General features: G+C 67.3%; 50 protein-coding genes and 1 tRNA gene (2 of these 51 only partly in view). 14 read left to right on the top strand and 37 right to left on the bottom strand.

The genetic code is table 11. The features are described from left to right. The 4 genes from IU452_RS32275 to IU452_RS32260 form a co-directional block, all read left to right on the top strand. A protein-coding gene (locus tag IU452_RS32275) for a hypothetical protein (RefSeq protein ID WP_195112996.1) crosses the window boundary here: on the top strand, positions 1-754 show its 3' portion. 1,745 nt of this gene lie to the left of the window's left edge; 754 of the gene's 2,499 nt are visible here — the last part of the coding sequence; the start codon falls outside the window, past its left edge; it ends in the stop codon at positions 752-754. A gap of 99 nt (positions 755-853) precedes the next feature. Next, positions 854-2,236 (top strand): hypothetical protein, encoded by a 1,383-nt coding sequence (locus IU452_RS32270; RefSeq protein WP_195112995.1) that lies wholly within the window; start codon positions 854-856, stop codon positions 2,234-2,236. A gap of 31 nt (positions 2,237-2,267) precedes the next feature. Next, on the top strand, positions 2,268-3,167 hold the full coding sequence (locus IU452_RS32265) for a hypothetical protein (protein ID WP_195112994.1): 900 nt from the start codon (positions 2,268-2,270) through the stop codon (positions 3,165-3,167). A gap of 135 nt (positions 3,168-3,302) precedes the next feature. Then, complete coding sequence (locus tag IU452_RS32260; RefSeq protein WP_195112993.1) at positions 3,303-3,518, top strand: hypothetical protein; 216 nt, start codon at positions 3,303-3,305, stop codon at positions 3,516-3,518. Between the two features lie 270 nt (positions 3,519-3,788). Here IU452_RS32260 and IU452_RS32255 read toward each other — a convergent pair whose 3' ends face one another. Both IU452_RS32255 and mobF read right to left on the bottom strand, forming a co-directional pair. Continuing rightward, entirely contained in the window at positions 3,789-4,088 is a 300-nt protein-coding gene (locus IU452_RS32255) for a hypothetical protein (RefSeq protein ID WP_195112992.1), read from the bottom strand. A gap of 109 nt (positions 4,089-4,197) precedes the next feature. Next, a complete protein-coding gene (gene mobF / locus IU452_RS32250; protein WP_228819172.1) occupies positions 4,198-8,859 on the bottom strand; it encodes a MobF family relaxase in 4,662 nt (1,553 codons plus the stop codon). A gap of 239 nt (positions 8,860-9,098) precedes the next feature. Here mobF and IU452_RS32245 point away from each other — a divergent pair, with 239 nt between their 5' ends. Beyond that, on the top strand, positions 9,099-9,815 hold the full coding sequence (locus IU452_RS32245) for a hypothetical protein (RefSeq protein ID WP_195112990.1): 717 nt from the start codon (positions 9,099-9,101) through the stop codon (positions 9,813-9,815). 240 nt (positions 9,816-10,055) lie between these two features. Here IU452_RS32245 and IU452_RS32240 read toward each other — a convergent pair whose 3' ends face one another. The 8 genes from IU452_RS32240 to IU452_RS32205 form a co-directional block, all read right to left on the bottom strand. Next, the gene (locus IU452_RS32240) at positions 10,056-10,370 is read right to left on the bottom strand and encodes a hypothetical protein (RefSeq protein WP_195112989.1); all 315 of its coding nucleotides are present in this window, start codon (positions 10,368-10,370) and stop codon (positions 10,056-10,058) included. Between the two features lie 28 nt (positions 10,371-10,398). Next, entirely contained in the window at positions 10,399-10,707 is a 309-nt protein-coding gene (locus IU452_RS32235) for a hypothetical protein (RefSeq protein WP_195112988.1), read from the bottom strand. A gap of 90 nt (positions 10,708-10,797) precedes the next feature. Further along, the gene (gene ssb, locus IU452_RS32230) at positions 10,798-11,292 is read right to left on the bottom strand and encodes a single-stranded DNA-binding protein (RefSeq protein ID WP_195112987.1); all 495 of its coding nucleotides are present in this window, start codon (positions 11,290-11,292) and stop codon (positions 10,798-10,800) included. Positions 11,293-11,699: 407 nt separating this feature from the next. After that, complete coding sequence (locus IU452_RS32225) at positions 11,700-13,415, bottom strand: DNA cytosine methyltransferase (RefSeq protein ID WP_195112986.1); 1,716 nt, start codon at positions 13,413-13,415, stop codon at positions 11,700-11,702. Between the two features lie 314 nt (positions 13,416-13,729). After that, positions 13,730-14,158, bottom strand: a complete 429-nt coding sequence (locus IU452_RS32220) for a DUF4254 domain-containing protein (RefSeq protein WP_195112985.1) — start codon at positions 14,156-14,158, stop codon at positions 13,730-13,732. A 218-nt stretch (positions 14,159-14,376) separates the two neighbouring features. Next, the gene (locus tag IU452_RS32215) at positions 14,377-14,556 is read right to left on the bottom strand and encodes a hypothetical protein (RefSeq protein WP_195112984.1); all 180 of its coding nucleotides are present in this window, start codon (positions 14,554-14,556) and stop codon (positions 14,377-14,379) included. Positions 14,557-14,656: 100 nt separating this feature from the next. Beyond that, positions 14,657-15,880 (bottom strand): hypothetical protein, encoded by a 1,224-nt coding sequence (locus IU452_RS32210; protein ID WP_195112983.1) that lies wholly within the window; start codon positions 15,878-15,880, stop codon positions 14,657-14,659. Between the two features lie 106 nt (positions 15,881-15,986). Next, positions 15,987-17,825: a ParB/RepB/Spo0J family partition protein gene (locus IU452_RS32205; RefSeq protein WP_195112982.1), complete on the bottom strand. Its 1,839-nt coding sequence runs from the start codon at positions 17,823-17,825 to the stop codon at positions 15,987-15,989. Between IU452_RS32205 and IU452_RS32200 the strand changes: the two genes are divergently transcribed. Beyond that, positions 17,812-18,144 carry a hypothetical protein gene (locus IU452_RS32200; RefSeq protein ID WP_195112981.1) on the top strand — a complete coding sequence of 111 codons (333 nt, stop codon included), beginning with the start codon at positions 17,812-17,814 and terminating at the stop codon, positions 18,142-18,144. The two genes, IU452_RS32205 and IU452_RS32200, sit on opposite strands and share 14 nt — an antisense overlap. 140 nt (positions 18,145-18,284) lie before the next feature. Here the strand turns inward: IU452_RS32200 and IU452_RS32195 are convergent, their stop codons facing one another. The 16 genes from IU452_RS32195 to IU452_RS32120 form a co-directional block, all read right to left on the bottom strand. Beyond that, positions 18,285-19,220: a bifunctional DNA primase/polymerase gene (locus IU452_RS32195; RefSeq protein ID WP_228819127.1), complete on the bottom strand. Its 936-nt coding sequence runs from the start codon at positions 19,218-19,220 to the stop codon at positions 18,285-18,287. Then, a complete protein-coding gene (locus IU452_RS32190) occupies positions 19,217-19,786 on the bottom strand; it encodes a hypothetical protein (protein ID WP_195112980.1) in 570 nt (189 codons plus the stop codon). Before IU452_RS32190 ends, IU452_RS32195 begins: the two co-directional genes overlap by 4 nt. Positions 19,787-19,964: 178 nt before the next feature. After that, positions 19,965-20,783 (bottom strand): hypothetical protein, encoded by an 819-nt coding sequence (locus IU452_RS32185; protein WP_195112979.1) that lies wholly within the window; start codon positions 20,781-20,783, stop codon positions 19,965-19,967. A gap of 301 nt (positions 20,784-21,084) precedes the next feature. Beyond that, entirely contained in the window at positions 21,085-21,663 is a 579-nt protein-coding gene (locus IU452_RS32180; RefSeq protein WP_195112978.1) for a hypothetical protein, read from the bottom strand. Between the two features lie 238 nt (positions 21,664-21,901). Beyond that, complete coding sequence (locus IU452_RS32175) at positions 21,902-22,681, bottom strand: hypothetical protein (RefSeq protein WP_195112977.1); 780 nt, start codon at positions 22,679-22,681, stop codon at positions 21,902-21,904. Between the two features lie 153 nt (positions 22,682-22,834). Further along, a complete protein-coding gene (locus IU452_RS32170; protein WP_195112976.1) occupies positions 22,835-24,214 on the bottom strand; it encodes a DUF3560 domain-containing protein in 1,380 nt (459 codons plus the stop codon). Positions 24,215-24,957: 743 nt separating this feature from the next. Beyond that, entirely contained in the window at positions 24,958-25,377 is a 420-nt protein-coding gene (locus tag IU452_RS32165) for a hypothetical protein (protein ID WP_195112975.1), read from the bottom strand. After that, positions 25,374-26,708, bottom strand: a complete 1,335-nt coding sequence (locus IU452_RS32160; RefSeq protein WP_195112974.1) for a hypothetical protein — start codon at positions 26,706-26,708, stop codon at positions 25,374-25,376. Before IU452_RS32160 ends, IU452_RS32165 begins: the two co-directional genes overlap by 4 nt. After that, a complete protein-coding gene (locus IU452_RS32155; protein ID WP_324192959.1) occupies positions 26,695-27,195 on the bottom strand; it encodes an SLOG family protein in 501 nt (166 codons plus the stop codon). The genes IU452_RS32160 and IU452_RS32155 overlap by 14 nt, the downstream gene beginning before the upstream one ends. A 227-nt stretch (positions 27,196-27,422) precedes the next feature. Continuing rightward, positions 27,423-28,262, bottom strand: coding sequence for a hypothetical protein (locus IU452_RS32150; protein ID WP_195112973.1), 840 nt, complete (start codon positions 28,260-28,262; stop codon positions 27,423-27,425). Between the two features lie 184 nt (positions 28,263-28,446). Beyond that, positions 28,447-29,301 (bottom strand): methyltransferase, encoded by an 855-nt coding sequence (locus tag IU452_RS32145; protein WP_195112972.1) that lies wholly within the window; start codon positions 29,299-29,301, stop codon positions 28,447-28,449. A 15-nt stretch (positions 29,302-29,316) separates the two neighbouring features. Next, positions 29,317-30,300 carry a DUF7221 family queuine tRNA-ribosyltransferase-like protein gene (locus IU452_RS32140; protein ID WP_195112971.1) on the bottom strand — a complete coding sequence of 328 codons (984 nt, stop codon included), beginning with the start codon at positions 30,298-30,300 and terminating at the stop codon, positions 29,317-29,319. A 431-nt stretch (positions 30,301-30,731) separates the two neighbouring features. Beyond that, entirely contained in the window at positions 30,732-31,778 is a 1,047-nt protein-coding gene (locus tag IU452_RS32135) for a hypothetical protein (protein ID WP_228819126.1), read from the bottom strand. Beyond that, positions 31,775-32,827 carry a site-specific integrase gene (locus IU452_RS32130; RefSeq protein WP_324192958.1) on the bottom strand — a complete coding sequence of 351 codons (1,053 nt, stop codon included), beginning with the start codon at positions 32,825-32,827 and terminating at the stop codon, positions 31,775-31,777. Before IU452_RS32130 ends, IU452_RS32135 begins: the two co-directional genes overlap by 4 nt. Then, positions 32,824-33,252: an AbrB/MazE/SpoVT family DNA-binding domain-containing protein gene (locus tag IU452_RS32125; protein ID WP_195112970.1), complete on the bottom strand. Its 429-nt coding sequence runs from the start codon at positions 33,250-33,252 to the stop codon at positions 32,824-32,826. Before IU452_RS32125 ends, IU452_RS32130 begins: the two co-directional genes overlap by 4 nt. Positions 33,253-33,385: 133 nt before the next feature. Then, positions 33,386-33,470 (bottom strand) — tRNA-Leu (locus IU452_RS32120). Between the two features lie 390 nt (positions 33,471-33,860). Between IU452_RS32120 and IU452_RS32115 the strand changes: the two genes are divergently transcribed. Next, the gene (locus tag IU452_RS32115; protein WP_195112969.1) at positions 33,861-43,172 is read left to right on the top strand and encodes a type I polyketide synthase; all 9,312 of its coding nucleotides are present in this window, start codon (positions 33,861-33,863) and stop codon (positions 43,170-43,172) included. 227 nt (positions 43,173-43,399) lie between these two features. After that, the gene (locus IU452_RS32110) at positions 43,400-43,822 is read left to right on the top strand and encodes a holo-ACP synthase (RefSeq protein ID WP_195112968.1); all 423 of its coding nucleotides are present in this window, start codon (positions 43,400-43,402) and stop codon (positions 43,820-43,822) included. 106 nt (positions 43,823-43,928) lie between these two features. Here the strand turns inward: IU452_RS32110 and IU452_RS32105 are convergent, their stop codons facing one another. After that, positions 43,929-44,666: a TetR family transcriptional regulator gene (locus tag IU452_RS32105; RefSeq protein WP_195112967.1), complete on the bottom strand. Its 738-nt coding sequence runs from the start codon at positions 44,664-44,666 to the stop codon at positions 43,929-43,931. Between the two features lie 173 nt (positions 44,667-44,839). Between IU452_RS32105 and IU452_RS32100 the strand changes: the two genes are divergently transcribed. Further along, positions 44,840-46,147: a hypothetical protein gene (locus IU452_RS32100; protein ID WP_195112966.1), complete on the top strand. Its 1,308-nt coding sequence runs from the start codon at positions 44,840-44,842 to the stop codon at positions 46,145-46,147. Positions 46,148-46,381: 234 nt separating this feature from the next. On the opposite strand, the gene bcp is transcribed toward IU452_RS32100, so the two are convergent. Then, a complete protein-coding gene (gene bcp, locus IU452_RS32095; protein WP_195112965.1) occupies positions 46,382-46,855 on the bottom strand; it encodes a thioredoxin-dependent thiol peroxidase in 474 nt (157 codons plus the stop codon). Between the two features lie 97 nt (positions 46,856-46,952). On the opposite strand from bcp, the gene IU452_RS32090 reads away from it, so the two are divergent. Then, the gene (locus IU452_RS32090) at positions 46,953-47,177 is read left to right on the top strand and encodes a DUF3618 domain-containing protein (protein ID WP_195112964.1); all 225 of its coding nucleotides are present in this window, start codon (positions 46,953-46,955) and stop codon (positions 47,175-47,177) included. A gap of 63 nt (positions 47,178-47,240) precedes the next feature. On the opposite strand, the gene IU452_RS32085 is transcribed toward IU452_RS32090, so the two are convergent. Next, the gene (locus IU452_RS32085; RefSeq protein WP_195112963.1) at positions 47,241-47,549 is read right to left on the bottom strand and encodes an excalibur calcium-binding domain-containing protein; all 309 of its coding nucleotides are present in this window, start codon (positions 47,547-47,549) and stop codon (positions 47,241-47,243) included. Positions 47,550-47,681: 132 nt separating this feature from the next. Beyond that, positions 47,682-48,659, bottom strand: a complete 978-nt coding sequence (locus IU452_RS32080) for a pirin family protein (protein WP_195113072.1) — start codon at positions 48,657-48,659, stop codon at positions 47,682-47,684. Between the two features lie 60 nt (positions 48,660-48,719). Here IU452_RS32080 and IU452_RS32075 point away from each other — a divergent pair, with 60 nt between their 5' ends. Further along, entirely contained in the window at positions 48,720-49,187 is a 468-nt protein-coding gene (locus tag IU452_RS32075; protein WP_195112962.1) for a MarR family winged helix-turn-helix transcriptional regulator, read from the top strand. 6 nt (positions 49,188-49,193) lie between these two features. Here IU452_RS32075 and IU452_RS32070 read toward each other — a convergent pair whose 3' ends face one another. Genes IU452_RS32070 through IU452_RS32060 form a run of 3 tightly spaced genes read right to left on the bottom strand, consistent with a single transcriptional unit; the run spans position 49,194 to position 51,815 of the window. Next, the gene (locus IU452_RS32070) at positions 49,194-50,234 is read right to left on the bottom strand and encodes a crotonase/enoyl-CoA hydratase family protein (protein WP_195112961.1); all 1,041 of its coding nucleotides are present in this window, start codon (positions 50,232-50,234) and stop codon (positions 49,194-49,196) included. A gap of 32 nt (positions 50,235-50,266) precedes the next feature. Then, on the bottom strand, positions 50,267-50,599 hold the full coding sequence (locus tag IU452_RS32065) for a hypothetical protein (RefSeq protein WP_195112960.1): 333 nt from the start codon (positions 50,597-50,599) through the stop codon (positions 50,267-50,269). 55 nt (positions 50,600-50,654) lie between these two features. Next, positions 50,655-51,815 carry a sensor histidine kinase gene (locus tag IU452_RS32060; RefSeq protein ID WP_228819125.1) on the bottom strand — a complete coding sequence of 387 codons (1,161 nt, stop codon included), beginning with the start codon at positions 51,813-51,815 and terminating at the stop codon, positions 50,655-50,657. A gap of 261 nt (positions 51,816-52,076) precedes the next feature. On the opposite strand from IU452_RS32060, the gene IU452_RS32055 reads away from it, so the two are divergent. Next, entirely contained in the window at positions 52,077-52,376 is a 300-nt protein-coding gene (locus tag IU452_RS32055; RefSeq protein ID WP_195112959.1) for a hypothetical protein, read from the top strand. On the opposite strand, the gene IU452_RS32050 is transcribed toward IU452_RS32055, so the two are convergent. Beyond that, positions 52,342-52,794 (bottom strand): MarR family winged helix-turn-helix transcriptional regulator, encoded by a 453-nt coding sequence (locus IU452_RS32050; protein ID WP_195112958.1) that lies wholly within the window; start codon positions 52,792-52,794, stop codon positions 52,342-52,344. The two genes, IU452_RS32055 and IU452_RS32050, sit on opposite strands and share 35 nt — an antisense overlap. An 81-nt stretch (positions 52,795-52,875) precedes the next feature. Between IU452_RS32050 and IU452_RS32045 the strand changes: the two genes are divergently transcribed. After that, entirely contained in the window at positions 52,876-53,250 is a 375-nt protein-coding gene (locus tag IU452_RS32045; protein ID WP_195112957.1) for a cupin domain-containing protein, read from the top strand. A gap of 1 nt (position 53,251) precedes the next feature. Here the strand turns inward: IU452_RS32045 and IU452_RS32040 are convergent, their stop codons facing one another. After that, entirely contained in the window at positions 53,252-54,631 is a 1,380-nt protein-coding gene (locus tag IU452_RS32040) for a lipase family protein (protein WP_195112956.1), read from the bottom strand. Positions 54,632-54,982: 351 nt separating this feature from the next. Here IU452_RS32040 and IU452_RS32035 point away from each other — a divergent pair, with 351 nt between their 5' ends. Then, on the top strand, positions 54,983-56,932 hold the full coding sequence (locus tag IU452_RS32035; RefSeq protein ID WP_195112955.1) for a CocE/NonD family hydrolase: 1,950 nt from the start codon (positions 54,983-54,985) through the stop codon (positions 56,930-56,932). On the opposite strand, the gene IU452_RS32030 is transcribed toward IU452_RS32035, so the two are convergent. Together IU452_RS32030 and IU452_RS32025 are read right to left on the bottom strand one after the other, a co-directional pair. Then, positions 56,933-57,568, bottom strand: coding sequence for a TetR/AcrR family transcriptional regulator (locus IU452_RS32030; protein ID WP_324192957.1), 636 nt, complete (start codon positions 57,566-57,568; stop codon positions 56,933-56,935). Between the two features lie 36 nt (positions 57,569-57,604). Next, positions 57,605-57,671: the end of a TenA family protein gene (locus IU452_RS32025; RefSeq protein ID WP_195112954.1), read on the bottom strand. It continues 542 nt past the right edge of the window; the window shows 67 of its 609 coding nt (coding positions 543-609); its start codon lies beyond the right edge, outside the window; the stop codon is at positions 57,605-57,607.

The following is a 57,671-nucleotide window of genomic DNA, read 5'->3' as shown; positions in this document are numbered from 1 at the left end:
AGCACTCCACGACGCCGAAACCCGCGGAGTCTATGTCGAATTCGCCGCACCGGCGGCCGGTACCCCCGGACGACGCGTCTCGATTCGCTACAACAGCGTTGCCGGGCAGTGGCAAGCCCGCGAATACCAGCACGAACACAACGAGCACGTCAACCTGACCGAGTACGTCGGTGAGTACCGGGTCCGCCCCGGAGTGCACCCGTGGCTTGGCGAATTCCTCGACGGTCTGGAAACCAGGCCCGTCCTCATCGACGCCCGGACAGGAGAAGCGATTCCGCGTCCGGCGGTCCACCCTCCCGACATCGCACAAGCACAGCTGTGGAAATACGCGACCGCCGTCGCCGACCTCGCCGCCGGGCTGGACAGAGCACGCGAAACAGCAGATTACCGCGCCGCTTACAAGGAGCTGGTCGACTCGATCACCGAGCCAGGACACAGCGCAGAGTGGAGCCACGCCGCCGAACAGCTGCTGGATGAATTCGGCGGCCGGATCGCGATTTCCGACGCCCTCCGCGAATCGTCCGGGCGCGCAACCGACAGCATCGGCGACCGGGTGAGGCCACCCGAACCGACCAATCGCGGGGGCCGACTCTCCGACGGCTCCCGTGAGGGGGCGCGAGGTGGTGACCACACGCAATGCGGCCCAGCCGAGCGCGCCGAAGCAACGAGCCCTGACTCCACTACATCGTGGGCACAGCGCATACGCAGGGGTCTGTCGAAACCCCCGGCGGCGCACCGGCGCCGCCGCATCTGAACTCCGCGTAACCCGCAGCGAAGGAGGCTTCGCGATGACAACACCATCTACATCCCGAATCGCAGCGCACTGCGCTGCCGAGCGGCAGGAGCACGGGCCATGGCTGAGCCACTGATCGACCACGACGTCGAAGCCATCTCCGCCGTCGCCGCCCTGGTGAACTCCGGTGACCTGCGCCGCGCCAAACAGAAGGTACGCGAACTCGCCAAGACGATCGACCGTGAGCGGCTCGGCATGATCTGGCAGTGTGTCTCGGTCTGGGAGCGCCACCCGTACGAGCAGGCCAAAGCCGAGATGAGACAGCTCTGGCACAACAACCCGGCACAGCGCGCACTCATCGAAAAGCTGGTGCCGCCAACCGATCCCCACGTGCACCAGGCACCAGGCAACCGGCTTCCCGCACGACCGGCCGGCGGACGGAGCGTGCGAGCCAGTGCCACGAACTCCAACGGCAGCGATTTCTACCGACCACCCCGCGACACCCGCCGTCGCGTGGACCCGACGCTGCGAACCGGCCCGACCCGGCCGTCCAATCGCGAGGAACACGCCGTCGTCGACGCGTACTTCGGCGACACCGCCGTCGACCAACACACCCAGGCCGCGGCATTACGTCACCGCAAGCGCGCGGGCGAGGACACGATCGACGACACCGAGCTGGTGAACGAGGTGCCGGATGGGCGGGCAGGTGTCGACGACAACAAGCCGTATGCCCGAGACAGTCGAAAACCCTTCGCATCACTGGATATTCAGCACGACAGCGACTACGACGACGACCGCTACAAAGAGGTCGAGGACGCCTACCGAGACCTGGACAAAGAAGACGCCGCCCCGACCCTGCGTGGGCTGCCGTGCGTGGGCTGCCGCCTCGAACGGGCGGCACTCGACGCTAGCACCTCGCCCTACGGGTTGCCGTACAACGAACGCATCCGATCGGGACGCGGCGACGACGGGCTGTGCAACCCATGTCGGATCGACGGTGTGACCGGAATCCGGGAACTCCCACTGGGACACAGCAAGGTCGACGCCATCAACGCCCGATGCGAATTCATCGCCGAACACAACGGCCCGGCTGCGCGCAGCATCCTTCGGCAGGAATGGCGCCTCTGCAGGGAAATGGGCGACATCGGATACCGCGCCATCGAAACCTGGGTCCGCAACCACCTCGAACTACCGCAGACAACGAATCCGCCGAAAACGCGCAGCACATCGACCGCCGGCACCAAGCCCGCCAGTGTCAGCAACGGATGGTGCGAGGGCTGCAGCGAGTTCCGCCAGGTCACCGACGGACAGTGCCTCGACTGCCGTCCCGCCTCGACTGCTCCACCTAGCAGGCTGCTCGAAACAGGCGAGGTACGCAGCCGGAGCGAGCGCGTCGAGCGCACACAACAGCCTGCTGCGGCCGTCACCGCAGAACAACGGCGCCAACGACTCTGGCGAACCCAATCCGCGGCCCGGCAGACCGGCCAGCGCCGCCACCTGTAAGTCGTATCCGACTCACCCATCGAGGACCGTCATGACCACGAGACAACCTCGGCGAGCCACCTCCTACCTCGCCGCATTCGCAATCCTCGCGGACCCTGCCCGGCCGCACGAAACACGCCAACCCAGCAGGGCCGAGTTCGACACGCTGCACGACGCGCTGGCGTGGCTGCACGACCGTGCCCACGACGACACGGCAGCGTCGGGACCAGCCCTGGCCGCGGCAGCTGTTTACGCTCGATCTGCGAGCCGACAAGAGTTCGCACCGATACGCCGATTCGGGGTCGGCACCGGCCCTGAGATCGCCGACGCGATCCGCATGGCGATCACGACCGCTCGCCCCGCCCAACAGCCAACCGAAACAGCACGGACGAGGCCGGCAAGCGGCGATCCCGCCTCCGAGGCAGCCCATGCACTGGACCAGGCCCTCGCAGCCGGTCTCAGCATCCAGTTCGCCGATCCCACTGAGCCCAGCCGAATCCTCATCGTCGGCATGATCAATCGGGAATGGACGACCGTCGAATACCGGCAAGACCACCCGCCCCGCAGCGAACTCCGCGAAATCGGCCGCGTCGGCGTACCGCACTACGCGCGAGTTACCGACATGCTCGGCGACCTTGCCATCGGCGCCCCCTACCGCGCCACCGCGCGGGCCGGACAGCACCTGCCCGCAGTCACCGTACCGGCCGACATCGTGGAAGACCTCTGTGCGTTCCAAGCCCGCCTCGATGCGCTAGCGGCGAGAGCCCGGATATGCGCGTGCGACCACCCGGAGATCCTGGCAGCCACGCGACTCGGCGGCGCCGTCGCGGCAGCGGAATCCGAAACGACCTCGATCAGCACCCGCCTCACTGACACCGCGCCCCGCCGACGCAGGACGCGCGGACGCCGCCATACGGCTGACGCACGGGCACGACGAAAGGCACGGTTGTGAGCCGGATCCCGCTTGCAGCCCCTGGACTGCGCTTCTACGCGGGCAGGCGACCTACTTCGCCGCCCGATGATGCCCCTACGCAACAACTCTGACTTCAGGCGCACTGGAGCGTAAACAACCAGCAAGGAGGTCGCGATGACCGTCAAGAAGACCGTCCAAGCGCTGTTGGGCTTCTCCTATATCCCCGAGGGCAGCACCATGCCGCTGTACTGGATCGATGAAGTCGAGATCACTGTTGCCCCCGTAGGAACGGAATGCTCTCACACAGAAACCATTTGCCCCGACTGCGCCGAACGATGGCAGATCGGACTCGTGCTCACCGAGCGCCTCCCGTGGGAACTCACAAAATAGACCAGACCACGAAACAACCGACACACCAACCGATTACCGCGATTCAACAAGACGCCCGCCCTGCTCCCGCCGGGCGGCCCTACCACGAGCGGCAGTTCCACGCGGTGACCGCGCGGACAACGGCATCCTCGCTTAACACCCGGGAGGAGTTCTCGGCGCTGGCCGAGAGCATCCGGGCCACTTCACCAGCAGTACAGACACCGATTGCGGGTCCTCGGCGCCACTCGCACCAAATATCGGAAAGACCGTTGCGACGGTTCACGAGCTGTGTCAACGCACAGCTCGCGGGCGGAGACGACGCAGCATCGGCAGTCGATAGGCGTGCTTCGCGAGGGCTGACCGCCAGCGGTGGTCTCGGGCGGCCAATCGCCAGTGGCTGGCCAGCCACAGTGCGACGCCGAAGACGAGCCAGCCGAGATGGGCCAACGGCGCCTTGTACGGAAACAGCAAGACAGATGCGATGGAGTCGATCACGAGCAGTATGGCGAGGAATCGCGCGAGACCGGGATACAGCGCCCAGGCCAGCAGAAGTACCAGTGCAATGATGACGCTCAGCCCCATCTGCCCCATGATCGATGCCCCTCTCGGTGTTGAGCGAGCCTGTGGCTACCGGAATTGTCCGCCGCGGACGGATCGGCATCAAGAGGCAGATGATCGACCGCCACGCCATCACGACGAGCTACAACGACCGACGGCGACGTCGAAGCGGCAGCGATCGCTGTCGCCGGAGGAGTTTCCTACGCCGCCGGGCATCCCGTGTGGCGTCATCCGACGTCGATCCCTCGTCAGTTGACGCGTCGTCGTGACGCGGCGGCGACGGCAGGAGCGAGAAGCTGTCGGGCGATGGCGAGGGCCTGTCGCCGCCGGGATCACGAGGATCCGCCACCGGCTGACGGACGACAGGCGTATCGCTTTGAGGGGGAACGGCAGCACGGTCGCTGTCGACGAGCGCGCGTTCCTCGTGCGCGATACGCCGTCGAAGCTCGGCGGCGAAATCCACGAGACATTGGTCGATGCCCGGGAACCAGGGGGGCGGAGGGCTCAGCGTCGGGGGTGACGTCCCATCCGAGATGAGTGCGGCGTGCTCGGTGAGCCGGTTTACCGCACCGATCGCTGAGATGAGTTCGGTGGTAGTGGACGTGTCGTCGCTTAGCGTCAATGTTTCGAGTTTCACCGCGCCCGCCGCGATGGCTGCGTCTGTGCGGCGGTTTGCTGTTTGGCGGGCGACCCATCGTTGAGCGCGGCCAGCCAACAGGGAGGCGGGGTCGCGGGTCTCCAGCAGGGTGGTGCCAAAGTCGGTGAAGTCGTCGGTGGTGATCGAACCGATCAGCGCGTTGCTGTTCAAGCCGGTGGCGTCGGCGCGAGCGATCGCGTCGAGCAAGGCGGCGAAATGCCGGGAGCGGGCGGCTTCGCGGTATACCACCACAGGAAGGGCCCGATACAGCAGGTACCGCCCGCGCTCATCGGACAACTGCTTGATGTAGTGCTCATGGTCGTGACGCAGCCGGTCGAGACGTTGAATGCGCATCCGCCGCGTGAAGTCGTCTCGAAAGGATTCGGGATCGGGCGCATCGACAGCTTCGACCGGCGCAGCGGGTCCGGGGCCGCCGGTGAGGCGGCGCCAGAGCTCGTCGGCAAGATCGGCGAGTTCGGTGTCGACGCCGGGATGACGGCTCGGCACAGGCGGGCCGCCCGTCACTGGAGCGTCACGCAGGGCTCTGAACCGACCTGATTGCGTCAGTACTTCGCGGTGATTGACGGCCGCAGCGGAGGCATAGAGCGTCGCGTCGCCGGACGTGTCCGCGGTCAAGGTGTCAGTCGCCGCGGACACAGCTGCGGTCGCGGGGGTGAGATGCTGCAGGATCCAGTCGTCGGCGCGAGCACACAGCACTGCAGCCACGTCGCGGGCGGTGGCCAGGCTCTCGCCGAGATCCTCACCATTGTTGGTGGCGAGGTCGGCGACGAGGGCCCGGCTGTCGAGTCGATGCCGATCGGCCAGCGCAATCGTGTCGAGCAGGGCTTGGAATTGGTCGGAGGTCTCGGCGTCGCGATAGAACACGACAGGCAGTGCCCGGTCGAGCAGGTGACGGCCGCGTGCGTCGGCGAGCAGCGCGGTGATGTGGTCGTAGATGCCGCGCAGCCGCGCCGGGTCGTCGATGCGGGCCTGTTCGAGTCGCATGGTTTCGGTGGCGGTGAGATTGTCGTCCTCGCGGGCCAGGACTCTCGCGAACATTTGCTGTCCGGTGAGCGGGTCTTCGGGCTGCTGCTCGCAGGTCGGGTCCAGGGCGTCGGTGGCCAGGTAGATGCGGTTGGATTCCGCGCCGCGGGTGAGCCCGACGTAGGCGAGGGCTCGCCCGAGGGTGGCATTCATCAACAGGTGACACCGGTCGACGGTGCTGCCCTGGCTGCGGTGCACGGTGGACGCGTAGCCGAGCTCGACATTGGCGGCTACGTAGTTCGCCGGGAGACGCACACTGCCGCGGTGATCGGCACCGAGAACGGTGATCGACCCGTCGCCGTGCACTTTCCGGATGCGCCACAGGTCGCCGTTGTCGATGCCGCTGCCGCGGCGTTTGCCGCCGGTGATCCGCAACCGGTTGTCGTTTAGACGAGTCAGCACGACGTCGCCGACATGACCGTCAGCGTTATCGGACAACCTCACCGAGCCGCGCGTTGTGTCGACGCGTCCGGACACGGTGTGGGCGGCTTGAGCGGCGAGGTTCAGGGCGGCGACGTCATCGAGCGTCGCGGCGAGCATCAACGAGGACTTTCCGGCGGCGATGTCGGCGAGGTGATTGGCCAGGATGTGCTCACGCAGCTCGTCGACCATCCCGGCGGTGATGCGGCTGGAGCCGCTGTAGAACTCCCACGCCGCCTCCGCATCACCGGCACGGACGTGCAGTGTGGCTGCAGCCTCGGCGGCAGTCTTGAATCGGACGATCGACATCAGCGTCGGCGCGCGGGTGTCGGCGGCGACCAGACGCAGCGCGCCACCGGACTCGACGGCAGACAGCTGGTGTGGGTCGCCGACCCATCGCACGACCGCGCCGCGCTGGTGGGCGAGCCGTTGCAGCTGGTCCAGGTCGTGGGTGGCCGCCATCGCGGCTTCGTCCACGAGCAGCATTGCGCCCGGGGTGATTCCGGTGGGCAGCCTGTACTTGGCGAGGGTGAGAATCCGGGCGACGGTGGAGCCGCGCACGCCGATGCTGTCGCCGAGTTCGCGTGCCGCGTTCTTCGACGGACCGAGCGCCAGTACCGATCTTCCGCTGGCCCGCCAGGCGCGGGCGACGACCTTCATCGTGGTGGTCTTGCCGCTGCCGGCGGGGCCGATGGCGGCGGTCAACGCCATCGCTGACGTGCAGAGGTGATGCGCGATCGCCCGCTGCGCGGCGTTGAGACGGCGACGCTGCCGAGGTTGGGACCGCTCGACGTCGGCGATTGCCGCGTCGACTGCAGTGTGGGGGAGGTAGTGGTCGGTGGCGGTGTTGGCCGCGTCCAGCAAGCGGTGTTCGGCGGCGAGGACTTCTTCGCTGGTGTAGCGGATCGCGCCGGTGACGGTGAATTCGCTTTCCCCGTTGCGCCGCGCGATGGCTGCGGGCACCGGGTCCGGGTCGATGGTCAATTGGATGCTGTGCTCGTCGCGGACGGCCTGCACGATTTCCTCGACGGCGGCGCGCTGCGCAGTGTCGCTGTGGAAATCGCACAGACCGACTCGTTCGTCGGCGGCGGAATAGATATTGGCCTCGGTCCAGGTCGCCCGGCGCCGCGCGACCGTGGCCGCGACTTCCTGAGCGATTCGTTTCGGGTCATATGTTGTGCGCTGGGAGGCGGTGAATGCCTCGTCGATGTCGGCAAGCAACTCGTCATCGTCGCGTGACCGCAGCAATACCCGAACCTGCTCGATGGCCGAGTCGCGGTCACTGATCTGAGTGCCGACACATTCGTCGACTGCGTGCTGGATTGCGGCGCTCACGTGCGCGTCGTTGGATCGCAGAACTTCGGATGCGCCGCCGACGGCCACGCCCGCGGCGATGGCGAGTCGGCGGGCGTCGAACGTGGCTGGATGATCGTCGAGCCGGTGCTGTTCGAGGAGATCGGTGACGAAACGTCGTGCATCGCGGCCGTCGCCAAGGAAGCCGCGGACCCGGCGATCCCAGCCGGCCAGCATGTCGCGCAGGCTGTGCGGTTCGGCTTTGGCGTCCCGGGTTTCCAGCGTCGCCTGTTGCGCCAACTTGGCCTGGGCGCGCTTGTCGGGATTGCGGCCGTGCGCTCGCCGGTACGCGGCGAGGAGTTGTTCGGTGCGGGCGAGGATCGCTGTGCGGCGCCGGGAGAAGAACTCGATCATGACATCGGAGATGCCGACGATCTCGAGCACCGGTTGCTTGCCGCGACCACGGGAACGCTCTTCGAAGCGCAACCCGAGACGGCGTCGCAGCTTGCCGACGATCATCGCGTTGTAGCGACACGACAACGCCACGGCGCCGCCGTAGAGAGGCCGCGCGTCGAGCGAGGACCATTTGCCGTCGCTGCCTTGGACTTTGGTCGATATCGTGGCGTGCGTGTGCGGTAACGGGTCGCCCGTGCGCGAGTCGTAGTGACGGAACAACGCGACGGTGAACCCGTTCGCGTCGATCTGCCGAGCGCCGTTGTGGCCGCGGCGGGTGACCGCGTACCGCTGTTCGGCCCACTCCAGGGTTTCGCGCATCGCTTCCTCGTGGCATTCCCAGATGACGCGGCGCACGTCGTCGTCGGCCAATCCCCAAAGGATCGCGATCGATTTCTGCGGGGTGAAGACGCAGTCGAAGCCGGCGACGGCCTTGCGTGAGTTCTCCCTCTCTTGGGCGAGTGTGTCTTCGATGGCCTCGGTCGATGGCTCCGCGCCGAGTTCGGCGGTCAGGTGCGTGCGGGTGGCCTCGGTGCGCAGCATCATCCGCTCGTCGTAGGTCGGTCGCCGCTTGTTCTTCTCGGTGAACGCGACCACCATACGATCGAGCAATTCCGATATTGGTGTTGAAGATGAGAATTGATAGAAATTCGTACCCAAACTCGCGGCGGCGATCGCCTCGGCAATCGACTTTCCGTCGGCCAATTCCTCGGTGATGATTCGGTTCGCGTCCGGGTGCATTCCCTCACCGAACAACAATTGCATCTGCTGTTCGGTCACCTCGCCCGATAAACCGAGCGCGGCTGCTCCGCGCCCGAACCACTGGCCCGGTGGGCAGCCGTGCGCGGTGTAGTAATCGGTGAGGTCACGGGTGCGATCCCGCATGCGGTCGCCCGTGGCGACCTGCTGGGTCAAGTACTCGTAGCCGTCGCCGGAATGCAGCCGGTGAAGTGTCATCACCTATTCGAAAGTCCCCCAAGTCGCATCGCGATGCAAGGGGTGTGACGCGTGTAAAAAGAAAGCCCATATGGGATGTAATGGGATGTAATGGCGCGAGCAAGAATGGTGTGCAGAAGGCGGTGTTGGCAGAGCTACATTGAAATTCTGAAGAAACAGAATGAGAGAAGGGCCACGTCAGGCCGGACCCGAAACCGGGACGACCGGCGGGCCGAGAACACCGGGAAGCGGAGGACGACATGGACGGGCAGCAGCCACGCAAGCGGTCGACGTCAGGACGGGCGATCGCGCGCCGCATCGCCGCTCAGGCGGTGCGGCATCAGCTGGAGATCGCCAAGGCCAACGGCGACGACCTGTACCTGTTCCGCCGCCAGCGCGACGCCCAGAGGCGGGCAGCCCAGCGCCGCGATGCCGCCATCGCCGCCGCGATGGCTCGATGCGAGACAGCCGTGGCGAAAGCGAAAGACACCTACGAGAAGGTGGTGGCCGCGGCGCTGCCGGAACAGAGCGACGCGTTGCGCCGGATGAAACAACGAGGGGTCAGCGACGCCGACCTCGGCACGTGGGCCGAGATGCCTGTCGGTGAACTGCGCAAGCTGCTCGGCAGCAGTCGAAACGCAGCGTCGACCGGCAAGTCGAGGCGAGGGCGTCAAAGCCCGGCGCGCGATGACGACCGGAAACCGCGGGTCCCGGCGAGAGACGAGGCGGTGGGACTATCGGAGCTCCGAGGGAAGCAACCGGCGCAGGACGGAAGCGCGGACGATCCGCGCGGCGAGGCGGGAACGCCACGCGCCGTGTCTGACGGCGAAGACGGAGTGCCCGGCCAGCCACAGCACGATCCCGGCCAGCAGCCAGCCGACATGCGCGGCGGGGGCACGGTCGGGAAACAGGACCAACGTGAGGACGGAGTCGAACATCAGCAGGATTCCGGCGACCCGGGCGAGGATGGGAAATAGGGACCAGAAGATCAGGAAGCCTGCAACGGCGATGGCAGCCAACCAGATCAATGCCATGGTGAGCCTTTCTCTTGCGCGGCCGGGGCCGACGGGATGAGGGATCGCGAGCGTCGCTTGTGGCTCGGCGTGGACTCCGGGGGCCGTGTCGGGGGGCACCGCGCACCTACTGGGCAGGCGGGGAGAGTCAAAGTGCCGACACGGCCCTCGTAGTCCGCGCGAGGCGCGGCGGTGGCCGCGCGGTCAGACGCCGTGCTGCTCGCCGGAGGAGGCGATGTCGCCGCCAGCGTTGTGGGGCGAGGGTTGCGTATTCGGCAGGCTCCAGTGGTAGGAGCTGCCGGGGTGGGGCGCGACGCGCGACATGCCGGTGGTGGCAAGCCGCTCGCGGCGCACGTCGTTGAGCTGTTCGGACTCGCGATCGAGACAGTCGTCCACGATCACAGTCAGATCGTGGACGACCGCCTCGAGAGCGCGACAGCGGTCCGAGAGTTCGGCGACCAGAGCGCGTAGCCGAGAATTCTCGGCCTCCAGCTCAACTCGTAGGAGTGGCTCGGACATGACGCACGCATCCGTCGGTGCATCCGACTCAGTCGGGCAGCGGGGTCACCGGTCGACGGTGATAGTGCTCGAATTGTGCTCGCCGGAAATCGGCGGCAGAGACACGGACACCACGATCGGCCAACCCCGCGACGTAGCGGTCGAGACGGCCCTGGGCCGCAGCGTGATCGTGAGTGGAGACACTGCGGGCGATCTTTTCCATCAGCTCATGCGCGCGCCGGTCGATCGTCGGATAGCGGCTGGCCCAGGAGCCCTCCATGCGTTCCCACTGGTCCGGGTCGTAGGTGAGGTCACCGACCCACCCGTCGATATGCGCCGTCGCAGTCACAACAGTCATCGTCTTGCCTTTCAGGGCGAGGGAATGGAAACAAGGACGCCTGTCCCGGCCCCGCGATGCGGGACCGGGACAGGCGATGGGAGATGAGGGTCAGAACGGTGGCTTGTCGTCGTCGCTCTCGGGGGCCGACTGCTCGCCCGCGCCGACCGAGACGGGGGTCTGGTCGGCGGCAGCGCCCCACGGGTCCTCGATCGGCTCGCTGATCACGGTGGTGGCGCGCGACGCCTTGGTGACCTGCGCGGTCGCGTACTGCAACGACGGTCCGAGGACATCGACGGTCATCTCCATGACGGTGCGCTTCTCGCCCGTGTCCTTGACGGTGTAGCTGGACTGCTTCAACCGCCCGTAGCCGATGACGGTCATGCCGCGGCTGAGGCTGTCGACGATGTGCTCGGCCAGCGCACCCCACGCGGTGCAGCGCATGAACACCGCGGGCAGGTCCTTGTACCGTTCGGCGTTCTTGTCGTAGTAGCGGTCGTTGCACGCGACGGTGAAGTGAACGCCAGCTTCGCCCTTGCTGCTGAAGAACAGTTCCGGGTCGGCGGTCAGGTTGCCGATGATGGTGGGAGTAATTGCTCCGAACATGGTGAGTCTCCTCGGGTGAAGTGAGTTGATAGGACGATCGACCCACCCCCGGCCGCACCAGCTCGAAAGTGAGAAGAGCTGGATCGGTGCCCGGGGGCTGTCGATCTATGGCTCCGCCATCGGGCTGCGGCAAGGGCGTCAAGCCTGGGGCGCTTTTCCACAGGCTTGACGCCCTTGCCACGGCCTGATCCCCTTGGGGTAGATCGACAGCTCCCGGCACCGATCCCGCCTACCAACCGCACCTTCCATGTACCGACCCGACAATGCCGCAAGGCTTTCCAGCCAGGTGGGATGCCGGGAATCTCGCCAGTAGGCACCGGTGAATGTCGAGTTTGGTTCGGAACGACGGGCGCTACTGGTGCAAGACCCCCGTGCCGTGCGATGAGCAGGTCGTCGTGCAGGCCGGTCTACGCCGCCAGCGGTAGGGAGCGGGTCGGTGCCGCGGTGCGCTGGTGGGGAGTCGGGGTGGCGGGCCAGCGGTCGATTTCTTCGCCGGTGATGGCCTCGACCAGCGCGGAGATAATGACTTCCGCGACAGGCGGGGTGACGGCGTTGCCGAGCTGGCGTACGCGCTGGCGCTTGTTGCCGACCACGACGTAGTCGGTTCCGAACGCCATCGCCCGTGAAATTTCGTGGGGCTCGAGCATTCTGAACCGGACATCGTTGATGTAGTCCTCGCTGAGGACGTCCACGAGCGCGTAGGTGTCGCGGGTGGTCAGCGTGCCCATGGGCTCGGCGACCGGGTGCGGGACGCTCTTGCCGAAGTACGGCAACAACATCGACTCCCACAACCCATGCAGTGTGGTCGTCGAGGGAGTGACCAGGCCGTGGTGATTTCCGGAGGCGGTGACGGTGGCCAGGGCCTCGTTCACGGAGCGGGCATCGGAGGATCCGCCGCGGAGTTCGGTGACGAACGGGAGAAAGCACACGGCGGTTTCGGCGCGGGTGGTCTGGGTGCGCATCGGCAGGGTGGCCGGTACGGCTTCTTTGCCGTCGCGGCCCTCCATCGGCACCACCAGGGGCGGCACGACGAGGCCGTGATTGGATCCGTCCGCGACAACGGTGGCCATCGGCTCGTGCAATCCGACGGTGCGTGCCCTATCGGACCTCAGCAATGCGAGGAACGGGGCCGGAACGGCGATGCCGTCGTTTTCTCGGGTGGTGCGGGCGCTCATCGGCGCGGTGATCGGCATCGCCGCGTCGCGCCAGGTCCCGCCTGCGGGGACCATCATCGGCGCGGGAGTGGCGTAGCGCTTGAGTCCCACGCGGATGCGCTCCATCGTCTTCTCCGCCAGCGGCCGATCCCGATCACCGATGCGGGTACCTTCCAAGCTCCAGTCGATTGCGACCGCCGCTGGGGACGCGGGCGGCTCGAGCACGGAGTTCCGGCAGGTCACGTGCGGGCATCGGTAGGTGTACTGTTGCCGGTAGCGGCCCATATCGACGCCGGGCTGTTTGAACACCTGCAGCGCCTGGACCCACTCGTCACAAACCTCGCAATACGCCAACGGCCGCAACCACTTGTCCCAATCCGGTTCGCGCTGCAACGCGGTGTCCCAGTAGGCCAGATAGAGCCGATCGCGCGACTGCGGGGCAACCGGGGTGCGTGCGGGCTGGGCGTGCATCGAGTTCATCGCGATCAGCCGGGTCTTGTAGCCCAGGGCGCGGATTTCCCCGATCCAGCGACTCCACTGGTCCCACCCCCTGACCTCGACAACGTTTTCCACTATTCCGGCGCGAACCCTGCCGCCGCGGTCGATGACACCGCGCAGGTACTGGGGGACCTCTTCCATGAGGGCGCGGGAGCGTTCGGCTTCCTCGTCGCGAGGAAGTTCGAGCAGGTCGGTTTGGAGGCTGTTGTGGAAGTCGCGGCGTGTTCCGCGCGCGGAGGACCATTGCGGGCACTCCGGGGACGCCCACAGTAGGTCGGCGACCGGCCAGCGATGCACCGGCGCGGTGCGGATGTCACCGAGATAATGATCGGTAGCCGGAAAATTTCTGGAATGCGACTCGATTGCCAGGTCCCAATGATTCGCGGCGCGAGCGACGTGAACGCCGGGAACAGCATGTGCGCCTTGACTGGAGCCACCGGCGCCACAGAACCAATCCATCAACTCGAGCATGGTTACACCCCTTCAGAAGACAAGCAAGGCGACAGGCGACTCAGACCGAAAGCGATTCACGCCACCGCGTCGGTCGGCCGGGTTCGTCGTCACCGACTCGGTTGTGTCGCCGGTTGCTGACAGAAAAATTCGGCCGACAGAACGCGGCTGGGCTCGGCCTGCGCAGAACTCGCGGACTCGGCCTCGTCGGTGCCGAGGGACTGTGTGGTGTGGATGGTGGATGTCATTAGTGGGGACTGCATACGATGACAAGGAACGGGCCCCGGCCAGCTATCCTCTGGCCGGGACCCGTTCGCGAATGAGTGGGTGACCGGTCAGACCGCCGGGGCGGTCTGGTACCGCGGCAGGCGGCGCCGGCCGGACAGCAGGTCGGTGACGAGCTGGTCGTATGCGGTTTTGAGGTCGGCGAGCGCGGTATCGAGTTCGTCGGCGACACGGTCCGGTCCGGGTGCCCGGGGTGTGATCGCTGCGCGGGTGACCGTCAACGCGACCAGCCGCCCAATGACCGCCGCCACGGTTTCGGTGTGCACGATGGCGTACCAGCGCTCGCGCGGCAGTCGCTGCGCGATGATGCGGTCGATCATTTCGAGCAGCTCGTCATGAGTGAGTTCCAGCTCCTGCGGATCATCCTCGTGACCGGTCGCGTGGGTGTGGTCGGCGGCGGCGAGCCGGGCCAGACTGCGGACCCCGCCGAGCACGGCGTCCTCGGGTGGGTCCGCCAGGGGATCACACGCGGCGACCACCTCCTCAGCGGACGGAAGGATCCCAGATGGGACGGTGACTTCGGTTTGCCGAATATGGTTCCGCCGCAACTCGGCGGGGACCTCGCTTGTATCGAGTTTGCGGGTCCAGCTGACAGCGCTGCCGATTGTCACTCGCCAGCGTCGGAAGTTGAAACTGAGCGAAACGATCCTGGAGTCACTGACCTTCACCTCCGGTGTGAAAGACGCTATGGGGTCGGTCATTTCGACTCCTTTTCGCGAGTGGTGAGATTGACCGGGCGTAGCCAGTACTTGCCGGTCCATTGGGGAAACAGTTCGCGCCAGCGGGCGGCGACGTCGGGACCGAGCGCGGCGACGGGGTCCGCCGTTCCTAGGTAGAGCAGATGGTCGTAGTCGGTATGAGCGAGAACATCGACCATGACTTTCAACCTCCTGAATGGATAGGAATACTTTGTGGTGCAACGCATTCGGTGATCTCGCAGCGTTGAATGCGCCGCGGGACGTTGTGGGGCCGCCGGATCAGACGAGGGTCATCGCGCGCAGAGCCAGGTCGTCGAGGGCGTCGGCTCGGTCGGGGTCAGCGACGGTTTGGCTGTAGCTGGTGACCGCGTTCGCGACGCCCGCGGCGGTCAGCTGGCCTCCGGCCACAAAATGGCTGAGAATTCCGGCACGTTCGGCGTCGGAGAAGCGCATCTGTTTGGCGATGACGGTGATCGTCTTATCCGGTTCGGTCACCGGAGTGGTTGCCGTGGTATCCAGAAGTGCGATCTGTTCGGCGAGGAACTCAGGTGAGAGCCAATGCCGGACCGTGTCGCGGGCTTTGGCCGTCACGACGGCCAATTGCTTGTCGTAGGTGTCCTGGGACCAGGCGACAGCGCCGGCCTTGAGTCGGCTGCCGAGGTGAACATCGCGAACGGCCAGCATCGGCAGGGTAAGTCCGTTGCCGCAGACCTGGACGTAGAGTTCCGGTTTCAGCACGACCGCGCCGTGGCCGGTCTCTGAGTTGGAGAAGCGGAAACCGGCGAACATGACCGGCAGGCCCGGATCGCTGGATGACGGGGCGGCATGGGCGGGTCGGCCGGGCGGGGTGGTGACGGTGGTGCGGTCGCGGGCGAGTTGTGGTGCGGCGAACGGGTTGCGGTAGTTGGCGAGCAGAGCCGGAGCCAGTTGGGCGACGGCAGGTGAGTAGACCTTGACGTGCATCGCGGAGTCGGTCAGGTCGCAGGAGCGGATGGTGACCGGGGTGTCTGCCTGGTTGATGCCGTCGAGAACGGCGGTTAGCACATCGAAGTTGTCGCAGATGCCGAAGCGGTCCGACAGGACTGCCCGCAGCATCCCGGGTCCGCCGGGATCTCCGCGGAAGGTCCGTAAGAGGAACTTTCGCTGGTCGGGTTCATGTCGGCTGTCGGAGCCGGGGACGCGGCCATGGATTTTGCCGTTGATGTTCACGTCGAACAGGTCCAGTCGGCCGGTGTCGCGCAGGTGGCGCAGGTAGCGGCGGGATATGTCGAGTTTCTCGGCGAGGTCGCCGTCGGCGGAGGCAGTCGGCAAGTACCGGCCGTCGACCGGGGTGAGACCGGCCTCGTCGATGACGGGGTCCGCCCCGGTCAGTTCGATGAATCCGTCACGGCAGGTCAACGCGGTGGCGGGGGTGACTATGTCGAGTTTGGCGGCCTGCTGGGATTGCAGCAGAGCGACCATGTCGTCGAGTGCGGCGTTGCGGACGCCGGTGAGCACGGACATGAGAAACCTCTCCAATCGGGAAACGGTGAGAAAGCAGTCGCCGGTGTGCCTGGATTGGGCACACCGGCGAACACGGGGATCAACGGATCGCGATGGCGGGGTTCGTTTAGAGGTCGATCTCGATGGAGTCCGGGTCGATCTCACCGAGCGCGGCGAGTTCGATGGCGACCAGGGGGTAGCCGCGCGTGCCGAGGAACCGCAGGTAGAACGCCACATTCTCGTGGTTCTCCCGCCCGGATGCGACCTCGCGCATCCGCCACAGATCCTTGGTGATCAGCCGTTCATAGCCTGCGAGAACAAGGACGTAGACATAGACGTCGGCCCGGCCTCGGGTCGCCTCGGGCAATGACGCGACGACGTCTTCGACGTTGTCGAATCCCAGCAGCCGCAGCGCCATGTGAGCGGCACCGAACCGGCTCAACAGCTCCGGATCACGCAGCAGCGATGCGGCGACGAACTGGGCCTCGTCCTTGGTGAGGGTCTTTCGCGGCACGATGTGCTCGACCAGCCAATCGCGGCGGGCGGCGTTGACGGCCTTGGCCTGGTCACAGAGCTTGTCGATCCGCGCGGCTGCCTGTCGCTCGGCCTCACGGCGCTCAGCGGCCAAGCGCGCCGCCTCCGCACGGGCAGCCTCTACTCTGGCGGCCTGTTCGGCGGCCAGACGCTCGGCCTCGATTCGAGCCGCGTCGCGGCGCTGGGCTTCGTGCGGGTCCTCGATCTCGGCGGTGTCGTCAGGATCGTCGACGGAGGCCACGGTGCCGGGGGCGGCGGGTTCGAGTTCCTCGGAGTGGACACCCGAATCGTCGTTGTCTCCGGTCGGAGGTGATACAGGGTCGAGCTCGGTGAGTTCGACGTCATAATCCATGGGTGCGGGCATGACGCCGGCGGCGGTCATGTCGTCGGGCCGGATGTACCACCACGGACGCCACGGTGACAGTTTGAGGGTGTCGGCGTGGCGCAGCCCGTCGGCGGCCTGGGCGGTGCGGTCCTTGTCGGTGTCCCAGTCCACAGTGTCGGGATCGACAGGTACTCCGGTCTCGGCGTCGGTGATGTCGAGCTCGTCGTTGAGGTGCTCGAGGTAAACCGCCCACAACGCGGCGTGTTGCCGGGTGGCGGCGGGCGTGATCTGCAGGCCGTCGAGGGTGCGAACGTCTTCGATCGGCACGTAGACGTCGGCGCCCTGCGCGAAGTCGTCCTCGCTGAGGACGCGATAGCCCTGTTCGGTGTAGCTGAGAGCCTCAGCCTGCTGGGCGAGCGTCTGGTCACGCTCGTGGCGCAACAACTGCGCGGTCCAGTTGAAATCGCGGGCGTCGGTCTGTTCCAAGCGTGCTACGGCGTCGGTGTCGCCGGCATTCTCGAATTCCGCGATCACCTCGAGCTGTGCGAGGTCCAGTGAGCCTTCGTCGAGCAGTCGTCGGGCCGTTGGCGACTTGCCGATCAGGGCCGTGGTTTTCACGACGTCCTTCTTCAGCTGAGTTGCCTTGGAAACTTTGGTGATCGGCATGCCGAGATCCAGCATGAGCGCCACCGCCGCAGCGTGATCGCCCTTGGACAAGGCGACGCGGCGGTATGTGCCGAGTTGCTTTGTGACCCGCGTCAGCGCCCGGGTTTTGTCGTCGAGGTCGGGGGCGCGGCGGACCCAACCTGGTACGGCGTCCAGACCTGCTTTGCGCGCCGCCAGTACACGCAATTGGCCATCGACGACGCTGATACTGCCGTCGGGAGTGAGTTCGGCGACGATCGGAATGGAGACGCCTTCTTCGCGAACGTCGGTCAGAAGCTGGACCAGCTCGGGATCGGATTCAAAGGTGTCGTCGAAAGTTCGGCGGATGTTGTCGTCCACGACCAGGATGCGGGGGTCCAGCGAAGGTGGCTGGACCAGGAGTTGTTCGAGAGCGTCGGTGGATTCGGAAACTGGTGCGGATTCGGCGATGTCTATCGACATGGTTGTCTCCCTTGATGTTTCAAAGGTTGCCGGGATCGACGCGCGGATTTCAGCCGGGCGTTGCAGTCGTGTTGCTGTGCGCAGGCGCTGCGATGCGGGCCTACGGTTCGTGGAATCCGGTCTCGTAGCCGTCGCCCACGCAACGCAGGCAGGCCAGGTGACCTTTTTCGCCGTTGCAGTTGAGACACCGAACAAGATGGAAGTCGCACTGCGCGGAGGCGAACGGGCCCGCGAGCCAGCTGTGGTACTCGTCGAGCCAGATGTCATCGCCGCAATGGCGGCACACGCGTGGCTGGTCAGATGTCATATCAGCCCTTAATGGAATAGGCACAGCGGCGGTGTCGAGCCACTGGTCGAGCCGGGAAGCGCCGCAAGATCCGATACGCCCGTTTCGAGTTGTGAAACGATGCGTCGGCGGGTCGTCGGCCGAAGGGGCGGGACTCGCGAGACGGACGAGGCTCAGCTGATACGGCGTGGGCGGAGCGCCCCGTAGGCGAGGCCGTCGTCGATGGTCCGGGCAGCCTCGGCTTCGGTGAATCCGTCGTATCCGATGTGGTGGCAGGCGGCCTCGTGTAGGACCGCGCGAGCCTCGTGTTCCTCGAGTTCTCCGCCGCCGACGAGCCGCCCCAATGCCCCCGCGGCACGCAGCAGTGTCAGATGCCGTTGGCCGGTGGGCGCGGAGGTGACCGCGTCCGCCTCGCTACGGAGAACCTTCGAGATGTAGGCGTGGGCGCGATAGTCGGGTAGCACCAAGGGATGTCGCGGGGGTCGTAGCGGTGGCGTGAGCGCGTCGGCCAGCCAGTCGGGCAGATCCGCGACCGGTGTGCGGCGAACGATCCGATACACGCCGCCCGAGCAGCGCGACCCGGGCGCGACCACATAGCCGCCGACGCCACGGGTGTCCACACGCCACCCCAACCGGGCGGTGCTGCTGCCGAGATCCGACCGCGGTGGCGGCCGGAAGTAGAGATGCCATCCGGCGGGGGTGCGGACGGTCAGGGTCTGAGAGGGAACCGGCCGGCCTGCGGCCTCGGCCAGGCGTGTCAGCACATCGCGTCCGTCGACGGCGCCGGACCATTGCGGCGGCGGGTCGACGTCGGGACCCGCGTCGAGGTCGAGGACCAGCAGTCGGCTGGGACCGCAGGCGATACCGATGTTGAACGGCACCGTGCGCCAGAATCGGCGGATATCGGCGTGCTCTCGGGTGGCCGCGTCCTGCCAGCCTTTGATGGCCGGGCGCTTATCCCCTGGACGCAAAGGAAACACATAGTTCCCGGCCGACGCTGCGGCCAGCGCCATCTGCATCATCGGCGCGACCCGTTCTCTGAAGGGGGCACCCGGCGCGATGCGGGCCAATTGCACGGCGACCGCGTCCGCCCACTGTTCGACGGTCATGATCGGGGGTCCGTCGACTGGCGATCGGCAGGCGGATCGGGACGCGGATCGGTGGGGTCGTATCGGCCAGGTTCCCAGTCGTCGACGTTGCTCCCGCAGATCGCACACTCGGGATAGGCGGTGCCGTCGGCCGTGACCTCCACATGGTGGCGATGTGTGCTGTAGACGCAGCTACAGCCCGGTTCGGCGTAGCATTCGCGTTCGCCGCCGTCGGGATGATTGTGGTCCCACTCCCGCGCCGAGACGTCCTGCTCGTCGAGGATCGGGTAGTCCTGCAACGCAGCGATGATCCGGTCGAGCTCACGCAGCGCGGCGGCGTCGTCGGCGCGTATGGTCAGGGTGTGGATCTGCCCGCCCGGCCACAGATCGATGCGATAGTCGGTGCCGAACGGTGAGACAGCGACGATATATTGTTGCGCGACGTCGTAATTGGATTCCTGAATCGCGGTGTCGCCGCGGGCGTTGACTGACAAGGGTGTGGTCAGCCAGAACCAGTCCTGCCGATCGCTTCTGCGGACCCACCAGACGTTGTCGCATTCGCGGCCGTGCGTCTGCAGCTGTTTCACAAGCGGAATCACCGCGGCTGTTCGGCTGGCACGGCGCTTACGTGCTCCCGGCATAAGATTTATCCCTTCCTACGAGCAGGGCGTTCGCGATCCCGGCGGTGCCCACGCGCGCTTCCGGCGGTCCGCTGCTCGTCGCGCGGCCCGCCGGAATCCGGCACTGACCGGTGGTCGCGGAACCTCAGACCAGTTCGGGCACGCGCGCGCGGCAGCGTTGTGGTGCGGCGGCGTGCGGGGTGGCCGTGCGGCGAGCCACGTAGCGGGGCGCCAGATACTCGTCGGCGTACCAGCGGCCGGGTGAAAGCCACGGGTGATTGGCGTGCTCGCCGTCGACCGCCGGATCCACGCCCGGTCGAAAGATCCGCAAGTGCCCGGGACCGACGGCGTGGTCGGGGCCGAGTGCGTCGTTGAACCCCGCGACGCCACCGGGGTCGGCGACCACGACATTGGCCACGCCCGCGACCGCGGCAGCGGTTCTGTTCGCGATCGTGTCGAAGCCGGACGCGCTACGGCGCAGGCGGGTGAACAGGTCGGGCATGTGCATCATCACCACGATCGGCACGCGACGATCGAACGCCGATACCTGCTCGGCCAGCTGTTCACCGGCGGCTGCCCCGGCAATGTAGCGAGGTGTCGTGGTCAGCAGATCCTCGCCCACCGCCGGCCGCAGGCCGTGATCGAGCAGCGACGTCACGATCGACGGGGCGGCGCACGATCGGGCCTCGCCCCGCACCTCGACGCTGATGGTCGTGGAAAAGATGCCGGACAGGCGGCGGTCCTGCACAGCGCGCAGCCGTGTCCGCCGAATGTCGTTTCCGTCACGCAACTCGACGAGCGACGCCGAGTACTCGTCGTGATCGGGGCGCGAAAACTGTTGGCGTGCTGTGATAAAAGAGTTGACCGATGCCTCGGCGGCGACCCAGGTTGTGAACGCCGCCATCGCGGATGCGAGTGCGTGTGGGGCGTGGTCGGTCCACGTCGCGGTGTAGAGAAGTTTCATGGCTCACTCCTGTGACGAGGGGCAGTGCGAGCACTCGCAGAGGCGGGGCTCGGCCCGTGCGGCGGGCGCGTCCCCCTCGCCACGGCGTCGGGAAGGGTGTCAAGCCTGCGGGCGCTTTTCCCGCAGGCTTGACACACGACCGATCGCCGTCGGCAGCATCACAAGCGCCCGCCACACGGGCGGACCCGCCCACAACATGGACATCTCCGTCCGGACGGCCGAGGAGTGCGGGTCCAGCGGTGCACTCCCGGATGTGCCGTCAAGGCAGGTCGGGAAGCCGCATCAGGGGCGATGGCCGGAGTCAGGGATGGAAAGGGCCGGAGCCGAACATGCCGGTCCAGCAGGCAGGGCAGATGCGGGACTTGACGAACTCGCGGTCGGGGATCGACAGGTGTGCGAGCGCGTCCTGGATCAGCATCCGGCGCTCATACCATGCGGTGAACCTGGCGCGGTTGACCAGGAAGGTTTCGGCCTTGCCGCAAGTATCGCAGACGACCTCGACTGGCATGTCCAGCGAAGGGGCGGTGTCGAATCGGGTCGAGTGGTTCGATGAGTCGCTCGCGGGGAGTGTCCGGTCGGTCGGCTGAGGGTGCGGATGTGGTTGCGGCGGTGGATCTTCGGGATTGCGGGCGGGGCGCGGAGGTGCCGCACCCGGGTGTGGCGATGGCGTCCGATCGTCGGGCCGTGCAGCGTTATCGCCCCCAGCGGTCGCGGGCAGTACGGAGTCGCTGCGGTCACGCGCTGCGCGGATGGTTGGCGGCTGATGGTCAGCGGCGCAGTCGTCGCACATGCCGATCAGGCGGTTGCGTATCAGGTTGTTCGCGGAGATGGTGACGTTTTTGACCTTGCGGCAGTGCTCGCAGTATCCGAGGGTGCGCATGTGCCGATGCCTTTCTGCCGGACTGTGTTTCACGCGCGTTCTGGCTCTCAGCGGTAACGTCGGCGCGGTGGGTGTGCGGGGAATTGAAAGGGCCTGATCAGCGGGGATCAGTCTCCGATCGAGCCTGTTCTCGGTGGCGGGGGCTCATGTTCGAATCGCCGTCGGAGATGATCACCAGCAGGCGGTTCTCCGGCGGGAAGCGCCGGAGTGCGCCGTCGATGGGCTCGTCGTCTGGGATCTACGAGTGGAACGACCAAGCGCCGGGCTGGGGTGCGTCGAACGGATAGCTGGGCGTGTGCGCGTGGTCGAGAATAGGCGCGTCGTCGTACGGCTTGCGCCAGGATCCGTCATCGGACGCGGTCGCGTGGCAGGCGGGGTCGGTGCAATTGCGGCGCCATCCGTGGAATACCGCGGCGTAGATCAGGTGGTCGCAGCTGACCAGCAGCGAGAGACGACCGTCACGGGTCACGGTGGTGTCGGCGCCGCGGCGGGTGGTGAACAACCCGACCACCAGGCTGTGCCAGCTGCGCATCGCGTCGAGGTAGTGCGTCGATGTCGGGCCGTAATAGTCGGCCAGCGACGAGAGGTGGTCTTCACACTTGGCGATCTCGTCGGCGGCATCGCGGCTGACGTGGATGTCGAACTGGTGCGGGCGACGGTCGACGACGGTCAGCTGCGGTTCGGGCACGGCCGGGTCCTCGAAGGTACTCGGCCAGATATTGACCAACTCCAATCCGATCGTGATGGCAGCGCCCCATTGGTCGGCGCGGGAGGTCACCGCACCGGCGAGCGCCTGCCACTGGGTGGTCGGGATCGCGAAGCGTCCCGGATCGAGCGGGTTATCGCGGTCGAAGTCATCGAACCGGTTGCCGTGGTCCGCCAGCAGTGTGTCGAACAGGCCGCGGACCGCGGCATCGACCAACTCCGCCATCGACGTCGCGCTGGCGATCCCTTCGGCGAGGGCACTGATTTCGGTCTCGGTCAACGCGCGCCGAACTTCTTTAAGTGGGTCGGGCATGACAACTCCAGGTGAGTTGGAGCGCTTGGGGCGCAATACAATTAGTGTCGGGTGGGGGCTTGGTACAGAACCGGAACGCAGGCCGCCACACGTCGAGGGTGAGCGGTCCTTGTTCCGCAGCCAGGCGAGGCGGACGGCGACGGCCCCAGTGCGTCAGGCGGCGGCACGGCTGGCGTAATGGGTTTGGACGTGGTCCCGCAGTTGGTTGTGGACCTCCTCGACCCACGCGATGTCGCCCTCGATCGCAACCTCCGCCACCGCGACTTCGACAGCTTCGCCGCGGGATACGAAAGTGGGTGTTTTGCCGGCTCGATACGCCGTGATGTGGATGACGCCTGGCTCGGTCACCGGCTCGAGCTCGCCGCGCCACCAGTTCTGCGGATGACGCCAGAACGCGTGGTACTCGATGTCGCCGACTCGCCATTGCCAGCGTTCGCCCTCGGCGGCGGGGTGGTGATGGAGTTTGACGCTGCCACGCTTCTTGCTCGGACGTGGACGGACCGGTGCGGCGTCGAGGACCGCGAAGAGCTCGGGGAACTGCTCACGGGCCTGCGTGGCGGTGAGATGGCCGATCACCTTGTGATACGGCAGTGGCTGCGGGCGACCGTTGCGGCGGGTCAGCCCGGCCATGGTTTGGACTCGACCGCCGACGGTGTCGTAGAGACCGGCGACGCTGACCGATTTCGGGTTGACGCGGGCGACCTCGTGCCAGCGCCCCTGGCTCCAGGAGACGAAGTCACCGACTGCGAAATCGTCCGGACCCCAGACGCGCACACCGGCGTCGTCGAGGATCCGCCACCAGTAGTCGATTTCCTCGAGTTTCTCCACGATGTCGGCACGCGTGATCGCCAGCGCGTGATCAGACCACCGGTCACCGTTGTCCTCGAGAGCGCGGCCGATGCGGCGAAGGTCGGTCTCGATGCCGAGGATTCGGCGTTGCGTGGTGCCCGGGTTCTCCTTGTAAGCACGGAAATTCGCTGCCGCCGCCGCACGATCGATGCGATGTTTGGCCTTGTCGTAGAGCGCCCACGCCTTGCCCTCACGCTTCCACAGCCGATCCAGCAAGCGACGATGACGACGTTCGGAATGATGGCCGACGAGAATCGGCTGACCGTTGAGCATGTCGTAAGTGCGCTGGTTGGCCGCTCGGATGGTGTCCGATGTCCAGAACTCGCGCCGGGCCATGTACTGCTGGTAAGCAGCCCGGTCATCGGCTCGGTCGTACTTTTCCTGCATGAATCCGGCGAAGTCGACCGCCGGCGTCGTGTCGTCGATCTCGATCTCGACCTCGTGACCGAGTTCCCGCAGTCGCGCGACCGCAGTGTCGATCTTGTATGTGTCGGCTCGTCGGCGCCGCGAGTGCGGGAGATACCAGTACGGATCACCCAACTCGTCATCCTCGGGAAGGTTCTCCGACCCCCGGAAGTTGCAGGGCCACTCGGTGAGCGCCTTCCCGATCCCCGACATGCCGCGGTATGTTCCGTAGACAAGAGTGCCGAGTTGACGATTGTGGCGAATAGTGATGTGGCTCATCTGATTACGTCCTTCCGACGAAGGTGTAGTCGACGGGTGAGAGAGCTGGCTGGACGCGAGGGGCGTCGGGCGATGCTCGAGCAAGCCGATCCCAGATGCGGGACCGAGGAGGTGGCGGAGTCGCGGTCGGGACTGGCGCGGTGTGCTGGCTGTCGGTGTCAGTGGGGGCGATGCCGATGACCCGGACGACAAATCAATCCGTGTTCTCGGTGGGATGCGACGTCTTGATACGCAGATAGCCGAGGTGATGCAGAGCGATGTCGTCCTGCATTTCGCCATGCACGCGGACTACGGCGTGTGCTACGGCGGTCGGTGCAGGGGGATTGGTTCAGTCGGTGATAGTTGCGACGCTGCCCGACACCGAGGTACTGAAGCAGATCAGCCAGCGTTCGGTACGAGCCCCGTACGCGGCCGTCGGTCCGACGAGCATCCAGACGGTCATTGCCGTCCGGCAACGATGATCAGCAGGCTGTTTGCTGCTGAGACGACTTGGAGCAAGCAGTCCCGGACCCGTCGATGAGCGGGAGGTGTTTGTCCGGGAAATCGAATTCGGTCCAACCGGTGGTGAGCTCGATCATGCGTTGACGGCTGTGGCGGTTGTGCAGGATGACGTAGAACCCCGAGCAATCGGAATCGTCGTCGCCGTTGGCCTGAAGCTTGAGATCGGTATCGGTGACGAGTGCTCCGGGCCCGGACAGCGTCGCTGACCAGGTCCGAGACAGATTGCAGGCGCCTCGTGCATGTCACCGAGACGCGTCCGTGCGCCTGGGTGGGTCGGTGATCGGCTCACGATGTCGGGGCGGGGCGTCGGGGCGGCGCAGATCTATTCGGTCAAGGACTTGGCGCATTGGAAAGCGCAGTTCGTTGAGCCGGTGGTCGGTGGTGTCGACGCCGTCGGGGGTCTCATCGGGGTTCGCTGGGGTCGGGAATTTCCCCCGGAACATGGCCAGTATCGCGATTGCGTCGTCGCGGGCGTGGAAAGGGCTAGGAAACTCGATGTTGGACGACGCGATCCATATGCCGCCGCGTTGGTAGACGACACCGAATTTGGTGGTGTAGTCGGCGGTCCAGACTTCGAAGGCGGGACCGTCGGCTGGCGGTGTAGTGGCGGTGAGCGCGATCGGTGGGATGTGCGGGGTGATGTCCAAACTGTCCTCGGTCATGTACTCGTCTCGGTCCTGGTCGGTTGAGGAGCAATGCGGATCGGGCCGGACTTACTCGATGGGGATGCAGCGGGCGGGTGGTCGGTCAGGGCACGGACGAGATCGGCGGCGGCGATGTCGAGTTCGAGCAGTTCGTTGGTTACGTGGGCGGCGAAGCGCAACTCGAAGCCAGTGCGTTGTTTCGGACGGACTTCGGCAGGCGCGGCGACGTAGAAGGACTCGACGTGCGGGTAGCGGTCAGAGGTCCGATGTGCGAGCCACAGCCGAGTGTGACCGGCTTCGGTCACAGGTTCGCGACCGAGGCCACGGGCAAGACGGTGTAGCAGCTGGCGTTCGGTGTCACGGTCGCCGCGGTGGGCGATCTCTACTGATCGCCACGCTTGCGCCGGGGCCAGGTAGCAGCGTCGGACCCGATACAGCGCCCATTCGATCGTCGCCAGTTCCTGCTCGGCCAGCTGCAGCACCTCGACGGCGGCGTCACGTTCGAGACGCGCTGCGAGCGTGCCCGCGCGACCGAACAGCCCGGCATGGCGGTTCAACGCCACGGCCATGTACTCGTCGATCAGGTGATGAACACCCTCGGCCGGTGCCGCGTTGAAGCGGGCGAGCTGTTCGGGCCATTCATCGCGCGAAACGAAACAGCATTGACGGCATAGGGATTTGGGCCACCACACCCCGAACAGGTCGTAGAGGTATTGCCTGCACTGTTGCCTGGTCCAGCCGCTTTCGTGGATCGGATAGAAAGGGCGGCGGCGACCGCCGAATTGCACGGCCGAATCGGTCAGGATCCGGCCGCCCTCCTCGATGTTGTAGCCGACCGCATGCAGATACGGGTCCGAGCCGAGTTCACGGGCCCGCCAATTGTCCAGCGGCCATCCTTTCGCCTTGATTGAACACTTGCGGGTACCGCCGAGCTGCGGCATCACACCGTTACGGCGGTTCTCGCGGCTCAGACTGAAAAACCCGTCCTTGTCGGGGTCGGGGTGCAGGCGGACCGGTTCGCGGGTGTCCTGCAACACGACGATCCCGTCTTCGACGGCCGGTCCGGCGCGAGCGACCTCGACCATCCGGACGTGATGGTCGGTCAAGATCGGCAGCACGAATCGCGTCACCAGCTCGCAAGTGGAGGCCCACTCGTCGCCGGTCTGGGCGGTCATCACGATGAGATTGGAGAAATCCTCGAGTAACTCCGGAGGGCCGAAGCCCGGTTCCAGCAGGCTGCGCACGACTCCGGCCGTGCTCTCAGCGCCCATCCCATACGACCAGCAGATCGGCACGACTGCGTCGTGGCTGGGTGCCGGCAGGTCGAACAGGGCGTCAGCCGCGGGCATGGTCGGCCACGGTCGGGGTATCGGTAGTGCGGAAGATCCGCGTCGGAATGCCCGCTTGCTGGGCCAGGCGGACGGTGTGGCTGGCACCGGGCGATTCGTTGCGGATGAACGCCAGACACAGATCGGCGCCGGCTCGCACCATCTGCTCGTTGCGCACGAACCCGGCGCGGCGTCCGAACCGGTCCCAGTCAGCGGGATGTCGCTCGACCCGGCCGTCCCATGCCTGCCAGCACGCCTCGCATTGCGCGTCGGCGCCACGCGGGCAGGCCCCCGACACCAGCACCACGTCCGGGGACCACACCTCAGCCAGCGCCGCCCGGATGGTGGCGCGGTCGGTCCAACTGCGGGAACCAGTGATCAGGATCCGGCGGCTCCGACCCAACGGGGCGTCGGGCACCGGTGGTGGAGTGTGCGAGATGGTGACGGCCAATTCCAGGCGCACGGCATCGCGGTCGAAGGTGGGCTGGCTGAACATTGCTGTGGACACGACAACCTCCAGGAAGGGAAGCGGCTACCGGTGCCGGTGAGAGCCGGAAAGTGTTTGAGCGCAATCGGTCTCGACACCGGGCCCGTTCTGCGGGGCGCGCTTCGGCAGCCGCGGCGGCGGGAAGGGTGTCAAGCCCGCGGGCGCTTTCCCCGCGGGCTTGACACACGACCGACCGCCGTCGGCACCATCTCCGAGCGCCCGCAGAACGGAACCGGCGACGCGACTATTCAGAAGTCGGTGTTGTCGGTGAACCGCTCGCCGGTCGCGGGGTCACCGTGATACACCGCTGGTCCATCGTTGAGGTTGATGCGAATCGGTCCGGTGTGATCGAAGGTGTCGACATGCACCACCCGGCGATCGTCGCGTTCACCGCCATACACCGTGACATCGACCTCGTCGCGAGTGATCCGGTCATCAACGAGTTCGGTGCCGCGCAGGAAAACCCGCGCCTTCGTTTCGGGGTCGACCGGATCGATGTGCAGCACAGTGTGTCCCGATCGGTCCTGTTCGGAGCGAAGCGATCCCCACGGCTCGTCGGCGACGACGATCGGCGTGCCGGTGGAGGATGAATCTGCCGCTGGGGTTGCACTCGACCTGCGGTGAGGTTCACGGTCGTCGGCGAGTGCGCTGATGAGCAGAGGCAGGGCGGCGCGGGCCTCGGTGATCGCCTCGTCGAGAATATCGGACGCGAAATTGGCGAGCTGGTCCTCGAAGCTGGCCTTCGGATCGAAATCTGCTCCGACAGACGTCTCGCTGAGCAGTACACCTGCCTTGTGCACCGACACCGTGATGATCCGGGCGTCGAGTTCGGTGAACAGCCGAGCATCTTCGCGGACCTGTCGCTCGGCCTCGACGTGCGCGGGCCCGCGGGCATACCCGAGTGCCGACAAGTCTGCCCGACGCTGTGCGATGGTGGAGCGGGGGAGAAAGTACCGCGGATAGCAGGTGGGTGTGGCGTGGTCGCGGGCAATGACGTCGGGGGACCAGGCATTGGTGTACTCGCCCAACCATGACCGGTCCGGATCGTCATCGGGGGTAGTCCTCGCGATGATGACGAGGCCCGTCAAGTCCGGATCGTCGAGCAGGAAACGAACGGCATCATCGCCATAACATTCATAGGCATGCGCTGGTTCGGGCGTGGTCGCGTGACCGTAGGCCGCTGCGGCAGACATCCCGTCGGCGCGGGCAGCCCGATACCGTCGAATTACGTTGGCGTCGAGGGACGGCGGACACATGTGCGAGCCTCCAGCTCTACGCTGCGGGCCGACTGACGGGCTCATGCGTTGTCGTGGTGGGCACGCTGAACCGGCGACCGGTCGCCGGGACACGGTGGTCGGTGCCGACGGTTGCGGAGGGCTGTTCGGTGAAATCGCACACGACGACTTCGGTGGCGATCGGCCGCTGGTGCCAGTCGTCGGCGTAGTAGGTGGTGTCGATGCTGCAGCCAGGCTCGAGCGTGATCCCGGTCGCCGTGTGAAACTTCTGATACTCGGCGTCCGGATCCTCGACGTAGCAGGATTTTCCGCTGTAGCTGAACGGTGCCGACTGTTGCGGGACGAGGAACACGCCGTGGCGCGCCAGTCGTGCCGCGATGCCGATGACGTGGAACTCGAATCGCGGACCGTGGTAACGCGGAGCGTCGCCCGAGCGGGGGATCGGCCCGAAGGGCGGATTGGCGATCGCGGTGTCGAATGAACGCAGCCGCATGGTGGGTACGGTGAGGACGTCAGCGCAGATCCAGGTGGCCTCGGGCATGATCCGCATGCCGATCCGGACGTACTCCGGGTTGCGTTCGACGCAGACGAATTCGCGAACCCGTTCACCGTTCCACCGGTGATCCAGCAGGTTGCGGCACGCGAAACTCAAGTGCCCGATTCCGGCACACAGATCGACGATACGGCTACCCACCACGTCGATCTGCATGACGCCCGCGAGGCCCAGGGGCGTGAAATACGCTCCGTCCAAACAATGCTCGGGGTTGGCGGCCTCCTGCCAGTGATCCAGGACGAATCGCTTCTCCTCGTCGTCGAGGTCGCGGTCGGCGTCGATCAACAGGCACGCTTCACGGTGCAGTTTGGCTTGGCTCCTGCTCAATGTCGTAGACATAGGAACTTCTTTCGCTCAGGCCACGTTGCCGATGGCCGGGAGTGGGATGGGATCGCGCAAAGGCGCCGCGCGGGTGGGCAACGCATCGAACAGCGAAATCTGGGCGGACGCCGGGACGTCGGAGCGCACACCGGTCGCCGCGGTCCGGCGCTGCGAGCGTGGGATCGGTCGCGCGGGAACGGGATCGGACCACAGACCGGGGTCGGCGGCGACGACCCGCTCGGCGCAGGCACGCAACGCGTCCATGGCCTTTTCCCGCCAGTACAGGGCATAGCGGAAACAATTTCGGCAATCGGTGATCACGCGTTCGCCGGTGACCGGATCCGGGCGAGACAGGTGCACACAACCAGGCAGCCGGACATGGGCGGTGCGTGAGGCCATCGACCAGGCTTGACTATCACTGCTGTGGAGCAGGTGACCGGCCAACGCGAGCGCATTCAACGACACGCCGTATCCGTGCATTTTCATGTCCAGCGGCGCGAGAGCGGCAAGGACTCGGGCCACGTCTCGGGCGCGGTTCTTGCGGCAGACGCTTCCGATTCCGACCCACCGGCCCGTCAGGTCGATACCGGCCTCGAGGTAGCGGTGGTAGTGCTCGACGTAGTCGTGCGGATGCCAGCCCTGCAACGTGGGCAGCCACGGCACGAAATCGAACTGCTCGGACAGATACAGATAGTTCTCCAGAGTCGCCTGCTGATGCCGGCTTGTGGTCGATCCGGTGAACCGCAGGCATCCGGGTTCGCAGGGCACGTCTTGGATCCCGACGAACAACGGCGGCCCGATGTCCTCGATCAGCCGAGTCCACAGCGCCCCGTATTCGTCGGGATGCGCCCACCAGGGATGCCCGCGCGGATCGGCGGTCAGCATGATCGCCGAATACGCTCCCGAGTCCCCGGCATACGGGGCCCGGATCGCTTTGACCGGGAACTTCTCGCCACGAGAGCGGTACTGCGCCAGTCTTTTCGCCGACACGAACACCGGCACCGGAGACGCGGTCATCAGACTGGGTTGACCGATCCCCAGGAAGAACAGCATCCGACGGGCCGGGTCGAGATGATCAGCGCTGGTGGTCCACGGCGTTAGCGGTCCCCAGGCCGTATCGCACCGTTCGATCGATGCGGCGCCCGTGGACAGCAGCAAGCGACGCTGATTGGAATTTTGAGTAAGCAGAGACGGCAAAGCGCCTCCCAGGAACACTGGGATTTGGGAAATCTCAGACGGGACAGGGGTGAATGGAAATTCCCGCCGCCGAGAAACGCGCTCTCTCCAAACAGAGGTCGGGTTCGCGGGTCGGCGGGCCGGCCGTTCAGTCCGCCTTGGCGGCGGAAAAGGGGTGTCAAGCCGCACGCTTTTCGCGGCTTGACACCCCCCGCCGCCAAGGCAGACTGATAAGGCCCGCCGACCCGCGAACCCGGCTCTGCCGCTCTACCTCAATCCGTGTGGTTCTCCCGCATGAGCATGTGCGTGAGCGCCGCACCCATTCCGAGCACGACAACCGGCAGGCACGCGACCACTGTCGTGATCGGCCACGGTGCGATCCGGGTTCCCGCGGCCTGCATCAGGTGGTAAGCGATCTGTCCGGCAGCGCCGAGCGCTAGGCTGCCGATGGCCGACCACTTGGCGTAATTGACGGTCTTCGCGGTCCGGATGCGACCCGACAACCATACATACAAGGCGTACGACGCGTAAGCCTCGACGCCGATCGGCAGGGTGATCGCGGTGTTGAGGCGGGCGGAATCCCAGATGCCCGGCAAGGGATGGATGACACCGAATCCAGTCAGCTCACCCAGACCGACCCAACCGGACCACACCGCGACCGCTGCGGGCAGCGCGATCAGCAGCACGGGCCAGACCTTGGCCGGGCGAGACGACGTTCGCGGCGCCTCAGCTACTCGAGAGGAGGGGCGAATGGATTCGTCGTCGGTGGCGTCGTCAACCATCGATCCGCTGCCTGGTGACGCGTCGCCCCGGCGGTGCTCCGGCACGGGTTCATCGGCAGGCGGCACGTCGGTCTCACCGTGTGCACGAGACGCTGTCATTGACGCGTCCACCGGCTGCTGCTCGAGCTCGAGTGTTGTCATCTCGGTGACCGTGTCCTGCCTATCCGCGACGCCGACGCTGTCGGTCGACGCGGGCAAGGCGTCGGTGCGCCCGGCGGGATCCTGCCGATCCGGGTCGGCGGGGTGAGGTCGGCGGTGGTGAGTGCGCCGCCAATCGTTGATCACGTTCGATGCGTGCTGACGTGAGACCGGCGCTCCGCAGCGGGCCAGCACCGAGCGCACGTCGTCGGTCGTCGGGTCTCCGAACAGCTCGCACACGAGCCGCATCATGTCCTTCTTGGTCGAGCACCCTTCGAGAGCTGTCCGGAGCATGACATCGTCGGGCATCGCCTCCAACGGGTGGAAACCCTCGGAAGGCAGCGCGACCGCGCCTGCACCGGCGGGGCGTGTCGGAAGAGGCGTCGCTTCGATGGTCATATTGCTGTCTCTATTCGGGAGGGTGCCGTTGCTGCGGCGAGTGGGTGGGGTTCGCCGGTCAAGGTGGCCAGCGCCAATGCGACTTCCTCGAGGCTGGCCCGGGTGTAGATGACGGTCGAACCCTGGGATTTCCCTTCCGCGTGCCCTGCGTAGGCGCGAGCGACGGCGAAGCCGAAGTTGCGTTCCACCCATTTCAGGGTCGTGTGCCGCAGCCAGTGGGTGCTGATCTGCTGTTTTTCGACCCACGGCAATTCGAGCCCGATCCGGGTCCACAGTCCGTCGTAGCGGCGTCGGGTGATAGGTTTGCCGTTGCGGTAGCGCAGCAGTTGTTCACCGGGTTGAGCGCCGCGCTGGTGGGCGTGATGGAGCAGGTTCGCCATCAGAGTGGGCGAGACCGGTTGCCAGCGAGAAATTGTGCCCTTCTCGACCAGGTGGATCAGGCATTGCTGCGGATCGAGGTCGTCGGGGCGCAAGCCCAGGGCGCCGCCGCGGCGGCACGCGGTCTCGGCGTGCAGGCGAAGGAGCACTGTGTCCAGGTCCGGGTCGTTGCCGGTGGTCGCGGCCACCCGCGCGATCTCGGTGAGCTGCTCAAGTGGCAAGCCGCGTCTGGTGGACGGGATGCGACGCGGTTTGGCGACTCGTTTTGCCGGGTTGTCGCCGGGCCGGAGGAAGCCGTCGCTCTCGGCGTGCCTGTAGAGGAAACGCAGCGCCCCGATCATCGCCTCGGCGGCTCCGCGGCCGTCGCGGGCGTTACGGTCCCGTTTGGCGTTGCGGCGGGCGGCGTCGCGCATCTCGGCGATCTCTGTGACGGTGGGTTCGTCGATTCGACGCGGGCCCCATTCCCGCTCGAGGTATTTCCAGTGGGTGTTGTAGGTGCGGAGCGTGCCCGCCGAGGCCACCCGGTCCCGAATGGCCGGGATGTATTCGGCGAATGTCGGTGCGGGCGGGCGGACGTCGAGCAGGTCGGCGGCGGTGATGCCCATCCGGGCGAGCAGGGTGCGCGCGGCGTCGAGTTCGGCGGAGGTGATCGCAGGGGTAGCGGTTGTCACGGCTGCTCACCGCCGTCGATACGGTCGCGGATCTCGGCGACCAGGTCCGCGAGCGCGACTTGGCAAACGATGATCAGCCGTCTCTGGTCGGGGTGGGCGGCCAGCAGCACACGGTCGCCTGTGCGCAGGCGCATCGCCTTGCGGATGCGGGCGGGTAGGGAGAGTTGCCCGTTGTGTGCGATCGTGTGTCCGCCGGGCTCGCCGTCGGTGACCAGTAGCACGCCGGGTGCGGCCGGCCGGATCCGGATCGGGGTGCCCGGGTCCCAGCCCAGCGAGCCGAGCACCGCGCGTTCGGCCAGACGGCCCGCGTGGTTGACCAAGACCGAGCCGTAGACGACACGAGTGCTGTCCAGCGAGGTCGGCTGCATCCGATCCAGGCGCCCGCCCCGCAACCGCGCCGGTGGCAGGCCCGAGTCCAGCGGCACGGCACGGTGATCGGCCGTCTCCGCAGACGCAGGCAGGGCGAACGGGAAAAGGCCGCCGATGTTCGGTGTCTCTGCAGCGTGTTCTAGCGCGCTAGAACACGAGATACGAGGATGGTGTCCAGGAGTACTGGAATGGTGCGCGAGGGGGGACTTGAACCCCCACGTCCGAGGACACTGGAACCTAAATCCAGCGCGTCTGCCAATTTCGCCACTCGCGCGTGATGGTACGACCGTCCAAATGCTACCGGGCTTGACCGGGTTCGCGAAGCTCCGGATGGGCGTTTCGTACTGGCGAGTAACCCGACCTGGGGTTATAACAATTCGGTAACGGGCAATGTGAGGGGCCCTCAACTTTCCTACGGGGATGTAACCGGGTGGGACCAGCGGGGACGGAACATGAGGGAGGGTCATGTTTCGGATTTTTCTTGGACGAACGTACCGGAATACCGAGGGGTAACCCCTAACGCGACGGCGGAACATGAGGAAATCCTCATGATTCTGTGCGATCCTCGGCCTTCATCAGGTCCTCAGGGGCGAGGGACACCTGCGCACGGAGGAGCGGCCCCCTGTCAGGGACGAGCCGCCACGAGTAAGGAAGTCGATACGTCTTGACGATCAACGAGAGCACCGGGACCGGATCGAGCGCAAAGGTGGCTGGGGGAGCTGCGGACAGGGGGATCAAGTCGTCGCTGCTGGATCGTCTGCTCGCAGGTGAGACGTATGCGCTCGCCTTCGGCGGGCAGGGCGCGGCCTGGCTGGGCGAACTCGAGGAGATCGGGCGGGACAGCGCCCTGGAGCCGGAGCTGACCGCGCTGGTCAACGAGGCCGCCACCCGGCTCGAGCCGGTTGCGGCGAAGTTGCTGATGGTGCGTCCGATGGGGTTCGACCCGATCGCGTGGATGCTCGAGGACGATCTCGCCGACCCCGATCAGGGCGAGGTGTCGGCGGCCCCGCCGCAGCAGGTGCTGCGGTCGGCCGCGATCTCCATGCCGGGCGTCTTTCTGACCCAGGTGGCGGCGCTGCGCGCGCTGCGGCTGCAGGGCCTGGATCCGGGCGCGCACGCCCCGGCCGCGATCGTCGGTCACTCTCAGGGCCTGCTGGCCGCCAAGGCCGCCGAGGCGCACGGCACCCGCGACGCCGAACTGCTGGCGCTGGCCCAATTGATCGGTGCCGCAGCGACACTGGTGGCCCGTCGGCGCGGCCTGATCCCCGTGGGGGAGCGCTCGCCGATGGTGGCCGTGTCCAACGTCGATCCCGAGCAGCTGAGAGCGGTGGTGGCCGAGGTGTCCCAGGGGGTGGATCCGGCCGCCGCCGCGGTGGTGTCGATCCGCAACGGGCGCCGCCGGGCGGTGCTGTCGGGCACGGTGACCCAGCTGGAGCGGGTGCGGCAGCGCTGCGCGGAGATCCATGCCGAGCAGACCCGCGAGCGCGAGGCCAAAAAGCGCGGCGGCGCCGTGTTCGCGCCGGTGTTCGAGGACGTCGAGGTCGAGGTCGCCTTCCATCACCCGGCCCTGACCGACACCGTCGATCTGGTCGAGGCGTGGGCCTACAACTGCGGTATCGACACCGAACTGGCCACCCAGCTGACCCGGCAGATCCTCGTCGAGCCCGTCGATTGGGTGGCGACCGTGGATGCGGTGGTGGGCGAGGGCACGCACTGGATCCTGGATCTGGGCCCGGGTGATCTGCTGACCCGGCTGACCCTGGGCTCGCTCAAGGGCACCGGTGTCGGCATCGTCGCGGCGTCGACCCGGCCGGGGCAGCGCAGCCTGTTCACTCCCGGTGCGGCGCCGGAGGTGGCCCCGGCGTGGTCGACATTCGCCCCAGAGCCGGTGCGGCTGCCCAACGGCCGCATCGTCGTCGAGACCGCCTTCACCCGGCTCACCGGGCGTTCGCCGATCCTGCTGGCGGGCATGACACCCACCACCGTCGACGCGAAAATCGTTGCCGCAGCGGCCAATGCGGGTCACTGGGCCGAACTCGCCGGTGGCGGCCAGGTCACCGAGCAGATCTTCGCCGACCGGGTGGCCGAGCTGAAGACCCTGCTGCACCCGGGCCGCGCGGTGCAGTTCAACTCCCTGTTCCTCGACCCCTACCTGTGGAAGCTGCAGCTGGGCGGTAAGCGACTGGTCCAGCGGGCCCGCGCCGCGGGTGCGCCGTTCGACGGTGTGGTCGTCACCGCGGGCATCCCCGAACTCGACGAGGCCGTCGCGCTGATCGAGGAGCTGACCGAGGTCGGCATCACCCATGTCGCGTTCAAACCCGGTACGGTGGCCCAGATTCGGGCCGTGCTGCGCATCGCCGACGCCGTGCCCGACTACCCGGTGATCATGCACATCGAGGGCGGTAGGGCCGGCGGTCACCACTCCTGGGAGGACCTGGACGACCTGCTGCTCGAGACCTATTCCGAGCTGCGCAACCGCGCCAACGTGATCGTCTGTGTCGGAGGCGGAATCGGCACCCCCGAGCGGGCTACCGAATATCTGACCGGCGAATGGGCCGTGGCGCACGGCTATCCGGCGATGCCGCTGGACGGTGTGCTGGTGGGCACGGCCGCGATGGCGACGCTGGAGGCGACCACCGCGCCCGAGGTGAAGCAGCTGCTGGTCGAGACGCCCGGCACTCCCGCCTGGGTCGCCGCGGGCACGGCATCGGGCGGAATGGCTTCCGGCCGTAGCCAATTGGGCGCCGACATTCACGAGATCGATAACTCGGCCTCGCGCACCGGCCGGCTGCTGGACGAGGTCGCCGGGGACGCCGAGGCCGTCGCCGCCCGGCGCGCGGAGATCGTCGAGGCGCTCAACCGCACGGCCAAGCCGTATTTCGGCGATGTGGCCGCCATGACCTACGTCGAGTGGCTGGAGCGCTACGTCGAACTGGCCGTCGGGCTGGACCGCCGCAAGGACTTCGACTGCGGCACCGATTTCGGCGAGGTCATCACCGATGCCACCCGCTCGCTGTGGCTGGACATCACCTGGCGGGACCGGTTCGCGGAGATGGTGCGGCGCGCGGAGGCCCGTCTGCATCCCGCCGATCGCGGCGAGATCGCCTCGCTGTTCGCCGACGACAGCGCGTTCGAGCAGCCGGTGCAGGCGATCTGCGCGCTGAAGGAGGCGTATCCGGAGGCCGCCGAGACCGTCCTGCATCCGGCGGATGTGCCGTTCTTCGTCTCGCTGTGCAAGACCCCCGGCAAGCCGGTGAATTTCGTGCCCGTCATCGACGCGGACGTGCGCCGCTGGTGGCGGTCGGATTCGCTGTGGCAGGCCCATGATCCGCGGTACTCCGCCGATCAGGTGTGCGTCATTCCGGGCACGGTGTCGGTGGCCGGTATCACTCGTGTGAACGAGCCGGTCGGTGAGCTGCTGGACCGCTTCGAGCAGGACACCGCGTACTCGCTGATCCGCGGCGGGGTCGCGCCCAAGGCCGTCGACGGGCGCCGTCGCGCCGAGGTCACCGAGGGCGCGCTCGATATCGTGCTGTCCGCCCCGGACGTGGAGTGGGCCGGGCGCACCACCGTGAATCCGATTCACCGGCTGGGCGATCTGCACGAGTGGACCGTCGACGACAAGGGCGCGGTGCATCGCCCGACCGGCGCGACGCTGGTGCCGACCACCGGACCCGAGGACCATGCCTACGCCGAGCTGATGGTGCCGCTGCTGGGCCGCGACGCGGTCCGTATCCGTATCACCGTGCCCGCCTCGGTGTACAACGGCGGCGCGCCGGTGATCACCGAGGGCGATGCCGAGGCCGCCATGTCGGCGCTGCTGGCCGTCGCCGCCGGACGCGAACTGCCGGAGGTCAAGTCCGCGAACGGCATTCACGTCGCCCACGTGAACCTGGCCTGGACGCCGGATCTCGGGGCCGACCACGCCGGTGTCACCGGATCGGGCCTGCCCCCCACCCTCAGCACCATCGGGCGGACCGTGCCGGATGTGCTCGTAGGTGCCTGCTGGCCCGCGGTATTCGCGGTCCTGGGCGCCTCGCGCTCCGCCGAGGGCACCAGCGTCATCGAGGGCATGCTGGATCTGGTGCATCTGGACCACCAGATCGAGCTGGTGCGCGAATTGCCCGGCGAGCCCGCGGTTCTCGCCGTGCGTGCCGAAGCCACCTCCGTGGCCGACACCGATCTGGGCCGCGTGGTCGAGGTTCGCGTGACCGTCGGCGCCATGCGCGATCACGGTCTCGAGACCCCGGCCGTGGCGAAACTGGTGGAGCGCTTCGCCATTCGCGGCCGCACCGGTGACGGCGAACTCGCCGATCCGCCGCGGGCCGCCGGTACGGCGGCCGAGGCGACGGACACGCCCAGGCGGCGTCGTCGCGACGTGACGATCACCGCGCCGTGGGCGATGGGCGCCTTCGCCGAGGTGTCCGGCGACCACAACCCGATCCACACCAGCGATGCCGCCGCCAAGCTCGCGGGTCTGGGCGGCCCGATCGTGCACGGCATGTGGCTGTCGGCCGCCGCCCAGCACGCGGTGACGGCCGTGGATCCCGAATCCCCGCTGCCGCCACGGGCTTTGACCGCCTGGACCACCCGCTTCCTGGGCATGGTGCGCCCCGGCGCCGAGATCGATGTTCGGGTCGAGCGGATCGCGGTGGACCGCGGCAGCGAGATCGTGGAGGTGTCCTGCCGGACCGGTGGCGCTCTGGTGGTGGCCGCCACCGGCCGCATCGCGGCGCCGAAGACCGTCTACGCCTTCCCCGGACAGGGCATTCAGGCCAAGGGGATGGGCCTGGACGCGCGGTCGCGGTCGAAGGCCGCCAAACAGGTCTGGGATCGCGCCGACAAGCACACCCGCGAGGCGTTGGGCTTCTCCATCCTCGCCGTGGTGCGCGACAACCCGACCTACCTGCGGGCACGCGGCGTGGAATACCGCCACCCACAGGGAGTTCTGCACCTGACCCAGTTCACGCAGGTCGCGATGGCCACCCTCGGGGTCGCGCAGGTCGCGGAGTTGCGGGAGGCCGGTGCGTTCGTGGAGGGCGCGATGCTGGCCGGGCATTCGGTCGGCGAATACAACGCGCTCGCCGCCGTGGCCGGTGTGCTGCCGCTGGAGGCGGTGCTGGAGGTGGTGTTCCAGCGCGGCTCGGCCATGCACGAGCTGGTGCCGCGGGATGCCCAGGGCCGCAGCGACTATCGGATGGCCGCCATCCGCCCGTCCCAGATCGGGCTGCCCGATGCCGAGGTCGTCGATTTCGTCGCAACAGTGGCGGCTCGTGCTGGTGAATTTTTGGAGGTCGTGAACCTGAACCTGCGTGGTTCGCAGTACGCGATCGCGGGTACGGTGCGCGGACTCGAGGAGCTGGAGGCCGAAATCGAGCGCCGCCGTGTGGAATTCGGCGGTAAGCGCGCCTTCGTGCTGGTGCCCGGCATCGACGTGCCGTTCCACTCGACGGTGCTGCGCAAGGGCGTGCCCGAGTTCCGCACCAAACTCGAGGAGCTGCTGCCCGCCGACCTGCATCCGGAAGTCCTTGCCGGACGCTATATTCCGAACCTGGTGCCGCGGCCGTTCTCGCTCGAACGCGATTTCATCGCCGAGATCGCCGACTACGTTCCCTCGGAACCGCTGGCGCGGGTGCTGGCGGACTGGGATTCGTGGACGCAGCGCCCGACCGAGCTGTGCCGGGTGGTGCTGATCGAACTGCTGGCCTGGCAGTTCGCCAGCCCGGTGCGCTGGATCGAGACCCAGGATCTGCTGTTCACCGACACCGCGCACGGCGGCCTCGGCGTGGACCGGTTCGTCGAAATCGGCGTCGCCGCAACGCCGACGGTGGCGAACCTGGCGACCAACACCCTCAAGCTGCCGCAGTTCGCCACCACCAAGGTGGAGGTGCTCAATATCGAGCGCGAGGCGGCAATCGTGTACTCCACCGATACCGACCCCGCCCCGGCCGACGAGCCGGAAGAGGCCGTTGTCGAACAGATTCCGGCCGCTCCCGCGGCAGCCGCGCCGAGCGCCGCGCCTGCGCCTGCCCCCGCCGGGGGCCCGCGTCCCGATGACATCCCGTTCACCGCGGCCGACGCCACCCGCGTGCTCATCGCGCTGTGGACCAAGCTGCGGCTGGACCAGATCGGCCCGGTGGACACCATCGAGGGCCTGTGCGACGGGGTGTCCTCACGGCGAAACCAGCTGCTGGTCGACCTCGGCTCGGAGCTGTCGCTGGGTGCCATCGACGGTGCCGCCGATGCGGATATGGGCGCGTTGTCGGCGACCGTGGACCGGTTGGCGCGCACCTACAAGCCGTTCGGATCGGTGCTGTCCGATGCCATCGGCGATCACCTGCGCAAGGTGTTCGGTCCCTCCGGCAAGCGCCCGGCGGCCGTCGCGGACCGCGTGAAGAAGGTGTGGCAGCTCGGCGACGGCTGGGCCCATCACGTCACCGCCGAGGTGTCGCTGGGTACCCGCGAGGGCACCAGCGTGCGCGGCGGCGACCTGGGCGGCCTGGTGTCGGGCGCACTCACCGACGGAGCCGCGGTGGATGCCGCGATCGACGCCGCCGTGCAGTCGGTGGCGGCGCGGCGCGGGATCAGCGTGGCGCTGCCCACGGCCGGCGGTGGTGGTGGCGGCACCGTGGATGCGGCGGCGCTGGGTGAATTCACCGAGCAGATCACCGGCCGCGACGGCGTGCTGGCGACCGCGGCGCGGGTGGTGCTCGAGCAATTGGGGTTGTCGGAGCAGGTCTCCGCACCGGAGGCGACCGACGAATCGCTGGTCGACCTGGTCTCGGCGGAACTCGGCAGCGATTGGCCGCGGCTGGTCGCGCCGGTGTTCGACGCCCGCAAGGCGGTGCTCATCGACGACCGCTGGGCCTCGGCCCGTGAGGATCTGGCCCGGCTGTGGCTCGGCGACGACAGCGATATTGCCGAACTGCCCGTCGACGGACATCTCGGCGCGGGCGAAGCCGTTGCGGCGCAGGCCAACTGGTGGCGCCAGCGGGCCATGAAGCAGGCCCGCTCGGTGCTCGCCGGAGTGTACGAGCGCATTGCCGAGGCGGCCCTCGACACGACCGAGGCGGGCGCCTGGTCGTCGGATACCGCGGTGATCACCGGGGCCAGCAAGGGGTCCATCGCGGCCGCGGTCACCGCTCGGCTGCTCGGCGGCGGCGCCACGGTCGTGGTCACCACCTCCAGGCTGGACGACGGGCGGCTGGCCTTCTACAAGCAGCTCTACCGCGAGCACGCCCGTCACGGTGCCGCGCTCTGGGTGGTGGCCGCGAACATGGCCTCCTACCAGGATGTCGACGCGCTCATCGACTGGGTCGGCAACGAGCAGACCGATAATGCCGGTGGCGCGAAGGTCCTCGTGAAACCGGCGATGACCCCGACGCTGCTGCTGCCGTTCGCGGCGCCCCGGGTGGCCGGTGACCTCTCCGACGCGGGTGCGCGCGCCGAAATGGAGATGCGGGTCCTGCTGTGGTCGGTGGAACGGTTGATCGGCGGGCTGTCCATGCTCGGCGCCGACCACGACGTCGACTCGAAACTGCATGTGGTGCTGCCGGGTTCGCCCAATCGCGGCATGTTCGGCGGGGACGGCGCCTACGGCGAATCCAAGGCGGCGCTGGACGCCGTCGTCGCCAAGTGGCGCGCGGAGAAGTCGTGGGCGCACCGGGTCACGCTGGTGCACGCGCTGATCGGCTGGGTGCGCGGCACCGGGCTGATGGGCCACAACGATCCTCTGGTGGCCGCGGTCGAAAAGGCCGGTGTGCAAACGTGGTCCACTCAGGAGATGGCCGACGAACTGCTCAAGTGGTGCACCTCGCGGGCGCGGGTGGTGACCGCCACCGGGCCGCAGCAGATCGACCTGACCGGTGGTCTGGCGCGGGCGAAGCTGGATCTGCCTGCGCTGGCGAAGGATTCCGGCATCGGCCGGAGCGACGAGGAGGACGACCGCGACGCCCCGCAGACGCGGACCGTCGCCGCCCTGCCCGCTCCGCCGACACGAACCTCGAAACTGCCGGTCCCCGAATGGGATTCGGTCACCGCGGAGCTGCACGACATGGTCGTCATCGTCGGCGCGGGCGAGCTCGGTCCGTACGGGTCCTCGCGCACCCGCTTCGAGATGGAGGTCGAAGACCGCCTCTCCGCGGCCGGTGTGCTCGAGCTGGCGTGGACGACCGGCATGGTCACCTGGGAGAACGATCCCAAGCCGGGCTGGTACGACACCGAATCCGGTGAGTACGTCGACGAATCCGAGCTGGCCGAGCGGTATCACGACGCGGTGGTCGAGCGCTGCGGCATCCGCCGCTACGGCGACGACGGCGCGATGACCGACAACACCGCGCCACTGCTCACCTCGGTGTTCCTCGACAAGGACCTGAGCTTCGTGGTCAACAGCGAGGCCGAGGCGCGGGCGTTCTACGCGGCGAACCCGGATTCCACGATCATCACCCCCGCCTCCGAGGGAGGAAGTGACTGGACCGTTACCCGCAAGGCGGGCACCGAGATTCGGGTTCCGCGCAAGGCGAAGCTGTCACGCACGGTCGGCGGCCAGATCCCCACCGGCTGGGATCCCACCAAGTGGGGCATCTCGCCCGATATGGCGAGTTCGGTGGACCGGGTAGCGCTGTGGAACATCGTCTGCACCGTGGACGCGTTCCTGTCCTCCGGATTCACCCCGGCCGAACTGATGACCTGGCTGCACCCGGCGATGGTCGCCAACACCCAGGGCACCGGTATGGGCGGCATGTCGTCGATGCGCTCGCTCTACATCGACAACCTGCTGGGCGAGCCGCGCGCCAACGACATCCTGCAGGAGGCGCTGCCGAATGTCGCACTGGCACATGTGGTTCAGTCCTATGTCGGCAGCTACGGCGCGATGATCCATCCGGTCGCCGCGTGCGCGACGGCGGCGGTGTCGGTCGAGGAGGGCGTCGACAAGATCAAGCTCGGCAAGGCCGATCTCGTCGTCGCCGGTGGGTTCGACGATCTCGGGATCGAGGGCATCGTCGGCTTCGGTGACATGTCGGCGACCGCGGATTCGGCGGCCATGAGCGCCAAGGGCATCAGCGACCGCTACTTCTCCCGCGCCAACGACCGGCGCCGGGGTGGGTTCGTCGAATCACAGGGTGGCGGCACGATTCTGCTGGCCCGCGGCAGTGTCGCGGTGGAGATGGGCCTGCCGGTGCTCGGCGTGGTGGCCTATGCGCAGTCGTTCGCCGACGGCGTGCACACCTCGATTCCGGCGCCGGGACTCGGGGCGCTGGGTGCGGGCCGGGGCGGTACGGAATCCCGGCTGGCGGCAGAGCTGCGCAAGCTCGGTGTCACGCCGGACGACATCGCGGTGATCTCCAAGCACGACACCTCGACCGCCGCCAACGATCCCAACGAGTCCGAGCTGCACGAGCGGCTGGCCGATGCGTTGGGTCGCTCGGAAGGCGCTCCGCTGTTCGTGGTTTCGCAGAAGTCCCTCACCGGGCATGCGAAGGGCGGCGCGGCGGCGTTCCAGCTGATCGGCCTGTGCCAGGTGCTCGAACAAGGTGTGGTGCCGCCCAACCGCAGCCTCGACTGTGTCGACGAGAAGATGGCCGAGTACCCGCATCTGGTGTGGGTGCGCGAACCGCTGAAGTTCGCGGATCGGTTCCCGCTCAAGGCCGGTCTGGTCACCTCGCTCGGCTTCGGGCATGTGTCGGGGCTGTTGGCCGTCGTGCATCCGCAGGCGTTCATCGAGGCCATCGACCCGCAGCGGCGTGCGGAGTACCTGCGCCGCGCCGAAGAGCGGCAGCTGGCCGGGCGCCAGCGGTTCGTCGAGGCCATGTGCGGTGGCGCCCCGCTGTACGAGCGGCCCGCCGATCGGCGCCTGGGCGCCGACGGCACCCCGGCCAAGCAGGCCCGGCAGTTGGAGGCCGACGTGCTGCTGTCGCACGAGGCTCGGCTGACCGAGAACGGCGTGTACACCGTTCCGGGAACCGGCTGCAAGTAATCCCGCAACCCTCGTGGTCCCGGCGACAAGCACGCCGGGGCCACGAGGGACGCACGCGGGGCCACGCGGGGCCACGAGGGATGCACGCGGGACCGGGAGGGACGTACGTTCCCCGCGGGTAGCTCCTTCTTGTTCCCCGCCGCAGGCGGGGCGGGGGTTAGCATTGCCGAGGTTGGCTGGCATGCGGTCGTTTTGGTGGCCGCACTACATCGAGGTTGAGGGGCGCGTTGACGATTCTTGGGATCGGCCTGGACCTGGTGACCATCTCCGAGTTCGCCGAGCAGCTGCAGCGCACCGGAACAACCATGCTCCGCGAGAGTTTCACCGCCGGTGAGCGGCGCTACTGCGAGAGCAAGGGAACCGATCCGGCGCGCAGCTATGCGGCCCGGTGGGCGGCCAAGGAGGCCGTGCTCAAGGCATGGGCGTCCTCGCGCTTCGCCCGCCGTCCGCAGATCGGCGACAATCCCTATCCCCTCATCGAAGTGGTGAACGACGCCTGGGGGCGGCCCAGCATCAAACTGCACGGCCTGGCCGCAGAATTCCTGCCCCGCGCCCGGGTGCATCTGTCCATCACCCACGACGGAGACACGGCCGCCGCCATGGTGGTGCTGGAGGATCCGGGCGAACTAGCCGATCTGATCGAGCACTAGGCTTCCCCGCACCGTCCCCGGCGTGCAGCCCCTTTTATGGCCTGGGCGTGCAGCCCCCGTATGGCCGGCAGTGCAGCCCCTTTATAGCCCGGGCAGCGCAGCCCCTTTATTGCCCCGGCACGTTCTTGGCCGTGGCCTCCCGCTGCCCGCCCATGCGGGATTCCTTCTCGGCGACAAGCAGATACGCGACCATCAGCCGCTTCAGCTCGGCGACGGCGTCCTCATGGCGCAGGCCGTCCTGGACGGAGAAGTTCAGCATCGAATACACCACGTGCACCAGCACCTGCGCCATCATCGAGCGCCGGGCCCGTGGGGTACGGGGCATCAGCGGCCGCAGCATCTGCTGGACCACCTCGGCGAATTCCTTCTCGTGAATCGCGCCGGTGGCGCGCGTGGAGGGGGTGGACTGCATCGCCAGCCACACCTCGCGGCGCGACGGATCGGTCATCCACAGCTCGGCCAGGTGATCGACCAGCTTGTTCATGTGCCGCAGCCAGTCCATCGACGGGATCTCGCCGTGGAAGTCGGCCAGCTCCTGCGAGACCGCCACCAGGTCCTGGCGATTGAGCTCACAGACGATCACGTATTTGTTGGCGAAGAACTGATACAGCGTGCCGATCGGCACCTCCGCGCGGGCCGCGACCTCCTCACAGGTGAACGATTCGAATCCGACCTCCACCAGCAGTTCGCGCGAGGCTTGGAGCAGCGCGTCGAATTTGCGCTTGCTGCGCTCCTGGGTGGGGCGGCGTCGGGGCATCAACTCCTGCGGGTCGTCCTGCAACTCCAATGCGGGGTCCGGACGTCGACTCGACTTCGTTGCCGCACGCGCTTCCACCACAACCATCAGGCTAGTCGTAGCGACACGCGGATGACACGCGGCTACGCCGTCCGTGTCCGGTTTCGTTGTCACTCATAACCCATCCGTGCCGGAAGTGGTGACGAACACATACCGAGTAGGAGTACCTGGTGGCGGTTTCTCTCAGTGCATCGGAGGCGTGATCTGTGGCTCGATCTGCGGTGACATTAGGCGTTTCCACCGAACGCGGCACCGTGCACGCGGTGGCGTTGGCCGACGACGGCGGCAGGCTGCCCGAACGGGTGCTGGTCCAGCGGTCGGTACGGATCCGCGGCGACGGGAAACTCGATCTGGCGCAGGCCGTCGAGGTGGCGCTGGAGAATCTGGCAGACGAGATAGGCCCGGATCGGGAGATCGTCGGCGCCGCGGTGTGTTACCGGGACGCGGCCGAACGCCGCGCGATAGTCAGCGGCCTGGCCTCGGGCGCGTGGCACGACGCGTCGATGGTGTCGGCCAAGTCCGCCCATCTGGCGCTCGCGCGGGCCATGAACTGGGTCGACGAATTCGGCCATCTGGTGATCTGCGAGGTGGTGCCCGGATACCAGGCGTTCTCGCTGGTCTCACCCGACCGCGACAGGGTGGTCTCGGCCATCGCGTCGACGGGTGCCGCGATCACCAAGGAGACGATGCGCCCCGCCGTACATGCGGCATGGGATCAGTTCGACGCCGCCGGTGTGCAACCGGATGCGGTGGTGGTGATCGGTTCCGCCGCCGAACAGCCCGCGGTGGCCGCGGCACTGGCCGGTTTCGGCGCGCCGATCCTGCCGTGCAAGGTGGCCGTGGCCGCGGCGGCGATCGGCGCCGCCCTCGTGGCGTTGCCGGAGACGACCGAGAACGGCGCGGACGGCGAACGTGGCCGGTTCACGCGGAGTACGGCGGCCCTGTTCGCGGCGGCGAGTGTGCTGGCAGGCGGAATCGTCGCCGGTGGTGTGTACGAGATCAGCAGCAGGTCGCGCTCGGACAGCAATTCGATGCTGGCCGATGCCCGGGTCGCCGCGGATACCAGGCGGACGCCCGAGGTGGAGCAGCCGCTGTCGCTCGGCCCGCGGACCGAGGCCGAGAGCGAACAGCGGCCGGGCGATCCCGTCGTGACCGACGTCGATTCGTCGGCGATGGGCAGCAGCCCTGCGGTTTCGGTGGTGACCGTCGATCCGGCTGCCCTCACCTGGGGTCCGGAGGGTGTGCGGCGGCTCGGCGTGCGTCAACTCGACACCACACCCTCGGAGCCCCCGAAGGCGGAGGAACCGCTGGCACCCGACTCACCCGCGTCGGCCCCGCCCCCGACCGGATCCGCCGGGGCGCCACCGCTGGCGGCCCCGACCGCCCCGGCCGTCGCCCCCGACGAAAAACTGCTGTTCCCCGGCGAACCCTCCCCACCCCAGCTCGGCACCCCCGAATTCGGCTCCTGGTGGGACAACCATTGGCGCCTGATGATGCAGTGGGCCTCCCAGGTCATGCCCCGCGTTTGATCCCGGCCCAAAACATGCCGGGATAACGAGAAGGTATATGCCGGGATGAAGAGAGGGAGCCGCCCTTACTCCTAGGCTGGCCCCCGGCTCCCCCGGCTCCCCCGGCTGGCCCCTCTGGTTTCCCGGCTGGCCCCTCTGGTTCCCCGGCTGGCCTCTCTGGTTTCCCGGCTGGCCTCTCTGGTTCCCTGGCTGGCCCCCTGGTTCCCCCGGCTGCGCAGCAGCCGGGGGTCTCGTTCAGACAGCCAGGTCGCGGCGGAGCTTGGCGACGTGGCCGGTGGCGCGGACGTTGTACTGGGCCACGGCGATCTTGCCCTCCTCGTCGACGAGGAAGGTGGAGCGGATCACGCCGGTGATCTTCTTGCCGTACATGGTCTTCTCGCCGTAGGCGCCCCACGCGTTGAGCACCTCGCGGTCCGGATCGGACAGCAGCGGGAAGGTCAGTTTCTCGTTGTCACGGAACTTGGCCAGCTTCGCGGGCTTGTCGGGGGAGATGCCGATGACATCGATACCGGCACCGTTGAGCTCGGCAAGGTTGTCCCGGAAATCGCAGGCCTCCTTGGTGCACCCGGGGGTGCTGGCGGCCGGGTAGAAATACACGATCACCTTCCGGCCGCGATAATCGGCCAGCGACACCTCCTTGCCATCGGCGTCGGGCAGGGTGAACGAGGGCGCGGTGTCGCCCGGACTGAGTCGGTGATTCTCCGTCATGCCCAGCACCGTAATCCACGGCTGTGACAGCGGACGGCACATCCCACCGACGGATAGACTCGATCGTCAGCGACCGACAACGGATACAGGAGAGAACGTGGCGAGGGATACCGAGCGCATCGAGCGGGAGATCGAAGTCGCCCGCAACCGGCTCGCGAATACACTCGACGAGCTCGCGGTGCGGGCCGACCCGCAGCGGATCGCCGGCAACACCAAGCAGGCGATCATCGCGAAGGTGAACGAGCCGAAGGTGAAGTACAGCCTGATCGGCGCGGGCGCGCTGGTCGTGCTGGTGGTTCTGGTCAAGCTGTTCCGTCGCTGAGGGCCGAAGCGAAAACACCCGGTGTGGCAGTGCCACACCGGGTGTCGTCGTTTATCGGGTGGATCAGACTGTCGGGCAGGCCATCCCGGTGCCGTCCGGATCCAGGTGCGGCGAGTAGCCCGGCTCGCCCCGGAACAGCGGTGCCCGGCCGGCGGCCCGCGCCTCGTCACAGTTCTTGAACGTACCACCCGCCGAACCGGTCTGGGCCAGGCCGGACGAGCCGGTGGCGCCGATGACATCGTCGATGCCGGACGAGCCGGTGCCTGCCGAGCCGGTAGGGATGGGGTTGTCGGCGACGGCGGTCGGGGCGATCGGGGCGGCGAGGGTGACCAATCCCGCGCCCACGGTCACGATGAGCCTGCGAACGTTCATGTATTCCTCGATGTCTGCTGCGATGTGTGTGCGACGGGCCGACCGACACTCCCCGCTGTGGTTGGCCGGGAACCGCCGGGCTCTACTGTTCTGATGGCGCGTGTGGTTGTCAACCGCACGGCCGAGACTCGCTTACTCGCCCAGCCGATTCCCAGCCAGGTGCTCGGCGGGAATACGCCCCATTCGCCCGGCCTCGAAATCCTCGATGGCCTCGATGATTTCGTGCCGTGAATTCATCACGAACGGCCCGTACTGCACCACCGGCTCCCGGATCGGTTCGCCGCCGAGCAAAAGTACCTCGAGATCGCCCGACGGTGTGTCCTGGCGTTCGTCGGCGGTCACGGTGATCGCGTCGCCGGGTCCGAAAACCGCCAGCTGCCGCTCGTGTACCGGTCGTCCCTCGGTTCCGGCGGTCCCGCTGCCGGACAGGACGTAGGCCAATGCGCTGAAGTGCTGTGGCCAGGGCGTTTCCAGACGGCCGCCGGGACTGAGCGAGGCGTGCGCGTAGGAGATGGGGGTGTAGGTGGACCCCGGCCCCTGATATCCGCCGATCTCTCCGGCGATGATGCGCACCAGGGCACCACCGTCGTGCGAGCTGACCAAGGTCAATTCGCTCGCGCGCAGATCCTGATAACGCGGCGAAGCCATCTTCTGCGCGCGCGGCAAGTTCACCCAGAGCTGGATGCCGTGGAACACGCCGCCGGACATCACCAGTCGCTCGGCGGGCAACTCGTCGTGCAGGATGCCGGACCCGGCGGTCATCCACTGGGTGTCGCCCTCGCTGATCACACCGCCGCCACCGTGCGAGTCGTGATGGACCATCGTGCCGTCGAGCATGTACGTGACCGTCTCGAAGCCGCGATGCGGATGCCAGGGCGCGCCCTTGGCCTCGTACGGCTCATAGGCGACCGGTCCCATCTGATCGAGCAGGATGAACGGATCGGCGTAGCGCAGCTCCAGGCTGGGGAACGGGCGGCGCACCTCGAAACCGGCGCCCTCGCGCTGCTTGTGCGCGGTGACGACGGCGCGCACCGCCCGCTGCCGCATGGTTTCGTCGGGGCGCGGCAGCCGGGGGAGCACCAGGATGTTGTCGACGGTGATGGCGGGCATGAGGACCTCCTCGGTCGCTTTGGTGTCCATGTCAACCAAATCCTGGCTAGGATCATTCCCATGGTGCGATGGCTCAGCGACGACGAGCAGACGACCTGGTCGGCGTTCGTGCGAATGCGGCAGCGGCTGGACGCGGCGATGGCGGCCGGACTGGCCCGTGACGGGTTGTCGATGCCGGACTACGAGATCCTGGTGGCCCTGTCCGCCGCGCCGGGCGATTGCCTGCGCGCGAAGGATTTGGCCGCGGAGATCTGCTGGGACAAGAGCCGGTTGTCCAAACATCTCGCCCGCATGGACACCCGTGGTCTGATCGACCGAACTCCCGCGGCCGACGACGCCCGCGGCATCGTGGTGCGCCTGACCGCCCACGGCCGCCGCATGCTGGAGAAAGCCGCCCCCAACCACGTCGATCTGGTCCGACGCCTGTTCGTGGACTCCATGACCGCCGACGAGGCACAGGCAATCCGCTCACTCGCCGAAAAGGTGACCGCCGAAGCCGAGCAAGCCACGGCGCTGGACGTCGGCTGAGATCTCCTATTCCGCTGCCCCCGAACCCTTTTCGAACTGGTCCCGCTTCCAGTCGCCGAAGGGCTCGTCGCGTTCGCGGACGGCCTCGCGGAAACCTGCGGTGGCCGAGCGTAATTGGAAGGCGTAGCCCTCGCGGGTGTGGCGGGCGACGCCGTCGAATACCGTGCTGATCATGCCGGAATTGGCGACGCCCTGGGCCAGCAGGGCGCTGGTGAGGGCCAGCTTGGCCATGATCAGCTGGTTGATCGGTACCTGCGAAATGCGTTGCAGCAGTTGTTCGGTGCGCTCGTCGAGCTCGTCGGCGGGGCAGGATTCCACCGCGAGGCCCCAGTCGGCGGCCTGCTTGCCGGTGAGGCAGTCACCGGTGAACAGCAGCCGTTTGGCGCGTTGATCGCCGAGCCGATGCGCCCACATGCCCGCGGCGGGAATGCCCCAGACCCGGGTGGGCGGATAACCGATCTTGGTGTCGTCGGCGCAGATGATCTGGTCGGCGTACAGGGCGATATCGGTGCCACCGGCGACGGCGAAGCCGTGCAGTTTGGCCACCGTCGGCTTGTTCGCATGCAGCAGACTCGAGAAGCCGCGGTTGAATCGGCTCATCATCTGATAGTCGACCATGGGATCCCATGTGCCCCAAGGGTTGTGGTTACGTGCCTGCACCATCGGGTCGAGCACGGTGCCGGTGGTGGGCTGGTCCGAGGTGGCGGGAGCGAACCCGCCTGCGGCGAAGATCGACAGGTCGTAGCCCCCGCAGAAGCCCTTGCCGCGCCCGGACACGACCATCACGTGCACACGCGGGTCCAGATCGGCCCGCTCGACCGCATGGGCCAACTCGATCGGGGTATCGGCGGTGATCGCATTGCCGTGCTCGGGGCGGTTGAACGTGATGCGCGCGATGCGCCCGGTCACCTCATAGGTGAGCGTGCGATAGCTGCTTTCGTCGTCCGGACCGGGGCGTTCGGCGAACAGCGAGTCGTCGCCGCCGGTGAGGTCGTCGCGCCAGGCCGCGGGACGCGTCCCGGAATGGTGCTGGTAATCGGGTGCCACCCAAGAAGTGAACCCCGGTTCATTTCTTGGTGTCAAGAGGTATCTGTATCAACGGTCCACGGCTTCACCGGCGGTTTGACCCACAGAATCTTCTCGTCGACGCTTTCCCGTTGTGCCGCAGGATGGTTCGGATGACGCGCGGCCCAGGCGTCCTTCTCGTCGAGCAGCCGCGCGACCAGGGTCCAGGTTTCCTCGGTGCTCGGCGGATTGGTGTCGGCGGCGCGGGCCAGCTTGCGGCGCGCGGCGGCCGGAAGCACCAGCAGCTCCGCGCCGGTGATGCCGCGCTGCCATGCATAGGCCGCCAGCCGGCGCGCCTTGTCGGCGCGGCCCCTGGCGGCGTGATCGGTGTGCGCGTAATCGGGCATGATCAGGGCTCGACCAGGTCGTGCCGGTAGTATCCGGTCCCGTTCGCCCGATCGTTCACTGCGGCACCTCCGCTGTCACCTGCCACCCTCGCCCGTCCTGCCCCGGTCCGGCCGACAGGCTGCCGCCGACCAAGGCGATCCGTTCACGCATCCCGGTCAAACCGTACCCGCCGTCGGAACGCGGCTTCCCATTCACCGATGCCGGATTGTGCACCGACAGCCGCACCAGGTTCCGTTCGAAACTCAGCACCATCGAAACCGGCGCTCCCGCAGCGTGTTTGCCCGCATTGGTCAGCGCCTCGCGGGCGGCGCGCAGCAGCGACACCGTGGTGGCCGAGTTCACCGGGTGCGGCGTACCCGTCACGCGGTAGTCCACGATCATGTGGTGATCACGCCGGTAGGTGTCGGCCAGAGCACGCAGGGCCTCGTCCAGCGGCGGGACGTCCTCGCGCAGCGCGGTCACCGCGGCGCGCGCCTCTGTCAATCCGCTGGCGGCGAGCCGGCGCGAGCGGCGCACCCGCGCCAAAGCGCCGGGCACATCGCCCTTTTCGCTGAGCAGTCCCTCGGCCACATCGAGCTGAACGGCCAGCGCGCCGAGCGAGTGGGCGAGGACGTCGTGGATCTCGCGGGCGATGCGGGCGCGTTCGTCCAAGGCCACCGCGCGCGCCTGTTCGTGCTGGGTGCGACGGGTCTGTTCGAGCAACAGTTCGGTCTCGCGCACTCGGAATCGGTATTGGCGCCGATACAGGCCCAGGAGCAACAGAATGAGCAGGATCACCGCGGAGGTGACCGGATCGTCGGTCGATTGGCCCGCGAGCAGGGAGCTCGCGGTCACCGTGGCGGCATCGGCGGCGAAGGCCAGCAGAATGATCGTGGCGCTCGCGGTGAGTTGCTGGCTGAGCAGGCTGATCGCCGCGCACGTCATCAGCAGAGCGGACGAATCCGTCGCCGGGCCGACCACCGCCGCGCTGATCAGCGCGCAGCACACCAGCGCCGCGATGGCAATTCGTGGTCGGCGCGTGTCGAGGACGGCGAACACCAGCAGGCACGCGTACGCCGCGCCCAGAGCCACCCACATCCAAACCGGTAGCGGCCCGCGATGATTGAACCCCAGATTCACCGCCAGCAGCGCGGCGACGATGATCCGCATCAGTGGGCTGTTCTCCGGGTCGCCGCTGGTCAGCCGACGCGCGACCCGGCGCAGCTGCTGCCGCATGGTCCTCCTCTGGCGCTGTGCGGTCCGGTCGGCATTCTGCCCGCAGGTCGTGGGGCATGCCGACCATCCTGCGGTGGAGATCGGGATGGAGACTACTGCGCTCCGCGTCGATGCGGCCTGTCCTCGGAAACTCTGACCGCCGATCGAGGGAGATCGGCCTCCGCCGACCGTCTGCACCCCTGGGGGGAGATCGCCGATTCCATCCGCGCGCCGAGGCGGCGTGGTGCGGTCGGCGGATAGCGTTCGCCCCTGACCTGATCGATGCCTCCGGGGAGTGGCCACCTGACCGAAACGGCCGTAGCGCCAGGCATTTCCGAGGCCGCGCCGCAGTCCGGCCGAGCGCGGAAACTGCTGCTGCTCGCCGGCAATATCGGGTTGGCGCTGGGCACCTACTACGGGCTGCTCGTGCTCGGCCACACCAGTTATTCGGCGCTGCTGTGCTCGACGATCGTGTCCGGCCTGCGGGCCGTGGCGATCGCGGTGGCGCAGCGCCGGGTCGACGGCCTGGCTCGGGCGGGTGGGCTACTCACCATGCCGAGGGCCGGACCCGGCTCGGTGTGACGACCCGTGCCAAGGCGTCGCGCAGGCCGATGAGCGTCTCCGCGCCCAGGGTCGCCGCCCAGCGAGAGGTGAATTCGGCCTGGGCGGCATCGGCGGCGCGGGTGACCGCCCAGCCTCGATCGGTGAGGGTGATCAGGCGCGCCCTGGCGTCGTGCGGATGCGGATTGCGTTGGGCGTAGCCCTTGTTCACCAGTTCCTCGACCAGCTGACTGGCCGCCTGCTTGGTGACGCCGAGGTGGTCGGCGATCTCACCGACCGTGGCTCCGTCGGGAGCCATGCGCACGAACGCGAAGCCGTGTGCCGGGCGCACATCGGTGAATCCGGCCGCCGCCACCCCGGCCTGGACGGCGTCGCTGACCTCCGCGGCGGCGGCCAAGAGCAGCAGCGGAAGATCCTGGGCAGGGGGACGGCTGGGCATGCAAGCATCTTGGCACTTGACATAGTAGTCAAGAAGCTTGACTATATAGTCAAGTTGCTTGACCGAATGAGGAGAAGGTCCATGCCCGTGATCCGCGCCGCCGAGGCCGAAGTCCACGAGATGCACAACGCTCGATTCACCTCCTATGTCCGACCCGGTACCGGCAGTGCCGACATCTGCCTGTGGCAGGTGGAGGTCGCGGCCGCAACGATCGGCCACGAACATCGAGTCCTGCGCGAGGAGGTGTTCGTATTGCTCGATGGCACAGCGGTTTTGAGCATCGACGGCGCGGCCGCATCACTGGCGCCGGGCGATGCCGCGGTCGCGCCCGCCGGAGCCGTTGTCCGGCTGGACAATCCGGGGGAGCGCGCGGCGGTTCTGCTGGTCACCGTTCCGGTCGGCTTCAGTGCCGAACTTGCCGACGGCACGCGGATCATTCCGCCGTGGGTGAGCTGACTCATCGCGACCCGATGGCCTGGCCGACGAGGGCTTGCGCCATGGGCGGCAGGATTTCCGACAGGGCTCGGCCGAACTCCGGCTCGGGGATGGTGCTGACCGGACTCTCGATACGGCAGCCCGAGATCGGGACGCCGTCGAGCCGATCGCGAACCCAGTGGAATGCGCTGGGCAGGTGGGTAACCAGCCCGGAAATGTGCTCGGCCAGCAATTCTCGCCGGTAGGTCACGCTGGGTGCGCCCGCATCACAGTACTGCTGAACCACGCGGTCGACCCCGGCGTGGGGAATGATCTCGTCGAATTGGGCCTGGTACAGATACACCGGCATCGTCGGAATACGTTGCCCCAGAGTATTATCCGCGATGGCGGCCCGAACCGCCGGTAGCGACAACAGGTCCGGGCCGGTACTGGTTCCGAGATAGTTGAAGCCAGGGAACACGATCGAGCCCTGCGGGTGGCACAGCACCCGCTTGGTGCCCAAAATGAACTGCCCGAAACCGTTCACGTTGTCGCGCAGCGCCTTTTCCATATCGGGGTACTCGGTGGAGATCCCGGCGAAGGTGGCCGAGATCAGTCCCGCATACACGCCACCGTTGTTGTGCCGGACGATGGCCTCGTAATCCGCCGGTGCCACACCGCCGCTCGCGATGCCGACGATATTCAGCTCGGGCGCATAGTCCTGGGCGATCTCGGCGGCGAACGAACTGGGAATGGTGCCGCCGGAGTAACCCCACAGTGCCGCAGGCGTTTTCGGGCCATCGAGCTGGGCCGGAGCGAAATTCTCCACCGCGCGGATGCCGTCGAGGGTGGCCTGGGCGCCCAGCCGCGCGGCACCGTAGGCCGAGTTGGGGCCCTCGTAGTCGGGTATCGACACGGTCCAGCCCTGACCGACGCCCGCGGCCAGCGGGATGAGCAATTCGGCAGCGTTGACGTAATCGATCGGCAGCGAACCGAATTGCACCACATACGATTGGGCGCAGTATTGCGCCGCGCTGTCCTCGGCGATCTGATAGGACAGCAGCTTTCGCCCCTCGGCGGGGGCCGCGCCGCGCGGTTTCAGCACGGTGGTCACCGTCGCGATGGCGTTGCCATGGCTGTCGTTGGTGCGGTACAGCAACTGCCAGGCATCGACGTTGAGCGCAACGATGGACATGAATGCCGGGTTGATGGCCCGTGCCCTCAGGATCTGTCCGGGCGCGGCGGCGGCGACCTGTTCGGCCGGCGGCTTGTAGAACGGATCGAGTTCGGGCGGCAGCGTGAGTGCGGGTGGGGGTTCGATCGCGGGTGCGGGTTCTGCCGTCGCGGGGCCGAGGTGCAATGCCGCGGCGTAGCCGACGGCGACCACGGCCACCCCGAGGCACCTGCGGAAACGTGCTGACATAGCGGTCTTCCTATCCGTCGAGCCGGTCGGCGGCTCTGTTGCTCGGATCACAAATGGTAATCTATCTTACCAAATAAGCCAAGGGTGTGAGCTGAAGAATGCAAGGCCGTCGACGCGGCCCTTGACAATCTGATAAGACGCCTTACCGTATTCGCCGAGGGTGATACGGGCCACAGCGGGCCCGGCCCTCGTGGTTCGGACAAGGCGGAAATGAATATGGGTGTACGCCGCTCTCCGCAGTCGGCCGTGCGTGCGCGGTCGGTGTCGGTCGGGACGCGAATCGTCGTGGTCTGTGTAGCGCTCTCGCTCGCTCCCTGCACGCCACCCGCTCATGCGGAACCCGAAGGGGGAGTGGCTGTTTCTCGGGTCGGCTCCCGAACCGGGCTGCCGCAGGGGTGGAGTCCGGGCCCGGAGGTCTACGGCGTGGGCGAACACAAGAACGTCGAAATCCCCGTGGCGGACGGCACGGTCCTGCGCGCGGACGTCCAATACCCGACCGACCCGTCCGGGGCGCCCGCGCCCGGACCGTTCCCGATCGTGCTGACCCAGACCGCCTACGGCAAGGAATCCACCGGGCTGCTGCGGTTGCTGTCCTACGAGGGGGTCGGGCCGCTGCTGCGGCAGGCGCTGCCGAGCGTGGTGGACGTGGCCGAGCAGATCGCCGATGCGGCCGGGTACGGCGACTATTTCGTCCGCCGCGGCTATATCAGCGTGGTGGTCGACCTGCGCGGTACCGGGTCCTCGGAAGGACACTGGAGCGTGCTGCAGCCCCAGGAGCGTGAGGATTCCAAGCAGGTGATCCGGTGGGCGGCCGGACTGCCGAACTCCACCGGCGAGATCGGGCTGTGGGGGCTGTCGTATCTGGGCATGAGCGAGCTGATGACCGCGGGCGTGATGGAACCCGGCTCGCCGGTCAAGGCATTGTTCCCGCTGATGGCCGGTAACCACGCCTATCTGGACCTGATCAATCACGACGGGTTCTACAACGTCTCGTTCCTGTGGTCGGTGCTGTGGCTGCCGGTCACCCTGTTGCCGCAGATCACTCCCATCCTCGGGTTGTACGCCCGGCCAGACCAGATGTTGAAGGTGTTCGGCGACCACCTGGGCTCCCATCTCCGGCCCGACGGCACATGGCCGTCGATCCTCGACGCCTTGGCCGACGGCGACCGCGCCTACAACAGCGGCTACTGGGAGGCCCGGGCCATCGACAACCTGACCGAAACCATTGCGGCCAACGACATTCCGACCTATCTGATCGGCGGGCAGAACGACCTGCTGCAGGACGGCACCCCGCGGACCTTCGCCGCTCTGCAGAATGCCTACGCGCACCGACCGCACTCCGGACCGATGCCGCCCGATGCGACGGGCAGTGGGCGATTCCAAATGCTGTACGGCCCTTGGTTTCACATTCAGCCCGGCGTGCACCGCAATGCCGATCTCGATATGCACGCCATCCAGCTGGCCTGGTTCGATCGCTGGTTGAAGAACGACCACAACGGGATCGATGAGACAACCACGCCGCTGCATGCGATCGATCTGGACGGAAATCTGATCGAAAGCGGCACTTACCCTTTGGCCGCCGCACCCGCTCGCAACCTGTATCTCGGCGACGGCACGCTGTCGGTGGACAAGCCGGGCGCCGGTGCGGGGAGTGATCGAATCTCGTTCTCGCCCCTGAATGCCGGAACCATCTGCAACCGGTCGTTTTCGCAGAACTTTTCCGGGGTGTATCAGATGCTGGCCCGGCTGTTCGGCGTCGACGATCCCTGCGCCGGGTTCGTGCCGCAGCCCGATCTGCCGTCGTTGATCCACAATCCGTCCTACACCACTGCGCCGTTCACCGAACCCACGGCCCTGGCGGGCCCGGTCGGCGCCACGTTGTACGCCGTGGCCGACAAGCCCGCGGCGGCGTTCTCGGTGACCGTGCAGGACATCGCGCCCGACGGCACCGCGACCGCCCTCACCGACGGTCAACTCGCTGGAAGCTTCCGGGCGCTGGACGAGGACCGCAGCTGGCGCACCCCGGACGGGAGCCTGATCGGGCCGTTCCACCCCGATACGCGCGAGGCGCTACTGCCGGTGGTCCCGGGCGTGATGACCGAATACAACGTGAAGGTGCGACCCGCGTTCCATATCTTCCGGCCGGGGCATCGGCTGCAGATCACCATTGCCTCGGGCGACGCGCCAACCCACATCCTCACTCCGAAGGACTATCCGAATCTGCTGGGCGGCACGGTCGATGTGCAGCGCAATGCCGAGCACGCCTCGTTCGTCACCGTGCCGCTGGCGCCGGTCCGATGATCAGCCGATCGCGATGCCGCCGTTGACGAATGTGGTGATCTCCACGCAGATCTCGTCGAGTGTGGGCGCCTCGCGATCACCGCGCGCGAGCTCTTGGGCCAGCGAGTTGACCGCACCGATGACGGCGATCGCGAACAGCCGGTAGTCGCGGGGACGGGCATCGCCCCGCGCGACCGCCCGCTCGGCCTCGGCCTGCAGCAGCGCGCCGATCCGCCTGCGCCATTCGCCGCGCCACCGCTCCACGGCCTCGCTGACCCCGACCACCTCGATGTAGCACACGCGGGCGGTCTGCGGTGTCTGGCAGGTGACCTCCAGATAGGCCCGGAAGCCGTGTGCGATCCGCTCGGCGAGAGGCAGGTCGGTGGTCTGCTCGACGCTGGCCAGGGCGGCCGCCGCGGCCCGTCCGGTGATGTCGTCGGCGAGCGCGATCAGCAAATTCTCCCGGCTGCCCATCTCCTCGTAGAAGCTGCGCGTGGAAATGCTTGCCGCGGCACACAATTGCTCGATGGAGGTGGCCGCGTACCCGGATGTACCGTACAGTTCGAGCGCCGCCTCCAGCAGCCGTGCCCGCCGCTGACCGGCCCGTTCCTCGGCGGTGCGGCCGCCGTAGTGGCGCCGGGGCTTGGTGCCTTCCACATGCCGGATTCTGCCACAGTGCTTTTCCGGCCCCGCTCAGCGCGCCACGTCCCAGAAGGCGAGTTCGTGGCGCATGCCTTCGAGAAACAGGCTTTCGGCGCGG

The sequence above is a fragment of the Nocardia transvalensis genome (assembly GCF_015477765.1).
Lineage (GTDB): Bacteria > Actinomycetota > Actinomycetes > Mycobacteriales > Mycobacteriaceae > Nocardia > Nocardia transvalensis_A.
The sequence above is the reverse complement of the archived record's forward strand: the minus strand, read 5'-3'. Positions and strand labels throughout refer to the sequence as shown.

Bases quoted from the DNA above. Each gene is read 5' to 3' on its own strand.
- IU452_RS32270 (WP_195112995.1), top strand. From the start codon at position 854: ATGGCTGAGCCACTGATCGACCACGACGTCGAAGCCATCTCCGCCGTC.
- IU452_RS32265 (WP_195112994.1), top strand. From the start codon at position 2,268: ATGACCACGAGACAACCTCGGCGAGCCACCTCCTACCTCGCCGCATTC.
- IU452_RS32260 (WP_195112993.1), top strand. From the start codon at position 3,303: ATGACCGTCAAGAAGACCGTCCAAGCGCTGTTGGGCTTCTCCTATATC.
- IU452_RS32255 (WP_195112992.1), bottom strand. From the start codon at position 4,088: ATGGGGCAGATGGGGCTGAGCGTCATCATTGCACTGGTACTTCTGCTG.
- mobF (WP_228819172.1), bottom strand. From the start codon at position 8,859: ATGACACTTCACCGGCTGCATTCCGGCGACGGCTACGAGTACTTGACC.
- IU452_RS32245 (WP_195112990.1), top strand. From the start codon at position 9,099: ATGGACGGGCAGCAGCCACGCAAGCGGTCGACGTCAGGACGGGCGATC.
- IU452_RS32240 (WP_195112989.1), bottom strand. From the start codon at position 10,370: ATGTCCGAGCCACTCCTACGAGTTGAGCTGGAGGCCGAGAATTCTCGG.
- IU452_RS32235 (WP_195112988.1), bottom strand. From the start codon at position 10,707: ATGACTGTTGTGACTGCGACGGCGCATATCGACGGGTGGGTCGGTGAC.
- ssb (WP_195112987.1), bottom strand. From the start codon at position 11,292: ATGTTCGGAGCAATTACTCCCACCATCATCGGCAACCTGACCGCCGAC.
- IU452_RS32225 (WP_195112986.1), bottom strand. From the start codon at position 13,415: ATGCTCGAGTTGATGGATTGGTTCTGTGGCGCCGGTGGCTCCAGTCAA.
- IU452_RS32215 (WP_195112984.1), bottom strand. From the start codon at position 14,556: ATGGTCGATGTTCTCGCTCATACCGACTACGACCATCTGCTCTACCTA.
- IU452_RS32210 (WP_195112983.1), bottom strand. From the start codon at position 15,880: ATGTCCGTGCTCACCGGCGTCCGCAACGCCGCACTCGACGACATGGTC.
- IU452_RS32200 (WP_195112981.1), top strand. From the start codon at position 17,812: ATGTCTATCGACATGGTTGTCTCCCTTGATGTTTCAAAGGTTGCCGGG.
- IU452_RS32205 (WP_195112982.1), bottom strand. From the start codon at position 17,825: ATGTCGATAGACATCGCCGAATCCGCACCAGTTTCCGAATCCACCGAC.
- IU452_RS32195 (WP_228819127.1), bottom strand. From the start codon at position 19,220: ATGACCGTCGAACAGTGGGCGGACGCGGTCGCCGTGCAATTGGCCCGC.
- IU452_RS32185 (WP_195112979.1), bottom strand. From the start codon at position 20,783: ATGAAACTTCTCTACACCGCGACGTGGACCGACCACGCCCCACACGCA.
- IU452_RS32180 (WP_195112978.1), bottom strand. From the start codon at position 21,663: ATGCGCACCCTCGGATACTGCGAGCACTGCCGCAAGGTCAAAAACGTC.
- IU452_RS32175 (WP_195112977.1), bottom strand. From the start codon at position 22,681: ATGCCCGACCCACTTAAAGAAGTTCGGCGCGCGTTGACCGAGACCGAA.
- IU452_RS32170 (WP_195112976.1), bottom strand. From the start codon at position 24,214: ATGAGCCACATCACTATTCGCCACAATCGTCAACTCGGCACTCTTGTC.
- IU452_RS32165 (WP_195112975.1), bottom strand. From the start codon at position 25,377: ATGACCGAGGACAGTTTGGACATCACCCCGCACATCCCACCGATCGCG.
- IU452_RS32160 (WP_195112974.1), bottom strand. From the start codon at position 26,708: ATGCCCGCGGCTGACGCCCTGTTCGACCTGCCGGCACCCAGCCACGAC.
- IU452_RS32145 (WP_195112972.1), bottom strand. From the start codon at position 29,301: ATGTCTACGACATTGAGCAGGAGCCAAGCCAAACTGCACCGTGAAGCG.
- IU452_RS32140 (WP_195112971.1), bottom strand. From the start codon at position 30,300: ATGACCGCGTCTCCGGTGCCGGTGTTCGTGTCGGCGAAAAGACTGGCG.
- IU452_RS32135 (WP_228819126.1), bottom strand. From the start codon at position 31,778: ATGACCATCGAAGCGACGCCTCTTCCGACACGCCCCGCCGGTGCAGGC.
- IU452_RS32105 (WP_195112967.1), bottom strand. From the start codon at position 44,666: ATGGTTGTGGTGGAAGCGCGTGCGGCAACGAAGTCGAGTCGACGTCCG.
- bcp (WP_195112965.1), bottom strand. From the start codon at position 46,855: ATGACGGAGAATCACCGACTCAGTCCGGGCGACACCGCGCCCTCGTTC.
- IU452_RS32085 (WP_195112963.1), bottom strand. From the start codon at position 47,549: ATGAACGTTCGCAGGCTCATCGTGACCGTGGGCGCGGGATTGGTCACC.
- IU452_RS32080 (WP_195113072.1), bottom strand. From the start codon at position 48,659: ATGCCCGCCATCACCGTCGACAACATCCTGGTGCTCCCCCGGCTGCCG.
- IU452_RS32075 (WP_195112962.1), top strand. From the start codon at position 48,720: ATGGTGCGATGGCTCAGCGACGACGAGCAGACGACCTGGTCGGCGTTC.
- IU452_RS32065 (WP_195112960.1), bottom strand. From the start codon at position 50,599: ATGCCCGATTACGCGCACACCGATCACGCCGCCAGGGGCCGCGCCGAC.
- IU452_RS32060 (WP_228819125.1), bottom strand. From the start codon at position 51,815: ATGCGGCAGCAGCTGCGCCGGGTCGCGCGTCGGCTGACCAGCGGCGAC.
- IU452_RS32055 (WP_195112959.1), top strand. From the start codon at position 52,077: ATGCCTCCGGGGAGTGGCCACCTGACCGAAACGGCCGTAGCGCCAGGC.
- IU452_RS32050 (WP_195112958.1), bottom strand. From the start codon at position 52,794: ATGCCCAGCCGTCCCCCTGCCCAGGATCTTCCGCTGCTGCTCTTGGCC.
- IU452_RS32045 (WP_195112957.1), top strand. From the start codon at position 52,876: ATGCCCGTGATCCGCGCCGCCGAGGCCGAAGTCCACGAGATGCACAAC.
- IU452_RS32040 (WP_195112956.1), bottom strand. From the start codon at position 54,631: ATGTCAGCACGTTTCCGCAGGTGCCTCGGGGTGGCCGTGGTCGCCGTC.